The organism is Flavobacterium aquicola, from assembly GCF_003385115.1.
Taxonomy (GTDB): domain Bacteria; phylum Bacteroidota; class Bacteroidia; order Flavobacteriales; family Flavobacteriaceae; genus Flavobacterium; species Flavobacterium aquicola.
The window spans coordinates 403,701-461,371 of record NZ_QUNI01000003.1 but is presented as its reverse complement, the minus strand read 5'-3'; the positions used below and the strand labels follow the sequence as shown (position 1 = coordinate 461,371).

55 protein-coding genes and 1 tRNA gene (1 of these 56 only partly in view) are annotated in these 57,671 nt (G+C 34.0%); 27 read left to right on the top strand and 29 right to left on the bottom strand.

The window, feature by feature from the left end; all coding sequences use genetic code 11:
* Positions 1 to 499 precede the first annotated feature (499 nt).
* The gene (locus C8P67_RS07175) at positions 500 to 2,080 is read left to right on the top strand and encodes a glycerol-3-phosphate dehydrogenase/oxidase (RefSeq protein WP_115811794.1); all 1,581 of its coding nucleotides are present in this window, start codon (positions 500 to 502) and stop codon (positions 2,078 to 2,080) included.
* Between the two features lie 90 nt (positions 2,081 to 2,170).
* On the opposite strand, the gene C8P67_RS07170 is transcribed toward C8P67_RS07175, so the two are convergent.
* A complete protein-coding gene (locus C8P67_RS07170) occupies positions 2,171 to 4,324 on the bottom strand; it encodes a hypothetical protein (protein WP_147298206.1) in 2,154 nt (717 codons plus the stop codon).
* 29 nt (positions 4,325 to 4,353) lie between these two features.
* Positions 4,354 to 6,273: a transglutaminase domain-containing protein gene (locus C8P67_RS07165; RefSeq protein ID WP_115811790.1), complete on the bottom strand. Its 1,920-nt coding sequence runs from the start codon at positions 6,271 to 6,273 to the stop codon at positions 4,354 to 4,356.
* A 228-nt stretch (positions 6,274 to 6,501) separates the two neighbouring features.
* On the opposite strand from C8P67_RS07165, the gene miaB reads away from it, so the two are divergent.
* From miaB to groL, 10 genes are all read left to right on the top strand, one after another.
* Positions 6,502 to 7,947 carry a tRNA (N6-isopentenyl adenosine(37)-C2)-methylthiotransferase MiaB gene (gene miaB, locus C8P67_RS07160; protein ID WP_115811788.1) on the top strand — a complete coding sequence of 482 codons (1,446 nt, stop codon included), beginning with the start codon at positions 6,502 to 6,504 and terminating at the stop codon, positions 7,945 to 7,947.
* 89 nt (positions 7,948 to 8,036) lie between these two features.
* Complete coding sequence (locus C8P67_RS07155) at positions 8,037 to 8,303, top strand: GxxExxY protein (protein WP_317125443.1); 267 nt, start codon at positions 8,037 to 8,039, stop codon at positions 8,301 to 8,303.
* Positions 8,266 to 8,409: a GxxExxY protein gene (locus tag C8P67_RS22435; protein WP_317125444.1), complete on the top strand. Its 144-nt coding sequence runs from the start codon at positions 8,266 to 8,268 to the stop codon at positions 8,407 to 8,409. Before C8P67_RS07155 ends, C8P67_RS22435 begins: the two co-directional genes overlap by 38 nt.
* A gap of 62 nt (positions 8,410 to 8,471) precedes the next feature.
* Complete coding sequence (locus C8P67_RS22070; RefSeq protein WP_170141425.1) at positions 8,472 to 8,618, top strand: hypothetical protein; 147 nt, start codon at positions 8,472 to 8,474, stop codon at positions 8,616 to 8,618.
* Between the two features lie 110 nt (positions 8,619 to 8,728).
* Positions 8,729 to 9,991 carry a sigma-54 interaction domain-containing protein gene (locus C8P67_RS07150; RefSeq protein ID WP_115811786.1) on the top strand — a complete coding sequence of 421 codons (1,263 nt, stop codon included), beginning with the start codon at positions 8,729 to 8,731 and terminating at the stop codon, positions 9,989 to 9,991.
* 89 nt (positions 9,992 to 10,080) lie between these two features.
* Positions 10,081 to 10,584, top strand: a complete 504-nt coding sequence (locus tag C8P67_RS07145) for an LptE family protein (RefSeq protein ID WP_115811784.1) — start codon at positions 10,081 to 10,083, stop codon at positions 10,582 to 10,584.
* Between the two features lie 98 nt (positions 10,585 to 10,682).
* Complete coding sequence (locus C8P67_RS07140) at positions 10,683 to 11,639, top strand: tetratricopeptide repeat protein (RefSeq protein ID WP_115811782.1); 957 nt, start codon at positions 10,683 to 10,685, stop codon at positions 11,637 to 11,639.
* Positions 11,640 to 11,650: 11 nt separating this feature from the next.
* The gene (secG, locus tag C8P67_RS07135) at positions 11,651 to 11,995 is read left to right on the top strand and encodes a preprotein translocase subunit SecG (protein WP_115811780.1); all 345 of its coding nucleotides are present in this window, start codon (positions 11,651 to 11,653) and stop codon (positions 11,993 to 11,995) included.
* A 136-nt stretch (positions 11,996 to 12,131) separates the two neighbouring features.
* Positions 12,132 to 12,407 (top strand): co-chaperone GroES, encoded by a 276-nt coding sequence (locus C8P67_RS07130; RefSeq protein ID WP_115811778.1) that lies wholly within the window; start codon positions 12,132 to 12,134, stop codon positions 12,405 to 12,407.
* A gap of 42 nt (positions 12,408 to 12,449) precedes the next feature.
* Positions 12,450 to 14,081: a chaperonin GroEL gene (gene groL, locus C8P67_RS07125; protein ID WP_115811776.1), complete on the top strand. Its 1,632-nt coding sequence runs from the start codon at positions 12,450 to 12,452 to the stop codon at positions 14,079 to 14,081.
* A 76-nt stretch (positions 14,082 to 14,157) separates the two neighbouring features.
* Here the strand turns inward: groL and C8P67_RS07120 are convergent, their stop codons facing one another.
* From C8P67_RS07120 to xrtF, 9 genes are all read right to left on the bottom strand, one after another.
* The gene (locus C8P67_RS07120) at positions 14,158 to 14,631 is read right to left on the bottom strand and encodes a hypothetical protein (protein WP_245980390.1); all 474 of its coding nucleotides are present in this window, start codon (positions 14,629 to 14,631) and stop codon (positions 14,158 to 14,160) included.
* Positions 14,632 to 14,765: 134 nt separating this feature from the next.
* Positions 14,766 to 15,095 (bottom strand): LytR/AlgR family response regulator transcription factor, encoded by a 330-nt coding sequence (locus tag C8P67_RS07115; protein WP_115811774.1) that lies wholly within the window; start codon positions 15,093 to 15,095, stop codon positions 14,766 to 14,768.
* A gap of 197 nt (positions 15,096 to 15,292) precedes the next feature.
* Positions 15,293 to 15,808, bottom strand: a complete 516-nt coding sequence (locus C8P67_RS07110; protein WP_245980389.1) for a hypothetical protein — start codon at positions 15,806 to 15,808, stop codon at positions 15,293 to 15,295.
* A 127-nt stretch (positions 15,809 to 15,935) separates the two neighbouring features.
* Positions 15,936 to 16,616 (bottom strand): DedA family protein, encoded by a 681-nt coding sequence (locus tag C8P67_RS07105; RefSeq protein ID WP_115811772.1) that lies wholly within the window; start codon positions 16,614 to 16,616, stop codon positions 15,936 to 15,938.
* A gap of 196 nt (positions 16,617 to 16,812) precedes the next feature.
* A complete protein-coding gene (locus C8P67_RS07100; RefSeq protein ID WP_245980388.1) occupies positions 16,813 to 17,193 on the bottom strand; it encodes a heavy-metal-associated domain-containing protein in 381 nt (126 codons plus the stop codon).
* Between the two features lie 81 nt (positions 17,194 to 17,274).
* Positions 17,275 to 19,287: a TonB-dependent receptor plug domain-containing protein gene (locus tag C8P67_RS07095; protein ID WP_115811770.1), complete on the bottom strand. Its 2,013-nt coding sequence runs from the start codon at positions 19,285 to 19,287 to the stop codon at positions 17,275 to 17,277.
* A 63-nt stretch (positions 19,288 to 19,350) separates the two neighbouring features.
* Positions 19,351 to 19,758: an HYC_CC_PP family protein gene (locus tag C8P67_RS07090; RefSeq protein WP_115811768.1), complete on the bottom strand. Its 408-nt coding sequence runs from the start codon at positions 19,756 to 19,758 to the stop codon at positions 19,351 to 19,353.
* A 193-nt stretch (positions 19,759 to 19,951) separates the two neighbouring features.
* Positions 19,952 to 20,395 (bottom strand): exosortase F system-associated membrane protein, encoded by a 444-nt coding sequence (locus tag C8P67_RS07085; RefSeq protein ID WP_115811766.1) that lies wholly within the window; start codon positions 20,393 to 20,395, stop codon positions 19,952 to 19,954.
* Positions 20,385 to 20,921, bottom strand: coding sequence for an exosortase family protein XrtF (gene xrtF / locus C8P67_RS07080; RefSeq protein WP_115811981.1), 537 nt, complete (start codon positions 20,919 to 20,921; stop codon positions 20,385 to 20,387). The genes C8P67_RS07085 and xrtF overlap by 11 nt, the downstream gene beginning before the upstream one ends.
* Positions 20,922 to 20,992: 71 nt before the next feature.
* Between xrtF and C8P67_RS07075 the strand changes: the two genes are divergently transcribed.
* From C8P67_RS07075 to rpe, 10 genes are all read left to right on the top strand, one after another.
* Complete coding sequence (locus C8P67_RS07075) at positions 20,993 to 21,448, top strand: GAF domain-containing protein (RefSeq protein WP_115811764.1); 456 nt, start codon at positions 20,993 to 20,995, stop codon at positions 21,446 to 21,448.
* Positions 21,449 to 21,587: 139 nt separating this feature from the next.
* Positions 21,588 to 22,526: an energy transducer TonB gene (locus tag C8P67_RS07070; RefSeq protein WP_115811762.1), complete on the top strand. Its 939-nt coding sequence runs from the start codon at positions 21,588 to 21,590 to the stop codon at positions 22,524 to 22,526.
* 164 nt (positions 22,527 to 22,690) lie between these two features.
* The gene (rpsO, locus tag C8P67_RS07065) at positions 22,691 to 22,960 is read left to right on the top strand and encodes a 30S ribosomal protein S15 (RefSeq protein WP_115811760.1); all 270 of its coding nucleotides are present in this window, start codon (positions 22,691 to 22,693) and stop codon (positions 22,958 to 22,960) included.
* Positions 22,961 to 23,171: 211 nt separating this feature from the next.
* Positions 23,172 to 25,307: a polyribonucleotide nucleotidyltransferase gene (locus tag C8P67_RS07060; protein WP_115811758.1), complete on the top strand. Its 2,136-nt coding sequence runs from the start codon at positions 23,172 to 23,174 to the stop codon at positions 25,305 to 25,307.
* A 306-nt stretch (positions 25,308 to 25,613) separates the two neighbouring features.
* On the top strand, positions 25,614 to 26,012 hold the full coding sequence (locus tag C8P67_RS07055; protein WP_115811756.1) for a hypothetical protein: 399 nt from the start codon (positions 25,614 to 25,616) through the stop codon (positions 26,010 to 26,012).
* 437 nt (positions 26,013 to 26,449) lie between these two features.
* Positions 26,450 to 27,991 (top strand): tetratricopeptide repeat-containing sensor histidine kinase, encoded by a 1,542-nt coding sequence (locus tag C8P67_RS07050; RefSeq protein WP_245980386.1) that lies wholly within the window; start codon positions 26,450 to 26,452, stop codon positions 27,989 to 27,991.
* Positions 27,984 to 28,730: a LytR/AlgR family response regulator transcription factor gene (locus tag C8P67_RS07045; RefSeq protein ID WP_115811752.1), complete on the top strand. Its 747-nt coding sequence runs from the start codon at positions 27,984 to 27,986 to the stop codon at positions 28,728 to 28,730. The genes C8P67_RS07050 and C8P67_RS07045 overlap by 8 nt, the downstream gene beginning before the upstream one ends.
* A gap of 201 nt (positions 28,731 to 28,931) precedes the next feature.
* Complete coding sequence (locus C8P67_RS21945; protein ID WP_147298205.1) at positions 28,932 to 29,171, top strand: hypothetical protein; 240 nt, start codon at positions 28,932 to 28,934, stop codon at positions 29,169 to 29,171.
* Positions 29,172 to 29,866: 695 nt separating this feature from the next.
* Complete coding sequence (locus C8P67_RS07035; RefSeq protein WP_007804760.1) at positions 29,867 to 30,730, top strand: sigma-70 family RNA polymerase sigma factor; 864 nt, start codon at positions 29,867 to 29,869, stop codon at positions 30,728 to 30,730.
* Positions 30,731 to 31,021: 291 nt separating this feature from the next.
* Positions 31,022 to 31,687, top strand: a complete 666-nt coding sequence (gene rpe / locus C8P67_RS07030) for a ribulose-phosphate 3-epimerase (RefSeq protein ID WP_115811979.1) — start codon at positions 31,022 to 31,024, stop codon at positions 31,685 to 31,687.
* A gap of 71 nt (positions 31,688 to 31,758) precedes the next feature.
* On the opposite strand, the gene C8P67_RS07025 is transcribed toward rpe, so the two are convergent.
* Positions 31,759 to 32,181, bottom strand: a complete 423-nt coding sequence (locus C8P67_RS07025) for a CBS domain-containing protein (protein WP_115811748.1) — start codon at positions 32,179 to 32,181, stop codon at positions 31,759 to 31,761.
* Between the two features lie 276 nt (positions 32,182 to 32,457).
* Here C8P67_RS07025 and C8P67_RS07020 point away from each other — a divergent pair, with 276 nt between their 5' ends.
* From C8P67_RS07020 to C8P67_RS07000, 4 genes are all read left to right on the top strand, one after another.
* The gene (locus tag C8P67_RS07020; protein WP_115811746.1) at positions 32,458 to 36,054 is read left to right on the top strand and encodes an alpha-L-rhamnosidase; all 3,597 of its coding nucleotides are present in this window, start codon (positions 32,458 to 32,460) and stop codon (positions 36,052 to 36,054) included.
* Positions 36,055 to 36,267: 213 nt separating this feature from the next.
* Positions 36,268 to 36,849: a Crp/Fnr family transcriptional regulator gene (locus C8P67_RS07010; protein ID WP_115811741.1), complete on the top strand. Its 582-nt coding sequence runs from the start codon at positions 36,268 to 36,270 to the stop codon at positions 36,847 to 36,849.
* 140 nt (positions 36,850 to 36,989) lie between these two features.
* Entirely contained in the window at positions 36,990 to 37,829 is an 840-nt protein-coding gene (locus tag C8P67_RS07005; protein WP_211319896.1) for an MBL fold metallo-hydrolase, read from the top strand.
* 66 nt (positions 37,830 to 37,895) lie between these two features.
* Positions 37,896 to 38,285, top strand: a complete 390-nt coding sequence (locus C8P67_RS07000; RefSeq protein ID WP_115811737.1) for a nuclear transport factor 2 family protein — start codon at positions 37,896 to 37,898, stop codon at positions 38,283 to 38,285.
* Positions 38,286 to 38,391: 106 nt separating this feature from the next.
* Here the strand turns inward: C8P67_RS07000 and C8P67_RS06995 are convergent.
* The 15 genes from C8P67_RS06995 to mraZ all read right to left on the bottom strand — a co-directional run bounded on the left by C8P67_RS06995 (position 38,392) and on the right by mraZ (position 55,100).
* Positions 38,392 to 38,465, bottom strand: a tRNA-Arg gene (locus tag C8P67_RS06995).
* A 46-nt stretch (positions 38,466 to 38,511) separates the two neighbouring features.
* Entirely contained in the window at positions 38,512 to 38,961 is a 450-nt protein-coding gene (locus C8P67_RS06990; RefSeq protein ID WP_115811735.1) for a GatB/YqeY domain-containing protein, read from the bottom strand.
* Positions 38,962 to 39,229: 268 nt separating this feature from the next.
* Positions 39,230 to 41,182: a cell division protein FtsZ gene (gene ftsZ, locus C8P67_RS06985; protein ID WP_115811733.1), complete on the bottom strand. Its 1,953-nt coding sequence runs from the start codon at positions 41,180 to 41,182 to the stop codon at positions 39,230 to 39,232.
* Between the two features lie 113 nt (positions 41,183 to 41,295).
* Positions 41,296 to 42,687, bottom strand: coding sequence for a cell division protein FtsA (gene ftsA / locus C8P67_RS06980; RefSeq protein WP_115811731.1), 1,392 nt, complete (start codon positions 42,685 to 42,687; stop codon positions 41,296 to 41,298).
* A 6-nt stretch (positions 42,688 to 42,693) separates the two neighbouring features.
* Positions 42,694 to 43,416 carry a cell division protein FtsQ/DivIB gene (locus C8P67_RS06975; protein ID WP_115811729.1) on the bottom strand — a complete coding sequence of 241 codons (723 nt, stop codon included), beginning with the start codon at positions 43,414 to 43,416 and terminating at the stop codon, positions 42,694 to 42,696.
* Positions 43,403 to 44,752, bottom strand: coding sequence for a UDP-N-acetylmuramate--L-alanine ligase (murC, locus tag C8P67_RS06970; protein ID WP_115811727.1), 1,350 nt, complete (start codon positions 44,750 to 44,752; stop codon positions 43,403 to 43,405). Before murC ends, C8P67_RS06975 begins: the two co-directional genes overlap by 14 nt.
* Before the next feature lie 61 nt (positions 44,753 to 44,813).
* Complete coding sequence (gene murG / locus C8P67_RS06965) at positions 44,814 to 45,902, bottom strand: undecaprenyldiphospho-muramoylpentapeptide beta-N-acetylglucosaminyltransferase (protein WP_115811725.1); 1,089 nt, start codon at positions 45,900 to 45,902, stop codon at positions 44,814 to 44,816.
* A gap of 79 nt (positions 45,903 to 45,981) precedes the next feature.
* The gene (locus C8P67_RS06960; RefSeq protein WP_115811723.1) at positions 45,982 to 47,301 is read right to left on the bottom strand and encodes an FtsW/RodA/SpoVE family cell cycle protein; all 1,320 of its coding nucleotides are present in this window, start codon (positions 47,299 to 47,301) and stop codon (positions 45,982 to 45,984) included.
* 66 nt (positions 47,302 to 47,367) lie between these two features.
* On the bottom strand, positions 47,368 to 48,699 hold the full coding sequence (murD, locus tag C8P67_RS06955) for a UDP-N-acetylmuramoyl-L-alanine--D-glutamate ligase (RefSeq protein ID WP_115811721.1): 1,332 nt from the start codon (positions 48,697 to 48,699) through the stop codon (positions 47,368 to 47,370).
* A gap of 3 nt (positions 48,700 to 48,702) precedes the next feature.
* Positions 48,703 to 49,932: a phospho-N-acetylmuramoyl-pentapeptide-transferase gene (gene mraY / locus C8P67_RS06950; RefSeq protein WP_115811719.1), complete on the bottom strand. Its 1,230-nt coding sequence runs from the start codon at positions 49,930 to 49,932 to the stop codon at positions 48,703 to 48,705.
* Positions 49,933 to 49,938: 6 nt separating this feature from the next.
* Positions 49,939 to 51,402 carry a UDP-N-acetylmuramoyl-L-alanyl-D-glutamate--2,6-diaminopimelate ligase gene (locus C8P67_RS06945; protein WP_115811717.1) on the bottom strand — a complete coding sequence of 488 codons (1,464 nt, stop codon included), beginning with the start codon at positions 51,400 to 51,402 and terminating at the stop codon, positions 49,939 to 49,941.
* Positions 51,399 to 53,399, bottom strand: coding sequence for a peptidoglycan D,D-transpeptidase FtsI family protein (locus C8P67_RS06940; RefSeq protein WP_115811715.1), 2,001 nt, complete (start codon positions 53,397 to 53,399; stop codon positions 51,399 to 51,401). Before C8P67_RS06940 ends, C8P67_RS06945 begins: the two co-directional genes overlap by 4 nt.
* Positions 53,390 to 53,737, bottom strand: coding sequence for an FtsL-like putative cell division protein (locus C8P67_RS06935; RefSeq protein ID WP_115811713.1), 348 nt, complete (start codon positions 53,735 to 53,737; stop codon positions 53,390 to 53,392). The genes C8P67_RS06940 and C8P67_RS06935 overlap by 10 nt, the downstream gene beginning before the upstream one ends.
* 6 nt (positions 53,738 to 53,743) lie before the next feature.
* Entirely contained in the window at positions 53,744 to 54,652 is a 909-nt protein-coding gene (gene rsmH, locus C8P67_RS06930) for a 16S rRNA (cytosine(1402)-N(4))-methyltransferase RsmH (RefSeq protein ID WP_211319895.1), read from the bottom strand.
* On the bottom strand, positions 54,627 to 55,100 hold the full coding sequence (gene mraZ, locus C8P67_RS06925) for a division/cell wall cluster transcriptional repressor MraZ (RefSeq protein WP_115811709.1): 474 nt from the start codon (positions 55,098 to 55,100) through the stop codon (positions 54,627 to 54,629). The genes rsmH and mraZ overlap by 26 nt, the downstream gene beginning before the upstream one ends.
* Before the next feature lie 376 nt (positions 55,101 to 55,476).
* Here mraZ and C8P67_RS06920 point away from each other — a divergent pair, with 376 nt between their 5' ends.
* Positions 55,477 to 56,250, top strand: a complete 774-nt coding sequence (locus C8P67_RS06920) for an alpha/beta fold hydrolase (protein WP_115811708.1) — start codon at positions 55,477 to 55,479, stop codon at positions 56,248 to 56,250.
* Between the two features lie 28 nt (positions 56,251 to 56,278).
* Positions 56,279 to 56,899, top strand: a complete 621-nt coding sequence (gene yihA / locus C8P67_RS06915) for a ribosome biogenesis GTP-binding protein YihA/YsxC (RefSeq protein ID WP_115811706.1) — start codon at positions 56,279 to 56,281, stop codon at positions 56,897 to 56,899.
* Positions 56,900 to 56,985: 86 nt separating this feature from the next.
* Here the strand turns inward: yihA and gldC are convergent, their stop codons facing one another.
* Complete coding sequence (gene gldC / locus C8P67_RS06910; RefSeq protein WP_115811705.1) at positions 56,986 to 57,321, bottom strand: gliding motility protein GldC; 336 nt, start codon at positions 57,319 to 57,321, stop codon at positions 56,986 to 56,988.
* A protein-coding gene (gene gldB, locus C8P67_RS06905) for a gliding motility lipoprotein GldB (RefSeq protein WP_115811703.1) crosses the window boundary here: on the bottom strand, positions 57,321 to 57,671 show its final stretch. Its footprint extends 612 nt past the window's final position; 351 of the gene's 963 nt are visible here — the last part of the coding sequence; its start codon lies off the right edge, out of view; it ends in the stop codon at positions 57,321 to 57,323. Before gldB ends, gldC begins: the two co-directional genes overlap by 1 nt.

Genomic DNA, 57,671 nt, shown 5'->3' with positions numbered 1-57,671 from the left:
TTGTTTTTAAAAAATATCATTCTGTATCGAAATAACCCCCATTTTTGAGGTCTGGAACGTCAAATTTGTCGTCGAGAACCCAATGCATGGCGTTATACAACCCCATTTTTGACCTCTGGAACGCCAAATTTGAGGTCGAGAACCTTATGCATGGCGTTATACAACCCCATTTTTGACGTCTGGAACGCCAAATTTGACGTCAAGAACCCCATGCATGGGGTTCCTGACGTCCTACATGAGGCACTGCTGTAAAAACATCAAATAGAAAAACTATTATTGTAATTACATTATCATGTGTGTTTGAAGAAATTTAGATAGTTTATTTCAAAATTAGTTTCACCAGATATTTTTTTAGGCCTAATTTTTAATTTATAATCGGTAAATCTTTATACCTATATATAATACCCAATTCAGAATTAGTTTTTCCAAAAGCAAAACCATTTAATTATTTCATTAAATTTACTACCAACAGCCAAACCTAAACTGACACAAAACTAGAATGAATCGAAAGGAACAGCTAAACAAACTCGCGGAAGAAGTAACTTGGGACATCATAATTATTGGCGGAGGTGCAAATGGACTAGGCACAGCTGTTGATGCTGCCAGCAGAGGTTTTAAAACAATACTTCTGGAAGCAATAGATTTTGCAAAAGGAACTTCAAGCCGCAGCACCAAATTAATTCATGGAGGTGTTCGCTATCTGGAACAAGGAAATCTAGCCTTGGTTATAGAAGCTCTGAAAGAAAGGGGGTTGATGATGAAAAACGCCAGACATCTCGCGAAAAATGAATCGTTTATAATTCCAAATTACAACTGGTGGGGCGGTATATTTTATACTTTGGGATTAAAATTCTATGACCATTTAGCAGGCGACTTAAGTCTTGGGACTTCAAAATATTTATCCAAACAAAAAACAATAGAACAGCTGCCGTCGATAGAACAAAAAGGCCTGCGAAGCGGTGTACTCTATCACGATGGTCAGTTTGACGACTCTCGACTGGCAATTAATCTCGCGCAGACTGCAATAGAAAAAGGAGCTTGTGTCCTCAATCATTTTAAGGTTAGTGAACTATTAAAAGACAGCAAAAACAAAATCATTGGCATTATAGCTATCGATCAGGAAACTCAAAAAGAATATATAATTAAAGGAAAAGCTGTAATTAATGCAACGGGCGTTTTTACTAATGCAATCATGAAAATGAACGATACTGTGTACAAAAAGTATATTGTTCCTAGTCAGGGCATCCATTTAGTATTTGACAAATCATTTTTATCTGGTGACCATGCTTTAATGATTCCGAAAACGAGTGACGGAAGAGTTCTTTTTGCAGTACCATGGCATGATAAAATTGTAGTTGGAACTACCGATACCTTGGTCAAAAAATCAGATTTTGAACCAATAGCTTTAGAAGAAGAAATTACATTTGTACTGGAAACATCACAACGATATTTAACAAAAAAACCAACAAGGGCTGATGTTCTTTCTGTTTTTGCAGGATTAAGACCTTTGGTCGCACCCGAAAAAAAAGGGCAAAACACTAAAGAAGTTTCCAGAAGCCATAAAATTATAGTTTCTAAAACTGGATTAATCACTATCACTGGCGGTAAATGGACCACTTATCGAAAAATTGCTGAAGATATTATAGACAAAACAATAGAAGTACACAAATTACCAAAACGTAAATGCAAAACCAAAAATCTGCACATTCATGGAAATAGCAAAAACCGTGTAACCGATTTTAAAAATCATCTATCAGTTTATGGTACGGATGCCTCAGCTATTCTTCAATTGCAGAAAAGCGAACCAGCACTCAAACAAAACCTTCACCCTAACTATGATCACACCTTAGCCGAAGTGGTCTGGGCTATTCGAAATGAGATGGCAGCAACGATTGAGGACGTTTTGGCTAGACGTGTGCGTCTGCTGTTTTTGGATGCACGAGCCTCAATTGAATGCTCAAATAAAGTGGCGTATTTATTAGCAGAAGAATTAGGTCATGATGAAAATTGGATTCAAAATCAATTAGCCCAATTTAAGACTCTGGCAAATGGGTTTTTATTGAAAGAATTTCGGGTTTAATTAACCCTAATTACCTAACAGAAAGTCTTGTTTAAAAATTAAAAGCCCCAATAAATTGAGGCTTTTACTAAATTATCTGACCGTATAAACTTAAATTTTCTTTAACAGAATCTTTTCCTGAGAGAACTGATAGGCAGACTCTAGAAACGAAATGATTTTACTCCAATTACTGTTGGATTCATAATAATTATCATACTGTTTTACAACATCTATAATTAGCTTATCTCCTTTTACAACAGCCTTACTAGTAAATTTACCAGTTGTATTGGTTACATTCTTATTCAATTTATCTATTCCCGAAACAGAATATCCTTTTGGAATTTCAAAAACTATCTGATTTTCAAATCTTCTTGGAAAAGGCATATAAACATTGTTCTTACGTTCCAATTCTTTCTTGTCAATTTCAATTTGGTTTGTCAATATTTTTCCAATCTCAACAATATAGTTGCTTCCAGCTTTTTTGAGCAAATTGTTTTTTATGGCAAATTCTTCCTCACAAACCAAAGGAGTTTTGTCTCCAAATCTTCCAGTATTAATAACTTTCAGTATTGGATCTTCAATTTCAAATTCAAACTCTTCTGAAAGAGACTTTTTATAAGCTTCCTTATTTTTATCTTTTACCTTATTAACTAAGGCATCAAATTCCTTTTTGTATTGTAATTGTTTCTTTTTGCTCCCTACTCTATCCAAAATTCTTTCTGTTCCGTACTTCGAATAATCTTCATCAAGAAAATCATAAAACTTCACCTTTTCATTCTGCTCATCCTTTTTAAAATGACCAAAAAAAGATGAATTTCTTTTTACGTTCAAAGCAGAAAAATCTCCATTTAATGAAACTTCAGAAACTACCTTAGTCACATTATCATCTGCAGTTGTTGATGGTAAAGTGGTAAAATCGGCCTTTGTGATCTTTTTATTTTTTTCTATTTCTAATATGTAAGCTTTTGTGTTTTCCAGACTAGGGTCAAAACTTCCTGCATCAGTAAAAGAATCAAAATACTCCAAATAAATAGGTGTTTTGGTATTTACTCTCACCAATACCTTCACGTTTTCACGGATAAGCAAATCTTCTAATGCGCCATTTTCCCTACCGGTTCCCAAAACAATATCGTAATCAATTTTATTGTCTTTAAGAAAAAGCATAAAATACTGAATAAACCTCTGCTGACTGGATAAATAAACCTCATCTTTAAACAAACCGAAAGGATAAAAAATATTTGCATCTTCAATGATTGCTGCTTCAATATACTGTGTGTAAAAACTGTGTCTTGCAAAATTGTAAACCGCTCTTATTTTATCTTCATCACTGTCAAATTTTTTGCCTTTCAGAAAAACATCTACTGGTTTTAACTCTCCAGATGCCGAATATTTTTCTTTGTAATATTTAAAAATATCATCTTTGCTGACTGTTTGTTTCAAATAAGTATCTTCCTCCGGCAAAAAGACATCAGCCCATTTGTAACTGGCAAACCCGCCATTTCTGGCAAAATAAATCTGAAATTTATAGCAGGGTAATTCTACAAATGGATAAAACCATCTTGGAAAATCATTTTTTTCAATGTCTTTGGCTTCCAATACATATTCCTTAATATATTTCTTCTTTCCTATAATTTCCTTAAATTTTGGAGCACCATTATAACTGTTTAGATTTACATAGAAATCATTCTCTGCAATAAGAGAAATCTTCTTATTCATAACCGGATAAACATCGCCCAAAGTATTTTCGACAGCATTAAATGTTTTATAAGTGGCCACAAAAGGCTCAAGACTGTAGAAATAGTAATCTAAGATATCGCCAATTTCCAAATTGGTAATGGCTATTTTTTTCTCATCATCCAGCTTTTTTGCTTCCTTTTCCACATCTACTTCAATTTCCTTTCCGTTTTGTTTGATGATTTTCACACCAAAAAAAACGCTCCCTTTTTTGTGAGAATAACCCAGTTTTGAATAGAACTTATCATTAAATGAAAATTCCGAAAATTCCTTTACTGCGGCTTGATCCTGGAGTTTTAGCCTTTTTCTAATTGCAGAAGTGTAAACCACACTGGACCCAGAGTTTTTGTAATTATAATATTCATATTTATAAATTACGACCGCCGATTCGTTTTTCCATTTCTCTGGAGTATTGGTTTCGTTTTTATAAATATCAGATTTACCCCAAAACATTTCCCTTATTTCATTCTTGTCTTGAGAATAAATTGCCGAGCAGATTAGAGTAAAAAGTAAAAGTAATTTAATTTTCATAGTAGGTTTGTTATTTTATAGTAAGCTTATTATTTTACAAGTGTAATTTGCTGATTGTAAATAGCATTTAATTTTTTATTGAAGTTATTCCATTTGGTAATGTCACTCACTTTTATGACTGCATTTTTAAAATTAAACACCTTTTTGTACACAATGGAATTTCCAATTTGCTGGAATGTTATCTGTACTGAAAAATCCTTTTCCTGAATACTTAAATTCTCTGGCAGCTTTGTTACTTTATATCCTTTTGGAACTTCTAATGTTACATTCGATTCATAATCCGTTTTATATCTAAACTGGTAATCTGTTTTTCGGTCTTTTAAATCAAACAGTTTATATTCATTCATATATTCCAAGTCAACATAAATTTCATTTTCAAAACCCGAAACTTTATTAGAAACTGACACATTATAATCGAGCGTTAACTTTTGATCTCTATTTTTTAAATCCGAAGTTTTGATGGCGCTGACTTCAATGTTCTTATCACTTTTGGACAAATAACGCTCTAAGGTCTCTTTTTTATCATTGTTTTGAAAAGATTGGTAAATGTCCAAAAACTGTGTCCGGCTTTCTCCAACAAATTCTTTATGACTGGTACCAACTAATTTTTCGCCATCGATTTTCAATTTAACTGTAAAAGCTTCTTTGTTTGCTTCGCTCGTCGATAAAGGAATTTTTTCAATTATAAAATCATCTCCGTTTTCGATCATTACTTCTTTGCCTTGAATCCGTTCGGCATATTCACCAAGCGAATTGTACTTTTCGGTTCCGTCTATAAAATACTTTTTTCCTTTATAAAACAAAGTGCATATCATATGATTATCAACCGCAACCGAAGGCGTGGAATAATCATAAGCAATATGTTTTGTCCCAATCCAGGTCAATCGGGCATCAAAACCTGCCAGTTTTAGCATCTGCTTATTCAAATTAGCCATTCCTTTGCAGTCACCATATCTTTTTTCAAAAACATTATTAGATTCATCAGGCTTGAAACCTGCAATTCCGTCTTCAAAAGCAATGTATCTGATGTTGTCCTGAACCCAGTAGTAAATATTTTTTATTTTTTCCTCGTCAGTTTTGGCATTGGCAGTCAATTCTTTTACTTTTTCCTTCATGACATTTGGATCGTCCTTCATCATATCGATCAATGACTTATACCATTTATAAAGATCAGCGGTAGAATTGAACAGTGGCGTCACAGTCTCTTTATTTTTAAAAGACTTAGCAATTAATAAAATGTGCGGATACAAATAACTTTTTCCTGGAGTATTTTCTTCCTTTGTAAAAGCAGGCATGTTGCTCACAGTATACGTATAAGTAGTCGTGCTGTTAGCTGGATTGGGAACAGCGGTTTTCACTATGGAACCGGCCTCAAAATTGAATTCTTTGAGTTCTAAGTTCAGCCAATTAGGAACTGTAATATTTATCGTTTTCTTGATAACCGGATACTCGTCATTAAAATACAATGAAGTAAAATATTTAACATCCTCATATTTTTTTTCAAGCGAATAATTATAAGTATATCCCTGAACCGGAAAATCGACAGTCATATACATTACTTTGGCATCGTTATAAAACAAGTCATCATCTTTATAGAACTCATCCTTTACAGGAAAATAAGCTTCTTTCTGATTTCGGTATTTTAAACTGAAAGATTCGATTTTTGATTCACTGTCATAGAACTCATATTTATTGATGTCGGCTCTATGATTAATGTTCATCAAAAGTTCCTTGATGGAGTTTTTGACCTGTACTTTTGTTTTGGCTTTATTCAAATCAAAAGAAATGTTCTCGGTGCTTTCTAAAATGGCAATATCGTCTTTGTCATATTTTGCCCTAAGGGTTTTAGCCGAACTGATATCTTCTAAGGTAGGTTCTATGTTTTTTTGTCCAAATAGTGTGATACTAAAAAGAAAAATAAACAGTGTTTTTTTGGAGGAAAATTTCATTATTATATTTTGTCGAAATATACTGCATAAATTATTATCTGAAAAATAAAATTCTCAATTTTCAGAATTTTGACATATGATGTGTGTAACGATTAGTAATTCTTATTCTTAACCCCTTGTTCTATTTTCTTTATTCTATTTTCTCTTTACATTTTTTTGTTAATTCTTAGGCTGACATCTTGTCATAATCATCGTTTTTGCCTTATATTTGCGGTTTGAAAATGCCTTATGGAAAAGATAATTGAAGAAAGCAAACAAGGGAACAGCCTTGTCCTAGAACACAAACCAGAGAATTCCAAAAAACTCTTTATAGAAAGTTACGGCTGTGCGATGAATTTTTCGGACAGCGAGATTGTAGCATCGATTTTGTCGGATGGCGGTTATAATACAACTTCAGTTTTGGAAGAAGCTGATTTAGTTTTAGTAAACACCTGCTCTATCCGTGACAAAGCCGAGCAAACGATTCGTAAACGTTTAGAGAAATACAATGCTGTAAAACGTACAAACCCGAAGATGAAAGTTGGAGTTTTAGGCTGTATGGCTGAGCGTTTGAAAGAGAAATTTCTTGACGAAGAAAAAATAGTCGACCTTGTTGTAGGCCCAGATGCATACAAAGATTTACCTAATTTATTAAGTGAAGTTGAAGACGGCCGCGATGCGATAAATGTAGTATTGTCTAAAGAAGAAACCTACGGTGACATTTCTCCTGTTCGATTGATGAGCAACGGAATTACCGCATTGGTTTCTATCACTAGAGGCTGTGATAATATGTGTACATTTTGCGTGGTGCCTTTTACCCGCGGACGTGAGCGCAGCCGTGAACCGCAAAGTATCATGAACGAAATTCAGGATTTGTGGAATAAAGGATTTAAGGAAATTACGCTTCTGGGACAGAACGTAGACAGCTATTTATGGTATGGTGGCGGACTGAAAAAGGATTTTGTCAATGCAACCGAAATGCAAAAAGCAACGGCAGTAGATTTTGACCAGTTATTGGAAATGGTTGCGGTTGGTTTTCCTAAAATGCGTATTCGATTTTCGACTTCAAATCCGCAGGATATGCATGAAAGCATTCTGCATGTTATTGCGAAATACCCAAACATCTGCAAGCATATTCACTTACCAGTTCAATCAGGAAGCAACAGAATTTTGAAAGAAATGAACCGTCTGCACACGAGAGAAGAATACATGACTCTTATTGATAAAATTCGTTCTATTATTCCAGATGGTGCTATCTCACAGGACATGATTTCAGGTTTCCCAACAGAAACAGAAGAAGATCACCAAGATACTTTGAGTTTGATGGAATATGTAAAATATAATTTTGGTTATATGTACAGTTATTCGGAGCGTCCGGGAACTTTGGCAGGAAGAAAAATGGAGGATGATGTTCCTGAAGAAACAAAAGCGAGAAGATTACAAGAGATTGTGGACTTACAGCAAAAACACGCTTGGAGCCGTTCGGAAGAATATATTGGAAAAACAGTTGAAGTATTGGTTGAGAAAGTTTCAAAGAAATCTAAAGAAGAGTTTTCTGGACGAAATTCACAAAGTATCACAGTGGTTTTCCCGAAAGAGAATTTTAAAATCGGAGATTTTGTAAATGTGAAGATTACTTCCTGTACCTCTGGAACTCTGAAAGGTGAAGCGGTGGGATTGAGTGAAATGAATTAGAAAAGTTTGCCACAGATTAAAAAGATTTTCACAGATTTTTTTTAAAATCCATTTAATATTTTTAATCTGTGGCTAAAAAATAAACATGTATGAACGGTTACAGGGAAGATGAAACTTATAATATTATTGGAATCTGTATGGAAGTTCATAGAACTCTAGGACCTGGTTTACTTGAAATTATTTACAAAGATGCTTTAGAAATAGAATTTAAGGAAAATAACATCCCATTTGAAAGAGAAAAAGAATTTGCGATTGAATATAAAGGTAAAATATTGCCTCATAAGTTCTACGCCGACTTCATTGTAAATGAAGACATAAATTCTGGAAGTAAAAGCTGTAAAAGAATTCACGAATGAACATATTGCTCAAGTTCTAAATTATTTAAAATTAGCTGAATCGGAAATTGGCTTATTAGTAAATTTTCAAACAAAATCGTTACAATATAAAAGATACGCTTTATAACAAAGATTAAAAAATCTGTGCTAATCTTTTTAATCTGTGGCAAAAGATAAAAAAACATTCATATGTCTAGAAAAAATATACTTATCGCTTTAATTACTTTCATCGTTGCTTTTGGAACAACGTTCTATCTAATCAGAACCTATTTCCCAAAACATAAGACTGAAAAAACTACCGTTCAAAAAGACACTTTAGCAGAGCCAAAACAGTAAAAAACTTTCATTAAAGAATAAAAACAACGAATTAGAGCAATTTTTAATTCATTAAACATAAAAATCATTAAAGTAAGCAGTTTAAACATTTAAACTTTGAACCTTCAAAAATGGATACAGTACAATCAATAAAACAGCGCTTTGAGATTATTGGGAATGACCCAAAGCTTAATCGTGCGATAGAAAAAGCCATTCAGGTTGCTCCTACCGATATTTCGGTGTTGGTAGCCGGAGAAAGCGGTGTTGGAAAAGAAAGCATTCCAAAGATTATCCATTCCTTATCACATCGAAAACACGGAAAATACATTGCTGTAAACTGCGGAGCTATTCCGGAAGGAACTATTGACAGTGAACTTTTTGGACACGAAAAAGGTGCTTTTACAGGTGCAACCAGCACGCGTGAAGGGTATTTTGAAGTTGCCAATGGCGGAACTATTTTCCTTGATGAAGTAGGTGAATTACCACTGACTACTCAAGTACGTTTACTGCGTGTCTTAGAAAATGGTGAGTTTTTAAAAGTTGGTTCGTCACTAGTGCAAAAAACAAATGTCCGAATCGTAGCTGCAACCAACGTCAATTTATTTAAGGCCATCGAAAAAGGTAAATTCCGTGAAGATTTGTACTATCGTTTAAGTACGGTTGATATTGTCCTGCCTCCATTGCGAGAACGCAAGGAAGATATACATTTACTGTTTAGAAAATTTGTTGCCGATTTTGCCAATAAATACAAAATGCCTCCACTACGACTTGACGAAAGTGCTATTTTGCTTCTGCAAAAATTTCGCTGGAGCGGTAATATTCGACAATTACGAAATGTTGCCGAACAAATATCCGTATTAGAAACTAACAGAGATATTAATGCTGCCACACTGCAATCCTACCTGCCTACAGAAGACAATAACACTTTGCCTTCAGTAATAAAAGATAAAAAGGGCGACAGCGATTTCAATACCGAAAGAGAGATTTTGTACAAAGTCCTTTTTGATATGAAAAGTGATCTGCACGATCTTAAAAAACTGACATTGGAATTAATGCAGAACGGAAGTTCCAAAGTTCAGGAAACTAATAAATCGCTTATCAAAAAAATATACGGTTCCGATGATCAGGAAAGTGAAATAGATTTTGAAGAAGAACCAAGAACTCAATTCTTACCTAATTCTAATCGAGAAGATGATTATGAAGAACAAGATTCCAGCAATTATCTACTGGCGGAAACCATCGAAGAGGAAGAAATATTAAGGCTTGAGCAAAAAGAAATCGAAATGATTAAAAAGTCATTAGAAAAAAACAAAGGAAAAAGAAAAGCTGCAGCAGATGAATTAGGCATTTCGGAACGCACTTTATATCGAAAAATCAAACAATTCGATTTGTAAAAAACAAAATAGAAGGTCTAAAAAGATTACTTTTGAAAACAGTTTACTTTTTAAGTAACTCACATTAAATTAGAATTTTACTGTCACACATGAAAAAAACATATTCATTATTACTTCTGGTTACTTTGTTCATCACCAATAGCTGTTCCGTTTACAACTTTACAGGAACAGGCAAAATCGATGCTAAAACGTATCAAGTTAACTTTTTTCCAAATAATTCCGATTTGATCGAACCGGGTATCGATCGAACTTTTACCTTAACTTTACAGGACTTGATTCAGAATCAGACGAATCTGCAATTAGTAAAAAATAGTGGTGATTTAACATATGAAGGAGAAATTACTGATTACCGCATTAGTCCAATGACAGCGACTGCCGATCAAAAAGCAGCACAAAACCGATTAAAAATTAGAGTACAGGTTAGGTTTACTAATAAGAACAAAGAGGCAGATGATTTCGAAAAATCTTTTGAGTTTTATCACGACTATCCTGCTACCCAACAATTGACTGGAGCAAAAAAAGATGAAGCCGTAAAAGAAATTTTTGAAAGAATTACACAGGATATTTTTAATGAATCATTAGCTAAATGGTAACTTTAAAAAGAGTAATCAGTAAGTAGTTTTCAGTTAGCAGAAAAAAATTAGATTATTAACATGGAAAACTAAATTCTAGAACATAGAATATTAAACAAATGAACATTAGCAGCTATAATTATTTATTAAACCAACCTGAAGAAATCGACGAAACTCAAACTGTCGCTTTAGAAAAAGTACTGGATGAATTTCCATTCTTTCAAAGTGCGCGAGCGTTACGACTAAAGGGGCTTTACAATCAAAATAGCTATAAATACAATTTTGCTCTAAAAATAGTTGCTGCTCATACCACGGACCGTAGCGTTTTGTTTGATTTTATAACTTCAGAATCGTTTACAGCAATTCAAAAGAAAACCTACGAAAAAAAGTTAGAAGAATTACTCAATATAACTGTAGTCGCCAGTCAAGTTATCGAAAAAGAAACCCCGATAATCAGGACAACTCCTTTGGAACATTCTATTCTTACTTCTATAAAAGAGGCCAATATCAATTCTGCTAATAACAATTCTCTCTTTATTGACAGATTAGACATTGATAAAAATGTTGAACAATCAATTCTTGACTCTATTAAAGAAGCTCTACCTTCAAAAATTGAAGAGGAAACAACAGAAACAGAAAAGAAATTAGACGCTGGAAAACCAATCGATTTCTCAAAATCAGAAACACATTCATTTCATCAATGGCTTCAGATTTCGAGAATAGAACCTATAATAAGAGAAGAACCAAAAAAGGAGCCTATTGTAAAAATAGAACCCGATCCGATTATTGAAGACAGCAAAAAGAAAAAAGCAGAATTAATTGATAAGTTTATAGAAACCAGTCCAAAAATTCCGCCGATAAAACCCGGAGTTGTATTTACTCCTAACCTGGACCTCAACAAAGAAGATAATTCTTATTTAATGACGGAGACTTTAGCCAAAGTTTATTTGGAACAAAAAAAATATCAAAAAGCGATACAAGCTTATGAAATATTAATTTTGAAATATCCAGAAAAAAGTAGTTTCTTTGCAGACCGTATAAAAGATATCAGGATAATTCAACAAAATAACAATTAATAATAAATAGTATGTTTTCAATTTTTTTAGTTTTAATTACAATAGTATGTTTTCTATTGATCGTAGTAATCATGGTTCAAAATCCTAAAGGAGGCGGACTTTCTTCTACAATAAGCGGTTCTCAAATGTTAGGCGGTGTTCAAAAAACTACTGACTTCTTAGACAAAAGCACTTGGACATTGGCAACTATACTAATTGCATTAATCTTGCTTTCTGGTTTGAGTTTCACAGGAACTTTGAGCGATTCAGATTCAAAAATTATTGACAATACCGAAACTGCAACACCAAAAACTAATGCTCCAGTTCAGAATGCACCTGCAGAAAACACACCTGCAGCTCCAGCACCAGCAAAATAATTTGTTCAAATAAACACATAAAATGCCAGCCTGTCAAAGCTGGCATTTTTTATAAGAAAAAATGTCAGTTTATAAGCTCTGGCATAATTTCTGAAATCAAAATAAACATTAAAAAAAACAACATAAATATAAAATCATGGCTTTAAACATTAAACCACTTTCGGATAGAGTTCTTATCGAACCAGTAGCGGCTGAAACTAAAACGGCGTCAGGGATTTTTATTCCAGATACTGCCAAAGAAAAACCACAAAAAGGAACTGTTGTTGCTGCTGGAAACGGCAAAAAAGACGAACCTTTAACTGTAAAAGTTGGAGATACAGTTCTTTATGGAAAATATGCTGGAACAGAATTAAAACTAGAAGGAAAAGATTATTTGATTATGCGTGAAGACGACATTTTAGCAATTATCTAAAATCAAATACACAAATAAACGAATCAACAAATAAACAATAAAATGGCAAAAGATATAAAATTTGATATTGAAGCACGCGACGGTTTAAAACGCGGTGTTGACGCATTAGCAAATGCAGTAAAAGTAACTCTTGGCCCAAAAGGCCGTAACGTAATTATCGGGAAATCTTTTGGCGGACCTACAGTTACTAAAGATGGAGTTTCTGTTGCAAAAGAAATCGAATTGAAAGATCCATTGGAGAACATGGGAGCTCAAATGGTAAAAGAAGTAGCCTCTAAAACTAATGATTTAGCAGGAGACGGGACCACAACTGCTACAGTATTGGCACAAGCTATCGTAAAAGAAGGTTTGAAAAACGTTGCTGCAGGAGCAAACCCGATGGATTTGAAACGCGGAATCGACAAAGCTGTTGAAGCTATTGTTGCTGATCTTGCTAAACAAACAAAAGTAGTAGGAAGCGATTCTGAAAAAATAAAACAAATTGCATCTATTTCTGCAAACAATGACGAAGTGATTGGTGAATTAATCGCTAACGCTTTCGCAAAAGTTGGAAAAGAAGGCGTTATCACTGTAGAAGAAGCCAAAGGAACTGATACTTATGTAGATGTTGTAGAAGGAATGCAGTTTGACAGAGGATACCTTTCTCCATATTTTGTTACCAATCCAGAAAAAATGGAAGCAGAATTAGACAGTCCTTATATCCTTTTGTATGACAAAAAAGTTTCTTCTTTAAAAGAATTATTACCTGTTCTTGAGCCAGTTGCTCAATCAGGAAAACCATTATTGATTATTGCAGAAGATGTTGACGGAGAAGCTTTATCAACATTGGTAGTAAACAAATTACGCGGTGCATTAAAAATCGCTGCTGTAAAAGCTCCAGGTTTTGGAGACAGAAGAAAAGCAATGCTTGAAGATATCGCTATCTTAACTGGCGGAACTGTAATTTCTGAAGAAAGAGGCTATACTCTAGAAAATACAACTATCGAAATGCTTGGTTCTGCAAAAAGAGTAACCATTGACAAAGACAACACTACAGTTGTAAGCGGAGCTGGTGATGCCGATTTGATCAAAAATCGCGTAAACCAAATCAAAGGTCAAATGGAAACTACAACTTCTGATTATGACAAAGAAAAATTACAGGAACGTTTGGCTAAATTAGCCGGAGGTGTTGCGGTTCTTTACGTTGGTGCTGCTTCAGAAGTGGAAATGAAAGAGAAAAAAGACAGAGTTGACGATGCGCTTCATGCAACTCGTGCAGCTGTTGAAGAAGGAATTGTTGCTGGAGGCGGTGTTGCTTTATTAAGAGCAAAAAGCTCACTTGACGCTTTAAAAGCTGACAATGCTGATGAAGCTACAGGTATTAAAATTATCTCTAGAGCTGTTGAATCTCCTTTAAGAACAATTGTTGAAAATGCAGGTTTAGAAGGTTCTGTTGTTGTAGCTAAAGTTACTGAAGGTTCAGGAGATTTTGGGTACAACGCAAAAACTGATGAATATGTTGATATGCTAAAAGCAGGAATCATCGATCCTAAAAAAGTAACCCGTATCGCATTAGAGAATGCTGCTTCGGTTTCAGGAATGATTTTAACTACTGAATGTGCTTTGATCGATATTAAAGAAGAAAGTGCAGCAGGCGGAGGCCATATGGGTGGAGGTATGCCAGGCATGATGTAATCCATCCCGATTTTGAATATAAAATCCGCCTTGAAATTTTTTCTTGGCGGATTTTTTTGTCGTTTAGTTTCAGTCATTAATTCCGGTCAAATGTTTTTGGAATACTATTTTCATTGGTTTCACCACAAAATGTCCAAGAAATAATATACCAGCGATTATTCTCAAAAATTAGCTGAACGCTATTTATTCCTCTCCTTTCGACTTTTCCCTCTTTTTCTAATCTCGTTTCATAAGTACTCCAAACGTGTGCAATATTGCCAAAAAATCTAACCTCACGATTGATTTCACTTTCATAAAAAGCTGTACCAAAAACCATTACGTCAGTTTGTTTATGAAATTCTTCTAACGTCAGTGTTGCTTGTATTTTCTGTTCTCTGTCAAAGTATGAATATACGGCTTTTGGATGATGTAAATAGTTATCTCTGTCCCATTGTCTTTTTGCGCCCTTTTCTCCTGAAACAACCTTATAACTGGCTTTCATTAATGCATCGATCGTTTTTACATCATTTTCAAATGATTTGTCTTGTGCTGTTGAATGTAATGTTATCATAAATAATGTAGTTGTTAAATAAAATAAAAATTGTCTCATAATCTTTTTTTTACAAAGCAACTCAGATAATTTTAACCAAAAAAACAAATTATTTAGTTCGTTTTGGTTTGTATGTAATCTATCATATATCTTATTTAGAGCAGTAATTTGTCAATACTATTTAACAGACAATCTTTGTAACTTTTTGCTATTGTAATTTTATGTTCACCAATAATTAAATGATTATTTTCTATATATTCTACATTTTTCAAATTTACAATACTGGAATTATGGACTCTCATAAACTCATCAGGCAGCTTATCAATCAAATCCTTTAAAGTTTTGTAGTAAACATACTTTTTGTTGTTTTTTACAAATATCTCTACATAGTTCCCCAATCCTTTTACAAATAAAATGTCGTCAAAATTTAATTTGATTAATTTTTTGTCAGTTTTTATGAAAGTGAAATTTTGGCTGTATTTCATTTTACGTTGTCTATTTAAAATTCTAACTAACTTCCCGCTACTACTTCGAGTTTCAGACTAAATTAATCCATTCTTAAGATTTACCAAATCATTCAAACAAAAACCACCTTTCCATTAACCCAATTGTTCAAATTCATTGTAGTAATCGTTAGCGACTGGTAATTTATTCCTGTTGGATCCATTCATATTTTCCATTTTTAAGATATATTATTCCGCCTCCTCAGCTTTCTTCGGCGTGTATGTATATCCCAATCATTTAATAGTTTTATTTTATCTGTTTCTTTTATTTCTTCTTCGGATAATATTTCTCCTTCTTCATTTACATTATTCCAATAGATTCCATCTTTCGGTGCTTTTTCAAAAATTCCTGCCCAATCAAGTTCGTCGAAACCTTGTTCTAATATATTATTTCCCATTCCGAAATAATCAGTTCTATTTCCGTTGCCGAAGATTATTCTCAAACCACTTTTTCCATTTTTCTTACCCCTAACGATTTCAACTATTTCATTTAAATTATCTCCGTCTAAATCACACAGAATTTTGTTAGTTTTGTATTTCTTAAAAGTTTCAATTGTATCAATATTTTCAACTTCAGTTTCTCTTTTTTCTACCGTGTAATATTCTTTATTTTGGACTTTTTCGGATTCTTCTTCTATTTCCTTTTTACAAGAAATAAAAACTAGAAAAACAACTATTAAGATTCTAATTTTCATATTTCGGTTTTCGGCGTTTTTTTTTGGTTTGCTTGCAACTAATTAATAACTATCGCTAATTTATACAAAAAAACCGCCTTGCTTTAGTTAAAACAAGACGGTCTATTTTATTTTTTAAAGTTTAGAATTATTCATGATGAACCACTTTTTTCTTTATCATCTTTAAGAAAACAGGTAAAGTGGATACTAATATAATTCCGATGACAATTTTCTCAATGTGCTCTTTTAAATCAATTCCCATTTCCAAAAACATTCCGTAAAGATAATGCCCAGAGAAAATCAAAATGAAAGACCATAAAATCGAACTCAATATATTAAAAAACATAAACTTCTTTTTGTCCATAGTTCCTATACCTGCCACAATTGGGGCAAAAGTCCGCACTATAGGTAAAAAACGTGCATAAATAATAGCTTTCCCACCATGTTTATCAAAAAACTCTTTCGCCTGAAGTAAATATTTTTTCTTGAACAAAAGCGTATCTTCTCTATTGTATAAATAATAACCGCTTTTAGCTCCAAACCAGTAACCAACCATATTTCCCAGAATACCCGAAAGCGCTACCAATGATGAAAGTATTACAAGATTTAGAAAATCACTTTCGATATAAACTACATTTTGGATCAAATCACGGCTGTAAATTCCAGCAAGGAAAAGCAGACTGTCGCCAGGAAGAAAAAAACCGGCAAAAAGACCAGTTTCGGCAAAAACAATAAACAAAACAATATACAAACCCAGTTGAATGCCACCAATTGTAAATGTTATATAAAATTCAGGATTTACTAATTGGGTCCATTCAAAATTATTCATAAATTATCTGTGTTTTTGTTTAGGCTGTGAAAGTAATAATAATTTAGTTGAACGGCAATATAATACTTTATTTTAAAGTTTTATTAACGCTAAAAAACAATAAAAAAAGCACCAAATTGACTTATCATTTTGATGCTTTTTAAATAATCAATAAAATTGTTCACTTAATTCACAATGAACAGTTTTTTTTAACGAATTACAATCTATCATATTGACAGCATGAATGAAGATTATCATAGTCTTCTTTAGTAGCTTTTACGCTATCTGTATCATGACCAACTTTGGCAACTGCTTTTTTAACATCCATCAAAGAACATTTTTCTTCATTGATTATCAAACTCAATTGATGTGTCGCAACATCCCAAGATGCTGATTTTACCCCCGCAACCGAATATGCTGCCTTTTGTATTCTTTTTTGGCATTGCTCACAGTTACCGTTTACTTCGGTTGTGTATTTAGTATTTTTGCTTTTCTTTTCTTGGCCTTGAGCCGAAAATGTAAAGACTGTCATTAGTAAAATTAAAAACACATTTTTTATCATATTACCGTTGCTGTTTTTTTGAATATTTGTTTTCATTTTATTTAGTATTAAAATTTAATATTGTTATTGTTATTGATATTGATTTTTGCCATTGTCTTTTGACATCGCCATTGATACTTATTTTATTTTAAATCGCAACCCCGCATAATACATCTGGCCAAATACAGGAGCATAGACAATTGTTGCATCAAAATTAGGACCAAAAGGGTTTTCCGCATCTACAATTGCTGGATTTTGAGTATAATTCCCAATGTTCTCCCCTCCTGCGTACACTTCAAAATTAGAAGAAAAAACTCTGGTGATTTGTGCATTCATCAAAGAATAGGCTGGCGAATTTTCGTCAAGTCTAAATTCTGCAGGATTTGAGGCTGTGTATGGCAGTTGCTGTTCACCAATCCAGTTGTAGGTGAAATCAAATTTCCATTGCTGTCCTTTATCTGTTCTGCCAGTTTCATAACCTAAGTTTCCAAAGAAACGATGAGCGGCCTGCAAAGGTCTTTGAAATTTTCCAGATAAATAATCGGTTTTAATATCATAGTATTTATAAGCCGAACGCAATTCCAGACGTTTTGCCAATTCATAATTGAATTCCAGCTGAAAGCTATTAGCAAACGAAGCGCCGTCCAAATTATGAAAAATCACCTGTTGCGGACTCTGCATCACATCGACCACTATCTGATTCTGAAAATTGGTTCTGTAAAAGTCAGCGGTAATATCACCGTTTCTGTTAAACAATTTAAAACCCTGCATAAAACTCAAACCGTAGTTCCAAGCAATTTCAGGATCCAAACCGTATAATTTGCCACCGGCATTTACAATATTAAAAGTTCTGGAACTGGCAAATAAGTTTTGATTTTCGGCAAAAATATTTGCTGAACGTTTTCCTCTTCCTGCCGAAATTCTCAAAACTCCTTTCTCCCAAGGATTGTATTTCATGTGCACTCTCGGCGTTGCAAAAACACCCAAACGATTTCCATAATCTACTCTTCCGCCAAGAATCAGACTGAAATTATCTTGGTTATCAAAAGTATATTCAAAGAAAGCGCCGACTGTATTATCGATTCTGCTGTAATCTGTGGCATTGAGAAACTCACTATAGCTGTCATAGGTAAAATTCAAACCCGTGGCGAACTTGTTTTTTTCATTATTAATAATCGAATTAAAAATAAGGTTTGAATAAAAACTGTTCTGCTTGATATTGTAATTTCTCAAACCAAAATACGAATCCTGATCGTAGCTGGAAAAGGAATTTTGGAAACCAAAACTCTGAAAAGGCATGTCTTTAAAAACATACCCGATTTTTGTAGAAACATCAATCTTTTGGGTATCAATTTCAGAACCCCACGAACTAGTTGTTCCTTTATCAGTATCAGGATTAAAACTTATCTGCCCCATTTGCTTGGTATCATTCATATACTGCAGATTAATGAAACTCACCCAGCCTGTTTCGGGATTGTAATATTGGTAACGGTTGAGAACATTGAATTGTTTCTGCAACGGATTGTCCAGAAACCCATCGTCATTGTTATCCATTTTGGAGTTTCGCATATTGCCGTGAAGCAATAAACTGGTTGCCCATTTATCGGAGATCTTTTGATTAAAATCGGCATTCAGTTCAAAACGGGAATCAGTCGAACCATAAAGATTCAGCAAAAACGGAACTTCCGACATTGGTTTTATCAACTCAGTATTTATTTGTCCCGAAATACTTTCGAAACCGTTCACCACACTTCCAGCACCTTTGGTAATCTGAATACTTTCTATCCAAGGTCCAGGCGTAAACGACAGCCCGTATGCTTGCGAAGCCCCGCGTACAGAAGGAATGTTTTCCTGCGTCATCATCAGGTAAGGACTTGTAAGACCCAGCATTTTTATTTGCTTGGTTCCAGTCAGCGCATCCGAAAAATTGACATCTATTGAAGGATTGGTCTCAAAGCTTTCGGCAAGGTTACAACAGGCTGCTTTGAGCAGTTCTTTTTTGGTAACTAAAGTTGTGTTACCGGTAAGCGTATATGATTTTTGCATGCTCTTACGTTTGGACTGCACTTTGATTTCGCGTAAAGTATCCTGCGAATAGGAATCAAAAACAGTAAACAAGAGCAATAAAACTAGTATTACATTTGTTTTCATGATTAAAATTATAATGATTAATACTGCCAAATCCAGAAACAAGGATTCAGCTCTAATTAAACATTACAATTTATCATAAAGGAGGTATTGGCTGTACAGCTTAAAAAGCGGCGGTGCATTGGCATCGCAGTAATAAGTTAATGCAGTATTATTTTTGAAATTATCAACAGAAGTAAAAACAAACGAATGCGTTTCAGGAATTACAAAAGCATAGTCTATCTGAAAAGAAAAAGACTTTACAATCCCGTCATCCGATTTTTTCTGAATGAGGATTTTTTTGTCTTTGCAGCATTTGTCTTTTTTGCTGACTGCTTTTTTTTCGCAGCAGCCTTTTTCATTCTGCAAAGAAACTGAATTCAAAGAAACCGAAGAGATCATCCCTCCGCAATAATGTACATTAAAAGCAAACCCAACATTGGAACCCAATATTAGAAACGCCAAAAGTATACTTATATGCTTCTTAATTCTCATGATGCAAAATTACCATTATTATTTGCCAAAAAACCAAACTCTTTGTTAAACTTTAAAATCAGATATAAAAATTGGGTAAAACAATTATTCTATTATAACATACTCTATGAACCCTGCTGTCCATTATATCTTTTCCTAGGAAAGAAAATAAAATGAACCTAAAGCTATAAAAAACCATCTTAAACAATATAAATCACTTATTTAATTTTTGAAAATAAAATGCCGGAATAAAAACAAACACAAACAAAGGCTGAATCAAAAAACGCCTAACATAGAAAAGCATCAGATTTTCATGATTTTTGAATAAATAAATAATAGAGAAAAAAGCAATTATTAGAATTACAAAAAGCAAAATATACAGAACAGCAGCAAATGAAATCATTCTCTTATCCTTGAAAACAAAATAAATAATACCTAACGAAAAAACGGTATTTAAACTAAAACGAAAAAGCAAACCTAAAAAAAGCAAACCTGAATTATAATGCGGCAAAGCCAGTTTTAAATAATCGCCGTTAAAATAAACCAAAAAAGGATCGTAAAACAATTGACTTTCAAAAGCCCTAACAAGCATTAGCAAAGACACGAATACGAGTATAAAAAAAATACGCATTGTGTTTTGAAGTATTTTATTTAGCATATTTCGAAAATTTATTCACCCAAATAAACCATAATATAAAAACTGCACCATAAATTACCGCTGGAAATAAAACGCTGTGCAGAAGATGTTTTTTCTCTGGAAAATAATACATTGCAACAATCAAGACAGCTATTCGTAGTACATTCAATATATATATCAATAAAGCCCCTCCAAAAATAAAAAGTAAAGTATTCTTTAAACTTCCTGAGAAAGCAATAATAAAAGAAATAAATAAAATAATTACACTTATCCCATTGCAGCCTTCCACAATTCGAACAATATATTCATTTTGAAAATACATCCTAACAAACGGCTCATTAACAACAATTTCATCCTGAATACGCATAAAAAAATATGAAATTATTTTTTGAGTATTTTGGGCTACTGCTTTTGTTATTGTATCGACAGTATTATTTTCAAAGCCATTCAAAAAAATCTGGTAGAGAAATGTTAGTACAATATAGCTGCCGAAAAAACTAGCTAAAAAAACTAAAAAGGGTTTGTATTCGAGAAAGTATTTTTTCAAAATTATTTTTTTGCCAAATTTATGCAATTAAAGAATTAGCTTTAAATACTTTTGTAAAAAAATAATATAATATGACTTTTCAAGAATTACAGCCTAAAGTAACCGAGATAACAGCAAATACATCACTTAACAGAGACCAAAAACTATTGGCGATCTGCCAGCTTTTGAGCGATTCCATTTCTTACTATAACTGGGTAGGCTTTTATTTTGCCAATCATGAAACCAAAACATTACATCTTGGTCCGTATGTAGGTGCCGAAACCGATCATACTATCATTCCATTCGGAAAAGGAATCTGTGGTCAGGTTGCAGTTTCCAATAATAATTTTGTTGTTCCTGACGTAAGCGCACAAGACAATTATATCGCCTGCAGTTTTACAGTAAAATCTGAAATCGTAGTACCGCTTTTTGTGAACGGCGAAAACATTGGCCAAATTGATATTGACAGCCATGTAATCGATCCGTTTACAGAAGAAGACGAACGCTTTTTGGAATTTGTAAATCAGGAGATTGCAAAATTATATTAAACCTTTCGCAAAATCTTAAAAACAGCCTGCAATAAATTGTAATTTATTTGCAGGCTGTTTTTTTTAGCATAAAAAGATTACTTTATTTACTTTTGTCTTTTATTCAAAAAACTATTAACCAACCTATTAAACCATTTATATGAAAAAACTTTTATTCATTCTTTTGTTCCTGCCTTTGATAATCTTTGCCCAAGACTACAATCAAAAAAAAACTTATCTGGACTCTTTATGGAGAAAAACAACAGAAGGGAATCATAAATATTACAGAATTATAGAATCTTATGATTCACAAACAAAACTATATTCAATCAAAGATTATTACAAATCTGGTATTTTGAAAATGGAAGGAAATTCTAAAACTGAAGACTTTTCAAGCTATGAAGGAGAGTTTGTATCTTATTACGAAAATGGCAATAAAAAAGACATTGTAAATTACGGCAAATCCAATAAACCAATAGGAAAAACTGAACAATGGCATGAAAACGGCACAAAAAAATCCGAAGGTGAATATATCGAATCAGAAAAAGGTATTTTTAATACTCTAAAGATATATCAATACTGGAATCCTGACGGCAAACAAACTGTAACTGACGGAAATGGATATTTTGAAGAAACGGACAAAGATCATTCTGATTCAGGAAATATAAAAAATGGTTTAAAAGAAGGAACGTGGAAAGGAAAATTCAATAAAAACTGCAGATACACTGAAACTTACAAAGAAGGAAAAATAGTCACAGGAGTGAGCACTGATGAAAACAACAAAGAATATCAATATGACGAATTTGAAAGCAAACCAGAACCAAAAGGCGGTATTCAAAATTTCTATAAATACATTGGTAAAAACTTTAAAATATACAAAGAAGACGAAAACATAAAAGGTACTATAATCACGTCATTTATTGTTGACAAAGATGGTCAGATAACTGAACCAATAACCATAAAATCCATAAAGGACACATTAGATTATGAAGCAATTGACGTTATAAGCAGTTACAAAAAATGGATTCCGGGTAAACAGAGAGGACAATATGTAAGAGTCAAGTACCAAATTCCAATTACTCTAGCGGGCTTAAAATAAAAAAGAGACCCATCAAAATAATTCAAAATTCATAATTTATAATTGCTTCGTCAGTTCTCAAATAAAGAAATTTTTATTTTGTTCGAGTCATAATTATTTTCTACATTTGCACCCGTCTTACAATAGATGTACGGCTACATAATAATCATTTAAATAATATTAAAATGTACTTAACTAAAGAAGTTAAAGAAGAAATCTTCGCTAAACACGGAGGAAAAGCAGAAAACACAGGATCTGCAGAAGGTCAAATCGCGTTATTCACTTACAGAATCAGCCACCTTACTGAGCACTTGAAAAAAAATCGTCACGATTTTAACACTGAGCGTTCATTGGTACTATTAGTAGGTAAAAGAAGAGCTTTGTTGGATTACTTGAAGAAAACAGAGATCAACAGATATCGTGAGATTATCAAAGTATTGGGTATTAGAAAATAATCAATATAATAAAGAGGTGCGAAAGTGCCTCTTTTTTATTTTTAGAGTTTAAGATCAATTTTTAAATTCTTCCTCCATAAATTAATTTTCAAAAATTAATACATTTACATTAAAAAAGTTTGGTTTTTCATTGGGTTTTAGGCATTAACTACGCAGCAACTACAACTAACAACACAACTAAAACCCATTGTATAATCAAAAGGAAAAAATTATGATTCCACAATTATTTGTAGAAAAAATCGATTTAGGTGATGGCAGAAGCATCACAATCGAGACAGGACGTTTAGCAAAACAAGCAGACGGTTCTGTAGTAGTAAGAATGGGCGACACGATGATTCTTGCAACAGCAGTTTCAGCACGCAGCGCCAATCCAGCGGTTGACTTTTTACCGTTAACGGTAGATTACCGCGAAAAATTTGCAGCAGCAGGTCGTTTCCCTGGAGGTTTCTTTAAAAGAGAAGCTCGTCCAAGCGACAGCGAAGTATTAACAATGAGATTAGTTGACCGCGTATTGCGTCCGCTTTTCCCAGACGATTACCATGCTGAAACACAAGTTATGATTCAATTAATGTCTCATGACGAAGAAGTTATGCCAGACGCATTAGCTGGTTTAGCCGCTTCTGCAGCATTAGCTGTTTCAGACATTCCATTTTACAACTTAATTTCCGAAGTACGTGTTGCACGCATCGACGGAAAATTTGTAATCAACCCAAGCAGAGAAGACTTAGCAAAATCAGACATCGATATGATGATTGGAGCTTCTATGGATTCTGTTGCGATGGTAGAAGGAGAGATGAAAGAAATCTCAGAAGCTGAAATGGTGGAAGCAATTAAATTTGCTCACGAAGCTATCAAAGTTCAAATTCAAGCACAATATCGTTTACAGGAAGCTTTTGGTAAAAAAGAAACTCGTACTTACGAAGGTGAGAAAGAAAACGAAGAAATTTATAAAAAAGTAAAAGCTGCAGCTTACGATAAAATTTACAATATCGCTAAAGTTGGGTCTGCTAAACACGAAAGAAGCGCTGCATTTGCTGAAGTAAAAGAAGAAGTTAAAGCTTTATTTACTGAAGAAGAATTAGCTGCTGACGGTGATTTAGTTGGTAAATATTTCTACAAAACCAACAAAGAAGCGGTTCGTAACGTAGTATTAGAATTAGGAATTCGTTTAGACGGTAGAAAAACTACAGACATCAGACCAATCTGGTGTGAAACTGATTATTTACCAAGAGTTCACGGTTCATCTTTATTTACACGTGGAGAAACCCAAGCTTTGGCTACAGTAACTTTAGGAACTTCTAGAGAAGCAAACCAAATCGACTCGCCTAGCGAGCAAGGTGAAGAGAAATTCTACCTGCACTATAACTTCCCTCCTTTCTCAACTGGTGAAGCAAAACCGCTAAGAGGAACTTCAAGAAGAGAAGTAGGTCACGGAAACTTGGCTCAAAGAGCTTTGAAAAATATGATTCCTGCTGATTGTCCTTATACAATCCGTGTTGTTTCTGAGGTTTTAGAATCTAACGGTTCTTCTTCTATGGCAACAGTTTGTGCTGGAACAATGGCATTATTAGATGCTGGAGTTCAAATGACAAAACCAGTTTCTGGAATTGCTATGGGATTAATCACTGATGGTGAGAAATTCGCTGTTCTTTCAGATATTTTAGGTGACGAAGATCACTTAGGAGATATGGACTTTAAAGTAACCGGAACAAAAGACGGTATTACTGCTTGTCAGATGGACATCAAAATTGATGGATTACGTTATGACATTATGGAGCAAGCATTAGCTCAAGCTCGTGACGGTCGTATGCACATTCTAGGTAAAATTACCGAAACTATTGCTGCACCAAGAGCTGACGTAAAAGCACACGCACCAAAAATCATTACCAGAACTATTCCTGGAAACTTTATTGGAGCATTAATCGGACCTGGCGGAAAAGTTATTCAAGAATTACAAAAAGCTACTGGAACTACAATCGTTATCAACGAAGTGGATGAGCAAGGAGTTATCGAAATCTTAGGTACAGATCCTGCTGGAATTGAAGCGGTATTAGCAAAAATTGCTTCTATCACTTTCAAACCGCAAATGGGAGAAGCTTACGAAGTGAAAGTAATCAAAATGTTAGATTTTGGTGCTGTAGTAGAATATACTGCTGCTCCAGGAAACGAAGTTTTATTACACGTATCTGAGTTAGCTTGGGAACGCACAGAAAATGTTACTGATGTAGTAAACATGGGAGATGTTTTCCAAGTGAAATACTTAGGGGTTGACCCAAAAACCAGAAAAGAAAAAGTGTCAAGAAAAGCACTTTTACAAAGACCTCCTCGTGAGGAGAAAAAAGAGTAATCCAATCTTAGTTTACTAAAGGTTTATTTATAGAAAGAACCCCGTTTTACAATTGTGAAACGGGGTTTTTCAGTTTTCAAACAATAAAACTGCCTTTCTTTAGCAACCATCATATATATTACAAAAATTATTCAATTTCAACTTATAAACCAATAAGTAAATACTAATTAAAAAAAACTAACATATTTTTAAGATAAAATGTGAAAAAAATATGAAAAAACAATAAATTCTTTACACAATATTCAAGAAAAAAAAATATCTTTATCCTGAAGATTTAATAACTATTAACTTATAAAATAAACCTATATGTCTTACCCTACTATTCAAGTTACAAAACTCAATGCAGTTCCTTTCACATTCGACGAAACAGAAAATGTAGAATACCCAGTACCCCCTTTTATCTCAGCAAAATTATACACTACCAGCTACAATGTCTTAGCTTTAAAAATAAGAGCTACCTTATACATAGACTCCGCAAATGATGTTGATCCTTTTGTTGAAATAAATCCAGTAGTACTTGGCGGTTCCTTACAATTGTATTTTGATTACAATTTTACAGAAGAAACCCCTAAGAGTTTAGATGTTTGGTACATCGAATTAGATTATATTTCTGAATCTGTTGGATATATCTCTAGCGTTACTTCTTTCTTACGAGATATTGACCCTGAATTATCTAGGGGGACTGTAACGCAAGTTGGAAACTAACTAAACCACTCTGCACTTTCAGTGCAAAGGTTTGTTTGTTGAGGGACTGAAAGTCTCTCAATTTTGAAAACCATTTATCAATACTAAAGTCAAAGATTAGATATTCCTACATTACTTAAAGTACTGCAGTAAACTTCAGGGTTTTAACCCCGAATCTGAAGCCAATAAAGTAAAAAAACAACATCATTTAAAATGATGTTGTTTTTGAAATATAGATTAAAAACTAACGAATTTGTAAAATGTTTAAATTAAAATTATTTTTTCTTTCAATTTTCCTTTTTTTTCCATTATACAATTTCTCCCAAGTACAACCAACCAGTATAGCTTTAAATCAAATATTACAAAAAAAAGCTATCGAGTTCAAAAACGAAACTAACTTTAATAAAGCCCATCTTTTCTTTATTAAAAATAATTGGGATTCTACTTTAGTATATTCTATGAAACAGCTAATTTCCAGTAAAAACGAAGAATTAATGGATTATTGCCACTTTTTTAGAGGATATAGTTTTAGAGAAAAAAAACTATTCAAAGAAGCCCAATCAGAAATGCATTTAATATCCAACAAATTCATACTTTATCCTCTAGTAAACAAAAACCTAGGCCAAATTTCATTAGAATTAAAAGAATTTGAAAAAGCGATTTATTATTTCAAAGAAGTAGAAAAGCTGCCTTTTTCAAACAATCATGGATACAAAATAAGCATAATTTATGAAAATTTAGGCATTTGTTATTTACATCTCAATCAGTTTAACAAAGCTGAAGAATATTTTTTTAAAAGTCTTGAATTACAAGAAAAAGAAAAAGATTTGATATCATTAATTGGTTTAAACATGAATATTGCTGGTTTATACTATCAACAATACAAAGATTTACAAGCTATTACTTTTTTCGAAAAAGCATACAATCTGTCGAAAAAAGTAAATCATTTTGAATCAAAAAAAAATGCATCATTAAATATGGCAATTGTCGAAGAAAACAGAGGTAACTTTAAAGAAGCATTAGCGTATAGAAAAGAATCATCGAAATGGAATGACTCCATAAATAACCAAAACAAAGTCTGGGCTGTTGCCGATTATGAAAAAAAATATGCTATAGCCCAAAAGCAAAAGCAAATTTCAGTACTTAAAGTAGAGAACAAACTAAAAGACACACAGCGAAAAACCATGTTTCTTTCAACACTTGGATTGTTATTGGTTTTATCAGGAGGTGTTTATGCATATGCTCAAAAAGTGAAAAATACCAAAATCATACTATCTCAAAAAATAAAACTGGACGAACTCAACGCAACCAAAGATCAATTGTTTTCTATAGTGAGTCATGATTTACGTTCTTCTGTCAATGCTTTAAAAACAAGTAACAGCAAATTAACCACTTCTCTTGAAACCAAAAACTACAACGAACTCGACAATCTTCTAAATCAAAATAGCGCAATTGCAAACAGTGCCTACAGCCTGCTCGACAATTTATTGCATTGGGCATTACTGCAGACCAAACAATTGTATTTCCATAAAGACTCCGTTCATTTATTTTCTATTGTGCAGCAAATAGAATTCAACTATAAATCTTTACTATCTGATAAAAACATTACCTTTGAGAATTCTGTTTCCAAAAATAATTTTATTTGGGTAGATCTCGATTCATTGAAAATTGTACTGCGTAACCTGCTGGATAATGCTATAAAATTTACCCCAGAAAATGGTAAAATATGTTTTTATACGGTTGAGACAAATACTAATTTTTGTCAGCTTGTAATTCACGACAGCGGTTTAGGAATGTCACAGAACACGATTGACGAACTTCTCCAAGATAATGAATTATTGGCCAAGAAAAAAAACTCAGAAATTATAGGAACAGGATTAGGAATGCAATTATGCAAACAAATGATTAAGAAAAATGGAGGTTCTATAACTATAGAAAGCGAACTCAATAAAGGAACCAAAATGATACTTTCGTTCCCAAAAACAGAACAGAATGGATAACATTAATGTACTTATTATAGAAGACACACCAGAGCAAAGCGATACCTTAAGCAAAGTGTTGTTGGCAAACAATTATAATATCGCAGGTGTTGCCCAAAATTATACAGATGCCCTCACTCTATTTTATAAGAACCCTGTCGATATTGTAGTCATTGATGTTTTCTTAGATGGAAAACCAGATGGCATTACCTTTGCCGAGACAATCAGTATTGTGCCAAATGCCGCTAAGCCTTTTGTTTTTCTAACTAGTTCCCACGACCGGCAGATTTTTGAAAGAGCCAAACTTACCAAACCTTTTAGTTTTTTAATGAAACCTTTCAATGAATTAGAAATTATCTACGCTTTAGAAATGGCTGTCGAAAAATTCTATGACCAAACCAACGTCTTTTTAAGTGAAGACCAGGACACTATAATCAGTAATGATTATATGTTTATCAAAAAGAGAAATGTACTAAAAAAAGTATCATTAAAGGACATTCTTTACATCGAAGTAGAAGATCGTTACTGCAATATCATTACCGAAAAAGAGAAATTTGTCATCTTGATTTCGTTAACTAAAATCAGCGCACTGCTCGATAAAAACAAATTCATAAGAACTCACCGAAACTATCTGGTAAACTCCGACACAATTGAAGAAATAATCCTTGCAGACAATCTTGTCATTCTCAAAGGAAATCACAAAGTTAATCTTAGTGACAATTACAAAGATTTCATAAAAAAAATTAAGACATTATCATAAAATCATTTTATTAATAAAATCACATCTTCTCGTAATCTGGGAAGATTTTTTTTTACATTTAAAACAACATGATAAAAAGCAAAATACTGATGCGTCCACTATAAGGATTTCATAACAATAAAACCCAGCTTCACAACATCAGCATGAAATATGGAAACCTTTCATTATATCTTTAGATCACAAAAACAATCTAAATTTATCATGAGACTAGAACTTAATACCTCCATCAACATGCAATTAAGAAACTTTTTAAACAAAATTAATCCTTGGATAGGGCTTTTAGCATCATTATGCATTATTATACCTAGTTTGTACAACATCCTCGATACTCCTCTAATAATTACAAATGACCACTTCATTCTAGCAGGAGGTCTGTTCTTTTTTATTGTATTTTTAAAACAAATCTTTGATCGAATTGTTAATTTAGAAGGAATGGATTAAATTCCAAACTCAAATTAATTAATTGTTTTTAAAACAAAAACAGCCATCATTATAAGGAACCAGCAAGTATTCTTCATTATATATCGCAATAAAAAACAAAGATATTGAGCAATCAAAATCTGGAAGAAACTTAACGAATCTTTAGAATCAATTGAATTTCAATTTTAGGAATACATATTATCTTGCTACGACCCCATATTTATCATTTTATACATCTGAATTCGTTAGAACTCCCTGTTTCGCAATGCCGAAACAGGGGTTTTATTTTTTAAAACAGCTTACATCCTTTATCCTAGAGATACAAAATCCAGTCTTTATATACACTTTTTATTTTATATCGGATACTTTTTGACATTTGTCGTTTGATAAAGGAATACAAACTTTTTTCTAGATTTTGGAAGCGCTCGGTTTATTAATTTTAGGAATTATTCTAAAAGAGAAATACTTTCGATACGTTTCTTTATCATTAGTCGGAATTTGCCTTATCCGACTGATGTTCTTCGACTTATCTAATTCAAATTTCTTAATACGGGCTATGGTACTTGTTGGAGTCGGAATTGTATTATTGATAATGAACAGCCTATTTAAAAAGTATAAAGAACGTTTTGATTAAAAAAAAATAAACTTTTTGTAACTTTTATGAAACTCCATACGTATAACAACTTGTACACTTAAAAAATTGAGGAGACAAAAACATGAGACAACTTAAAATCACCAAGCAGGTAACCAATCGTGAAACCGCTTCATTAGACAAATATTTACAAGAAATTGGAAAAGTTGACCTTATTACTGCAGACGAAGAGGTAGAATTAGCTCAAAGAATTAAAGCCGGGGATCAAAGAGCCCTTGAGAAATTAACAAAAGCCAATTTACGTTTCGTTGTTTCGGTAGCCAAACAATACCAAAACCAAGGATTAACACTTCCCGATTTAATTAATGAAGGAAATTTAGGATTGATAAAAGCAGCACAGCGTTTTGATGAAACTCGTGGTTTCAAATTCATTTCTTATGCTGTATGGTGGATTCGTCAATCTATCCTTCAAGCTTTGGCTGAACAATCCCGTATTGTTCGTTTACCATTAAATAAAATTGGTTCTATCAATAAAATCAACAAAATGTACGCTTTATTAGAACAATCTAATGAACGTCCGCCATCTGCTGAGGAAATTGCGAAAGAACTTGACATGACAGTAAATGATGTAAAAGAGTCTATGAAAAACTCTGGCCGTCACTTATCTATGGATGCGCCTCTTGTAGAAGGAGAAGATTCAAACCTTTATGATGTATTGCGTTCTGGTGAATCTCCAAATCCTGACAGAGAATTAATTCACGAATCATTGCGTACTGAAATTGAGCGTTCACTAGAGACATTAACTCCAAGAGAAGCTGATGTAGTGCGTTTATACTTTGGTCTTGGTGACCAGCACCCAATGACTCTTGAAGAAATCGGCGAAACTTTTGATTTAACTCGTGAGCGTGTTCGTCAGATTAAAGAAAAAGCAATCCGCAGATTGAAACATACTTCTAGAAGTAAAATCTTGAAAACTTATTTAGGTTAATATAAAATATCCCCAATTAAAATTTTTAAACTGACTAATTTTTAAATCTTTTAATACAACGTGAACAACAGTCTGATTAACTGTTCGTTTTTTGATTGATGATTGAAACTCCGGCTGATTACCGGAGTTTTTTGCTTATTGGGCAAAAAATTCCGGTCAGTTCGAGTTTCACTCTCGGGTTTTCCGGAGTTTTATTTTTTATATTACCTTTGCAAAAAAAACGTAAAGCTGCACTGCAGTGCATCTCAACCTGTAATCGCTCTTGCGGTTCACAAATACAAAAAAGAAGAAATGAGTAAAAACACAATTATTGCCCCTTCAGTACTAGCAGCAGATTTTGCCAATTTACAGCGTGATATCGAAATGATCAACAACAGTCAAGCCGACTGGTTTCACATTGATATCATGGATGGCGTTTTTGTTCCAAACATTTCTTTTGGAATGCCGGTTCTTGAAGCTATTACAAGACACACCAAAAAGACGGTAGATGTGCATTTGATGATTGTAAACCCTGATCAATATATCAAAACATTTAAAGATTTAGGCGCTGATATTTTAACTGTACATTACGAAGCATGTACGCACTTACACCGAACGCTTCAGGCGATTAAAGCACAAGGGATGAAAGCCGGAGTAGCATTAAACCCGCACACCAGTATAGATTTATTAGAAGATGTAATCAATGATATTGACATGGTCTGCATCATGAGTGTAAATCCAGGTTTTGGAGGACAGTCTTTCATAGAGAACACTTATGCAAAAGTAAAAAAACTAAAAGATCTGATTACTCGAAAAGGAGCATCAACTCTTATAGAAATTGACGGCGGCGTTACCAACAAAAATGCAGTGCAATTAGCCGAAGCTGGAGCTGACGTACTTGTTGCCGGAAGTTTTGTATTTGGAGCTAAAGATCCAATCCAGACAGTAGCCGATTTAAAAGATTTACTAGCCGTTTAATAAAACCAAAAGTCCCAATAAGTAACAAACACACTTCATTGGGACTTTCTTCTTTAGTAAACACTTAATTTTTAATTATACTGATTAATTAAATATTTTATCAAATCAGTTGTCGTTATTATTCCGACCAGTATATGATCCTCACATACAGGCAGGGCATGAAATTCTTTTTTTGCTAATATCTCAGCTGCTTCTTTAATAGTAGTTTCTGGTGTAATTGTCACTAGCTTTTTGGCCATTACCTGTTCTACCGTAAACATATTATAAACGGTGGTATCAATAATCTCTTCATCATCATCAACTGCATCCGCAAACGAAATCCGCAGCAAATCAGTATAACTCAATATTCCAATTATTGTAACTCCGTTCACCACGGGAATATGTCTGATTTTATAATGCTTAAAAAGAGATTCAGCCTTCGTCAAATCATCCTTAATCGTAAGCTTAATTAGATCTTTGGTCATAATTGTAGACACTGGAACATGCTGTCTCATAACATTCTCTTTTTAAATTATACACAAATTTAAAAATGAAAATTGGCTAAAAATATGATGATTATCAGGTGTCATTCAAAACTTTTTCGATACATTACTATTTAATAATTCAGAACTCTTAAGGGAAATAAATAAAAGCCACTAATTGCGGCCTAAGGAGAAAAACACAAACAAAATCATAACTTGATTTATTTTTCCATATCACATAAAATATAATTGTGTTTTATACACTTATGTTCTAATTTTGAAAATAAGTTTAATCTGAAACATACAATAATGCAAAAATATTTTATTACCAGCCATCTATTAGCAACTGTCTTCCTGATGGTCAATTCAATAATTTACGCACAGTTTAACATTACAAAACTGCAGACTGAATACCAGACGACACCACTGGGAATTGATATACAGAAACCTGTTTTCAGCTGGAAGATGGAAGCAGATTCAAACCTGAGATCTTTATCACAAAAGAGTTACCAGATAAAAGTCACAGACGAAAACGGTAAAGTTGCTTGGAATTCGAATAAAACAGAAAGCAGTATTTCAGTAGGAATTCCCTATAAAGGTGAAGATTTAAAAGCTGCTACACGTTACAATTGGAATGTGACTGTTTGGAATCAAGATGGCAAAGAATCCTCTTTCTCATCTTGGTTTGAAACTGGGCTGATGAATCCTGACCCAGAATTATCTGGCTGGAATGGAGCAAAGTGGATTGGCTGTACTGATAAAGACATGGTACTGTATTCCCATTATCTTACTGTTTTTCAATTTAGCTATGATATTCAGCTCGATCAAAAATCAAAATCAGATAAAGCCAGTTTTATTTTTGGAGCAAATGACGAACGTCTTATGGATAGAAACATGAACATTCTGGACGTTGAAAATAAAAAAGACTGCTCGTATATAAAAGTAGAATTAAATATTTCAGACATCGGCACCACCCAAAATGGTAAAGCAAAATTAAATATTTACCGTGTAGGCTATACTAAAAACGATAATGCTTCTGTTCCTTTTAAAACATTTGAAATACCATTGGGCATCATTAACCAAAACAATAAATACAGCAAACATGCGATTTTTGCAACATCTGTTTTTGGCGTATTTAATTTTTACGTAGATGGAAATGATGCTTCTCATAATATCACTGCCGACAGTTCAGGTCATACCAGTGTAAATATAAATCCGATGGGACGCGGTGCTGATTATATTGCTTTTCCAATTGTGGGTGATATTGGTTTTGCTGTAAACAAAGGAGAAAAAGCCAATTTTTCGAACGTTAGGATTATGAATTTCAGAGCACCTTCGAATACGCTGTTTAATGAAAATCTTTCGGAGAAATCATATAACGGAATTTTTTCATCGGCAAATAACAAAATATTTTCAGTTACAAACGGGGAATACGTCATTGATGCCACATCAAAAGACGCACTGATTATTGCAAATCCAACCCAAAACTCATCTCCAATACTGCGGACTGAATTTAAAACAGATGGCAAAAAAATTAAAAAAGCCAGACTGTATGCAACTTCCCGTGGCATATATGAACTGTACCTCAACGGAGACCGAATTGGAAAAGAATATTTTAGCCCGGGATTAACACAATACAACAAAACACAGCTTTATCAAACCTATGATGTAACAGCTATGGTTTTAGAAAATGGAGACAATGCTTTTGGTGCCATTCTAAGCGAAGGCTGGTGGAGCGGTAATATTACTTTTACTGGCGAAAACTGGAACTTTTTTGGTGACCGCCAGTCGCTTTTGGCCAAATTAGTTATTACCTATAATGACGGAAGCGAACAAATCATAACTACAAATCCAAAAACATGGAAATACTGCAATGATGGTACTGTAAGATACGGCAGTTTTTTTCAGGGCGAAGTATATGATGCCACAAAAGAATCAGTAATTAAGGATTGGTCTAAACCTAACTTTAATGATTCCAAATGGACTAATACACAAATCATAGAATTAGAAACAAGTTCCAATCCAAATCTTGATTTTTCAGCATTAAAATTAAAAGGAATGCCTGGTGTAACTGCCACCATTACAAAAACATTAAAACCTGTCAGTGTAGAAGAAGTGCGTCCCGGCGTATTTGTATATGACATGGGACAGAATATGGTAGGTTTCCCTAAAATTGAATTGGAAAATACTGCTAAAGGCGACACTATAATGATACGTTACGCCGAAGTAAAATATCCTGACACCGAAGAATACGGCACTAATAAAAACATGATTATGCTCGAAAACATGAGAGCTGCCATGGTTCGGGATATTTATTACTGCAAAGGCAGTGATAACATTATTCAGCCACGATTTACTTTTCATGGCTTTCGGTTTTTAGAAATTACCGGCATAAAAAAAGCACTGCCATTAGATAAAATCACAGGATTGGTGCTAAGTTCTATCGATTCAATTACTGCTGATTATGAAACATCAAACCCATTGGTTAATAAATTATGGAAAAATATAGAATGGTCTACCCGCTCTAATTTTTTATACATTCCCACAGATACTCCTGCGCGCAATGAACGCATGGGCTGGAGCGGTGATATAAGTGTGTTTTCTAAAACGGCGACCTACCTTGCCAATGCAGGACCTTTTTTAAGAAGACATATGCTTGCCATGCGGGATTTACAGGAAAAAGACGGAAGATTTACAGACACAGCTCCTGTAACAGATGCCTTTGGCGGAATTCTATGGGGAAGTGCCGGAATTATAGTCGCATGGGAGTCGTATCTGCAGTATGGAGATGTCTCACTACTTGCAGAACATTATGAAGCCATGAAACACTATACAGATTTTCTAAAAACACACCTCAACCCAGCAACCGGTATACAATCGGAATCTCTCCTTGGCGACTGGCTGAGTCCCGAAGGCTACAAAAATGACGATACTATTTTGTGGGATGCTTACTATGCCTACGACCTTGAAATCATGCAAAAAACTGCCAAATTGCTTGGGAAAACTGATGACGCACTAGTTTTTGAGAAAGAATATGCAATCCGTAAAGATCATTTTAACAAAACTCATATTGATACTATAACAGGCAAAACAATACATTCTGGACACCGCTTTCCTTGGGGTTACATAGTATCCGAAGAGCAGCTTCCAAAAAAAGGAAGTTTCAGTGATACACAAGCCTCTTATGCGATTCCGCTGTCGTTTAATTTATTTGACAAAAACACCCAAGATAAAGCCGCAAATAATCTTGTAACAGCTTTGGAACGCAAAAACAAGGACGAATTAGACATCATGCGTCCTGAATATTCTTTAATGACTGGTTTTATTGGAACCGCTGCGATTAGCGATGCTCTTTCTAAAAATGGCAAGGATAAAGAAGCGTACCAACTATTACAGCAAACGTCCTACCCTTCTTGGTTATACTCCGTAGAAAATGGTGCAACCACTATTTGGGAACGACTGAATTCATACACAAAAGAAGACGGCTTTGGCGGTAATAACAATATGAACTCTTTTAACCATTATTCATTCGGTTCGGTTGGTGCATGGATGATAAACAATTCTATTGGTATTGCCCGTGATGAACCTGGTTTTAAAAAATTTATTCTGCAGCCTACACCTGACCCAACCGGACAAATAACTTTTGCAAAAGGGCATTATGATTCCATGTATGGAAAAATCGAAAGCGAATGGAAAGTTACTACCGAAGGACAGACAATTTATACGATGGAAGTCCCAGCAAACACAACAGCTACGCTATTTTTAAAAGCATCCAATATAAACAAAGTAACCGAAAGCGGTAAAAAAGTAAAACAAGCAAAAGGCATAACATTCATAGGCCAAAAAGGAGACAGATTAGAATTTACATTACTTTCTGGTTCCTATCAATTTACTATAGAAAACTAACAATAAATACAATGAAACTAATTGAGCTGAAGCATGCCCAATAGTTCCACTGCTTATTTTCTTTTTCAGATATTGCTTTTAAAATACCTAACACCTGCACAATGTCTTTTAAGTATTTGATTTTCAAAATAATTAATTGATAATTAAGTACATTTATATCTGAATTACGTATCCTTTTAATAGCTACAAAAAGTAAAAACATCATCTCACAAAATGACTACACTTCTCAAACAAAATATTGCAGCACATATTTCACTTTCTGATACTGAAATGGAGGAATTCTGCAATTTGTTTGAACAAAAATCAATCCCTAAAAAAAGTTTTTTGCTGCGGGAAAGTGAAGTATGCAGATTTGAAGGTTTTGTTACCAAAGGGCTTTTTCGGGTATATCATATTGACAAAAACGGTTTTGAACAAGTTCTCTATTTTGCTATTGAAAACTGGTGGATTACCGATATTGACAGCTTTACTACCGAAACGCCATCACAGCTTTTTATAGAAGCTATTGAAGATAGTGAAGTGCTCGTCATTTCTAAAAAAGACAAGGAATTTGCCTATGCCAATCTGCCTAAAATAGAAAAGCTGTTTCGAGTAATGACTCAAAAAACTCACGTCGCCCTGCAGCGCAGAATGATAGACAATCTGAGTAAAACAGCTGAATCCCGCTATATTGAATTTGCAGAAAAATATCCGCAGCTTATTCAGCGTCTTTCCAACATTCAAGTAGCAGCTTATTTGGGCATTACCAATGTTTTTTTGAGTAACATTCGAAAGAAAATTGCTGTCAAAAAATAAGAATTCCTTTTAATTATTTAAACTAGTTTAATGTTTTGAGACAGCATATCGTTTCATCTTTGCAGTGTAAATTTATAACACCACAGGAAATGAAAAATAGGATCTCAACAGTATTTATAACAATTTTAATTTTATTTAATATGGAAACACAAGCACAAAGTTTCAAAACTATTGAAACTAAAGATTTAAAACTTCAAGTTTACAACGCATCAGAAAATAGTTTTGGTGTAGCATCGGTAATTGTATCCGGAAAAACAGATGCGGTTTTAATTGACGCACAATTTACTTTGGCGGATGCCGAAAAAGTGGCACAGAAAATTAAAACAAGCGGTAAAAAATTAACCACAATTTTTGTTTCTCACGGCGATCCAGATTTTTACTTCGGACTGGAAGTATTCAAAAAACATTTTCCTGAAGTTACCGCTTATGCTTCTCCTGCAACAATTGAACACATTAAAGCTACGGCCCAAAAAAAATTGGAAGTCTGGGGCGAACGATTGGGTAAAAACATTACTTCAAACGTAATTTTACCACAGGTTTTAAAAGGAAACAGTATTGAATTAGAAGGTCATAAATTAGAAATTATTGGTTTGGAAGAATTCCCGAATAAAACATTTGTATGGATTCCTTCTATCAAAACAGCTGTTGGCGGCATCAATATTTTTGGCACAACTTTTCATCTTTGGATGGCCGATGCGCAAACTGCAGAAGCGCGTAAAAACTGGATTTCTGTTTTGGACAAAATCACAGCTTGGAATCCAGAAATTGTAATTCCGGCTCACGCCAATTCAAATTCTCCATTTGATATCACTTCTGTAAATCATACCAAAAGTTATATACAATTCTACGAAGAAGCTTTGAAAACCAACAAAACATCAGAAGCTCTAATTGCTGCTTTGAAAGCAAAATATCCTGCGCTAACTTTTGAAACCGCCTTACAGATTGGCGCAAAAGTAAACACAGGAGAAATGAAATGGTAAAACTAATGATTTACAGCCTGACGCTGCTTTTTGTATTATCAGGCTGTTCTTTAAATAAAAAAGGCAATGACAAATCTTGATATTATAAAAAGTACTTACGAAGGAAAAACTTCGGAAGAAAACGGTAAAAATCTAGCTCAATATGCTGCTGAAAATATCTCTTGGACAGAAGCCAAAGGTTTTCCGTATGGAGGAACTTATATTGGATTAGAAGAAATAACCAAAAATGTTTTCAGCCGATTAGGAAGTGAATGGATTGACTACAAATTCACTCCTGAAGATTATGTTACCAGCGACGATAAAGTTGTCGTTTACGGAACTTACACGGGAACTTATAAGATCACAGGCAAATCATTCACAGCCAGAGTAGCTCACGTTTGGAAATTGAAAGACCGTAAAATTGTAAGTTTTGAGCAGTTTGTAGACAGCCAGACTGTAAATGAAGCAACTAAATAAAAATCAATTACAATATAAAAAACAGAACCAGCAATTTTTTATTAGTTTATCTCTATAAAACAAAAAAGCAAAATCGTAAAACTTATTTACAATTTTGCTTTCATTGTGATCGCGGAGGGGTTCGAACCCCCAACCCTCAGAGCCGAAATCTGATATTCTATCCAGTTGAACTACGCGATCAGTAAATTTAGACTTCTGCCTTTGAAATCAGAAATCTGTTTATTTTTTAAGTCAATAATTTTTTGACGATAGTAGAAATGGTCTTTCCTTCGGCGGTTCCGCCCAACTGAGCTGACGCCAATCCCATTACTTTCCCCATAGAAGCTATTCCTGACGCTCCAGTTTCTGCAATGATTTTTACGATTACTGCTTCTACTTCAGCTTCACTTAATTGAGCCGGAAGGAATTTTTCGATTACCTCTATCTGAGCCAATTCTGGTTCTGCTAAATCCAATCGATTTTGCTCTGTGAAAATTCTGGCGCTCTCTTTGCGGGTTTTAACCAATCTTTGAAGCAGTTTAATCTCATCATCAGCCGATATTTCTTCTTTTGAACCTGATGCAGTCTGTGCTAACAAAAGCTCTGATTTTATAGATCTTAGTGCTTCTAATGCAACAGTATCTTTGGCTCTCATGGCGTTTTTAATTTCATCCATGATCTGAACTGATAAACTCATATAGATTTTTATTTTAGATTTTTGATTTTAGACTCTTGATTTTATAAATCAAAAATCATTTATTTTTTTGAAATGAAAAAGGATTTTCGATCACAAAACCTGCAATTTCAAATCTACAATCTCAAATCACCTTGCACAGCTTGGTAAGGCCCGACAAATTTAGAAAATTTTACTCGCAATACCAACTACTTGTTTGATGCTTTATATTCAAAAAACAGCCCGAAAATTCAAAGAAATTTTCGGGCTATCTTCAAAAAAAATGGCATTTTTAATCTACATTATCATGCAGATATGAATTATTAGAACGCAATTGCAAATCATTATTACTATCTGTTCCTACTGATATTCTTGAAGTTGAATTGTTAGTTTGCGAATTATTAAGATCTATACCAAATCTTTTATAGGCTGGCTCTCTTTCAAGTTCGTCTACTCTTGACACACTATCATGAAATTTATAATTGAAATCTTTTAATTTTCTTCTTCTTTCCTCAGCTCTAAATCGTAATGTTTCTTCGATAGTCATATCAATCGGAGAGTTGTTTTCTAAAGTCGGCACTATTTCAGCAACTGGCTCTGCCACTTGCTTTATAGTAATATTCATTTCTGCAGGAATCACTTCCTCTTCAATTTTGGCTGCAGGTTTAGACTCTATAAAATCATTTTCCACTTCCATATATTCCTCTAACGAATATTTAATAACTCCGTTATCCGACAATTCAGTTACAGGAACAAATTGAACTGGCTCTACAACTTTAATATTGCGGGTTTCGCTTGTTAATTCGAATAAAAAAGTATTTGTTTCCTCGTGAACCTGAACAGGCTGTGATTTACTCATTGGCAAATCAAATGAGAAAGCTGTCTGTTCCTGTTTTTCTTCAAAACGTACTGGCTCCAGCTTTACTTCTCTAACAGATTCAATTACTGGATTTGTAACTACAAAATCAATCTCTTTCATTGGAGAAACGATTTCGAAAGTCACGTCCAAATTTCTAATAAATTCGGTCATTCCAATTAATTCATCTTCATTTATAGAAGAAATAACAGGCTCTGGAATAACGGCAGTAACATCCTCAACTAAATCAAAAACCACTCTGTCTTCGACAGTAGCTGTGGCTGTTTCATTATTTAAACTGAAACCAGCAACTGGTTTAGCTGATAAATCAAAAACACCTCTTTGCTCCTCTCCAAGAGTATGAATTATTTTTTTAGGCTCAACATTTACGATTTCATTTTGCTGTTCTACATTAAAACCTGTAGCAATAATAGTTACTGCAATGGCATCACCAAGTGAATCGTCTTCACCAACCCCCATGATAATATTGGCATTTGAACCTGCTTCATATTGGATATGCTCATTAATTTCAGCAATTTCATCGATAGTAATTTCATTAGTTCCAGAAACGATAAGCAACAATACATTTTTGGCACCTGTAATTTTATTATCATTTAAAAGCGGCGAATCTAAAGCAGCAATAATACCTTCCTTAGCTCTGTTTTCACCAGATGAAACAGAAGATCCCATAATAGCAGTTCCACTGTTATATAAAACAGTTTTGGCATCACGTAAATCGATGTTCTGAGTATAGTGGTGTGTAATTACCTCAGCAATTCCTCTTGAGGCCGTTGCCAAAACTTCGTCAGCTTTTGAAAACCCGGCTTTGAAACCAAGATTTCCATATACTTCTCTTAATTTATTATTATTGATAACAATCAATGAATCAACCTGCTTGCGCAATTTCTCGATACCGATAAGCGCTTGCTCCTGACGCACTTTCCCTTCAAATAAGAAAGGTAAAGTTACGATTCCAACTGTTAATATATCTCTTTCTTTGGCTAGCTGAGCAATAACCGGTGCAGCTCCTGTACCAGTTCCTCCACCCATTCCAGCTGTAATAAATACCATCTTAGTATTTACATCCAATACTTTTTCAATATCAGAAATACTTTCTATAGCGGACTGATGTCCTATATCTGGATTTGCACCAGCTCCTAAACCTTCGGTTAAATTTGCGCCTAACTGAATTTTATTTGGCACTCCACTATTCTCTAACGCTTGAGAATCTGTATTACAAACGATGAAATCAACGCCTTTAATACCTTGTCTAAACATATGGTTTATGGCGTTGCTGCCGCCTCCACCTACTCCAATTACTTTGATTACATTTGATTGATTTTTTGGTAAATCAAATGAAATACTTCCAAATTCTGTGTTGCTTGGCATCATATGGGGTTTTAATTTTTCTATTAACTTTATCACTAACTACTCTAGGCTTGGGGCAAAAAGGAATTTTGATAATTTATTTTATTCTTTGTTATTCTTACTTTAATAATTTACTACTCTGCGTTATCTAAAAATTCTTTAATCTTATCCACATATTTATCAAAAAACGATCTTCTAATTTTATTTTCTGTTGATTCTTCTTTTACAGATTCAACTTGAAGTACTTTTTCAGGCTGTACATATACCTCTTCTTTTATTTCTGGTTTTTCTTCAACAATAGGCTCTCTATAATAACTTACTTTTTCCGGAACTATTGCTGCCTGCATTTTTACAGCGCTCTGGGTTTTATTTTCAATACTGTTCATTACCAGACCTACGGCAGTAGCATATAACGGGCTTGAAATTTCTTGATCTGAATTGCCTGCCAAATGCTCATTTGGATAACCAATTCGAGTATCCATTCCAGTAATATATTCCACCAATTGCTTGATATGTTTTAATTGGGCACCGCCGCCTGTAAGAACAATACCTGCTATTAATTTTTTGCGGGGATCTTCATGACCATAAGCTCTTACTTCCGTAAAAACCTGTTCAATAATTTCAACAATTCGGGCATTTATTATTTTCGAAAGATTTTTTAACGAAATTTCTTTAGGCTCTCTTCCTCTCAATCCCGGAATAGAAACAATCTCATTGTCTTTATTTTCGCCCGGCCATGCAGAACCAAATTTAACTTTCAATAATTCAGCTTGCTTTTCTATTATAGAACAGCCCTCTTTAATATCATCTGTAATTACATTTCCTCCAAAAGGAATTACTGCAGTATGGCGAATGATTCCATCTTTGAAAATTGCTAAATCTGTTGTTCCTCCTCCTATATCGATAAGTGCAACTCCTGCTTCTTTTTCTTCCTGACTTAACACAGCATCAGATGAAGCTAACGGTTCTAATGTCAAACCAGACAACTCAATACCAGAGCTTTGAATACATCTTCCAACATTTCTAATTGATGATGCTTGTCCTACCACTACATGAAAACTGCTTTCCAGTCTTCCGCCGTACATACCTATCGGTTCCTTCACATCTGACTGCCCGTCAATTTTAAATTCCTGCGGCAATACGTGAATAATTTCTTCTCCTGGCAGCATGGCCAATTTATGAACCTGATTGATTAATAAATCAATATCATTTCCTCCTATTACTTCTTCAGGATTACTTCTGCTGATGTAATCACTATGCTGAATACTGCGGATGTGCTGTCCTGCGATGCCTACCACAACATCTTTTATTTTATAACCAGAATTATTTTCTGCTTCAAGAACTGCTTGTTGAATTGATTGAATAGTCTGCGTAATGTTATTTACAACACCTCTCGCAACACCTAAACTTTTAGATTTACCAACACCTAAAATTTCAAGTTTTCCATACTCGTTCTTTTTGCCTATCATGGCAACTATTTTCGTTGTCCCAATATCTAGACCTACTGCAATATTCTCTTTTTCCATTTTCTATTATTTTGTGCAAACTACTTGTTCCGTAAACCGGAGATCTATTTTCTTATATTTATCCAAAGAACTATCTAAACTTACTTTTTGAAAAAAAGCTTTGTAGTTTTGAAATTTTCGATCAATATTTATCATACCACCGAAGTCAATCTGATAATTATAATTTCTGTTCTGCATTAATAAGCTACCATTAGGCATAATTTGAATGCCAATGATGTTTTTTCTCAAAAACGCATCATCATAAATTATCTTAAATAATTTAAATAAATCTTTGTTGTTTTTCTTGTTTATCTCCCCAGAAACAAGTGGAACACGAGCTGTAAAATTTGCTGATAAAGGCATGGTATCCCCTTCACTGTCAATATAGAAGGAACCTTCATCATTAAAGACTCTAGCAATAGGCGTCTTTTGTTTTACAACTGCTTTTAGAACTCCATCGATACTCACATAAACATCTGCCTTCTCGATCATTTCCTGAGCATTTAATACCTGCTCCAATTTATTCAAATCTAGCCTATCTTTTCTTATAGTTTTAGCATTGGGATTATTTTCTATCAACAATTTATTAACCGTTTCATTTTTCAAAAAAAGAGAGTTATCTCCTATGAAAACAACTTCAGATTTAATCAATTTTCTCTTAGAATTCCTTTTCGACGTGAACGAAAAAAGAAATATCACCAAGGAAAACATCAATACTAATCTTATATTATTCCAATTAAAGACTTTCATATAATGCTTTTTTTATTGAAGGAACCATTTCACCCAAATCACCCGCTCCAATCGTTACAATTACAGTGGCATCATTTGCTAAAATTTCAGAAATTAAATCTTCTCTGCTTACGATTTTTTTATTTTTATTTGTCATTTTACCCATAAGCCATTGCGAATCAATCCCTTCCATTGGCAATTCGCGGGCAGGATAAATATCCATCAGGAACACTTCATCAAAAGCTGATAAACTTTTGGCAAAATTATCAGCAAAATCTCTTGTTCTGCTGAATAAATGCGGCTGAAAAACAGCAAGAACTTTTTGGCCCGGATATAACTCACGAACTGCTTGATGCACGGCATTTATTTCAGTAGGGTGATGCGCATAATCATCAATATATACTAACTTTTCTTCTTTAATCTGATATGAAAATCGTCTTCTTATTCCTTTGAAAGAATCTAAAGCTCTGGCAATAACATCGGTTGGGGTGCCATATGTTACTGCCATGGCTAATGCCATTAAAGCATTCATCAAATTATGCTTGCCTGGCAATCCGAAACGCAGATCTTTAATAAGCTCGTTTGGGGTTTTTACATCAAAAACATAACTGCTGTTTTCTATTCTTACATTGAAAGCTTTAAAAACAGCTTCTTCATTAACCGCGCAAACAACACCTTCTATAGGTAATTCGCTGGTTATAAAAAGATTGTTTTTATCTTCAACTTTATTTGCAAATTCTACAAATGAAGCTTCAATAGCATCACTTGTGCCATAAATATCCAAATGATCAGCATCCATTGAAGTTACACAAGCAATATCTGGATGCAAATGGAGGAAAGAACGATCAAACTCATCAGCTTCTACAACAGTAACTGTTTTACCTGTTCCAATCAAATTAGAATCATAATTCTCAACTATTCCTCCAATAAAAGCAGTAACATCGGCACCGCTTTCATATAAAATGTGACCTAAAATACTAGAGGTTGTTGTTTTACCATGAGTTCCTGCGACTGCAAAACAAAAAGTATCTTTAGTAATAATTCCAAGAACTTCAGCTCTTTTCTTAACTTGATACTCACGCTCCAAAAAATAATTCCATTCCGAATGTTTCACAGGAACTGCAGGAGTTATAATAACTAATGTATTTTCAGCGTAATAATCAGAGGGTATCAAACCAATATTATCTTCAAAATGAATATCAATACCACTTTCAATCAATTCACTAGTAAGCATTGACGGAGTTTTATCATAACCTGAAACCTGTTTGCCAATAGCTTTAAAATAACGAGCCAAAGCACTCATCCCGATACCACCGATTCCTATGAAATAGACGTTTTGTATTTGATTTAAATTCATTTTGTTTTATTTTTTTACCATCCTCGTTTACATTTAACAGAATGTCAAATGATAAATTTCCTTATTTAATAAGCTTGACAATTTCGTCAGCAATTTGAACTGTTGCATTTGGTTTAGCCAATAACTTGATATTTTGAGACAGCTGATCTTGTTTTCCCTGATCTTTTATCAATGATTCAAAAACCAAACTAAAGTCTTCGTCCAACTGTGATTCTTTGAGTAAAATTGCTCCTTTTTTATCCACAATTGCCTGAGCATTTTTTGTCTGGTGATCTTCGGCAACATTTGGTGACGGAATAAAAATCACTGGTTTCCCCACTATAGACAGCTCAGAAACCGATGAAGCTCCAGCTCTTGAAATCACCACATCAGCGGCAGCATAAACCAGATCCATTCTTTCGATAAAAGCCATTACCTGAACATTATATTTATTGTGCTTTTTATAATCTTCAAAATAAAATTTCCCGCACTGCCAGATAACCTGAACATTCAGCGAAAGGAATTTGTCCAGCTCCTTTTCAATTAGCTGATTGATTCTTCTCGCTCCAAGACTACCGCCAAGAATCAATAATGTTTTTTTATTTCTGTCTAATTTAAAATGAGTGATAGCTTCCTCTCTTTTAGACTGAATATCTAATAAATCCTGACGAACCGGATTACCGGTAATCTTTATTTTTTCCTGAGGAAAAAATCTTTCCAAATGTTCGTATGCAACACAAATACTGTTTGCTTTTTTGCTCAATAATTTATTAGTGATTCCTGGATAAGAATTCTGCTCCTGAATCACTGTTGGAATATTCATGCTGTTAGCCACATTTAATAATGGTCCGCTGGCAAAACCGCCTGTTCCAATAACCACATCGGGTTTGAACTCCTTAATTATTTTTCGTGATTTCCACAAACTATCAATAAGTTTAAAAGGAAACATTGCATTTTGAACCGTTAATTTTCTCTGCAGACCAGCAATCCAAAGTCCTTTGATTTCATATCCAGCCTGAGGCACTTTTTGCATCTCCATTTTGTCTTTGGCACCAACAAACAAAATCTCAGCATCTGGGAAACGAGATTTTAATTCATTTGCAATTGCAATGGCTGGGTAAATATGACCTCCTGTACCGCCTCCGCTTAAGATAAATTTATGCTTTGTCATTTTGAAAATTTCTAAGTTGCTCCTTTTAACACTAAATTGTAATGAACTGCATTATTACATTACACACTAATAAATCGAATTATTTCAATACAGCGTTCATTGGATTATTTGAATTATCCGTAATTGAATAACTGCCTGCATCAAAATTGTCATTTACATTTTTAAAATCTGCTTCTTCGAGATCTGCTTCCATTTCTCTGTCTATAAGCTTTTGAAGAATTTCTTCTCTTTTTTCTTTATCTAATTTTTCCTGAGCAATTTCTTCTTCTTTTTTGGTCACGCTTAAAATAATTCCGAGTCCAAAACAAGTCATCCAAATAGAACTTCCCCCGCTGCTTATCAAAGGCAGCGTTTGTCCCGTTACCGGCAATAATTCAACAGCAACTGCCATATTAATCATCGCTTGAAAAATCATTGGAAAACCTAAGCCAATTACCACTAGTTTTCCAAAAAGAGTATTCGCTTTATGAGAAGCAACAACAAATCTAAATAGCAAAAGCAGGTATAAAACCAAAACTCCAAGTCCTCCTATTAATCCGTATTCTTCAACAATAATGGCATAAATAAAATCGGAAGAAGACTGTGGCAAAAAGTTTTTCTGAACACTTTTACCAGGTCCTAAACCATATATCTGTCCAGAAGCAATTGCAATTTTGGCTTTTTCAATTTGATAATCGTCCTCATCTGCTTTATTGCTTGTGAAATTTTCAATTCGACTTTGCCATGTTCCTACTCTATTAAAGAATTTAGAATCTGGAAATGCTTTTGACATCAGCACAAAGAATGCTAACATAACCACTCCAGAACCAATGATAATGAAGATGTATTTTATTGGGTATTTTCCAATAAATACAAGCATAACAACCATAGAAAAAATCAGAGCCGTAGTAGAAAAATTTCCTGGCAGAATAAACATTAATGTTATAAAAACAGGGATCCAAAGCTGTATAAATGAAGTTTTGAATGTAATTGGTTCTTCTCTGCTTTTAGACAAATAACGAGCTACAAAAACAAACAAAATAATAGCAGCCAAAGTAGATGTCTGAAAAGAAAGTCCCACGAACGGAATCTGAATCCACCTGCTGGCATTTGCACCAGCAATTACTGTTCCTTTAATTAAAGTATAAGCTAATAAAACCCAAACTATAGGCAATCCTACTTTCGAGATTCCTCTAAAATAATGATATGGTACATTGTGTACCCAAAAAATGATTGCAAAACCAAAGCAAATGTGCAAAAAATGTTTTACCAGATAACCCAAAGTATTTCCCGTACCATGGCCTAAATACGCCAAATTACTACTGGCGCTAAAAACAGGCATAAAAGAAAACAGGGCTAATAAGGCCACAAATGACCAAATCCCTTTATCTCCTTTTAACTTGCTAATTAGTTCTTTCATTTTTTCTTAATGTGATAATGTGTCAATTTGATAATTGACTAATTTGCGAATCATCTAATTGGCTAATTATAAATTTTTCACCGCTTGCTTAAATTGTTTCCCTCTATCTTCATAGCTTTCAAATAAGTCAAAACTTGCGCATGCCGGCGACAATAAAACAGTATCTCCTTTTTCGGATAAACGCTGTGCCATTTTAACAGCTTCACTCATATTGTCAACTTCAACCATAATATCAACTACATTCCCGAAGGCATCTATAATTTTTTTATTATCGATTCCTAAACAAATAATAGCCTTCACTTTCTCACGGACAAGTGACATTAATTCATGGTAGTCATTTCCTTTATCCACACCCCCAACAATCCAGACTGTTGGTGAATTCATGCTTTCCAGAGCAAAAAATACGGAATTCACATTGGTCGCTTTAGAATCGTTTATATACTGAACATTCTGGATTTTGAGCACTTTTTCCAAACGATGTTCAACACCTTGAAAATCAGACATGCTTTCACGAATAGTACTTTTTCTAATTTTCAAAATATTGGCAACTGAACTTGCAGCCATTGCATTTTTCAAATTATGTTTTCCTTCTAATGAAATATGTTCTGTATCCATTGTAAACTCTTCTTTATTGATCTTAACTTCCATTGTGTTGTTTTTTATAAACGCTCCTTCGCTATATTCATCGGTTAACGAAAAAGGAATTAATTTAGCTCTTACTGTATTATTCTTTAGCCATTCTAAAATGGCTTCATCATTTGCATCATAAATGAGGAAATCTTCCTCGGTTTGATTCATTGTAATTCTAAACTTTGAATCTATATAATTTTGATATTTGTAATCGTAACGATCCAAATGATCTGGACTTATATTTGTTATTACAGCAATATGCGGTTTAAAATTCACAATGCCGTCCAGCTGAAAACTGCTTAACTCAATAACATAGTAATCATAATTATTATCTGCCACCTGCCAGGCATAACTTTTACCAACATTTCCGGCCAATCCAACGTTTAATCCTGCTGATTTCAACACGTGATGTGTTAACATTGTTGTTGTTGTTTTACCGTTGCTTCCAGTAATTCCAATGGTTACTGCATTTGTAAAAGCGGCCGCAAATTCAATTTCAGAAATTATAGAAATACCTTTGCTCTTTAGCTGCTTTACAATCGGAGATTTATCTGGAATACCCGGGCTCTTCATCACAACGTCAGCATTCAGAATCAACTCCTCAGTATGCTTTTCTTCTTCCCAAGCAATTTCATTGATAACCAGTACCTCTTTATAACTGTCTTTTATTTTTCCAAAATCAGAAACAAAAACATCATAGCCTTGTTTCTTACCAAGGATTGCAGTTCCTACACCGCTTTCTCCTCCTCCTAATATTACTAGCCTCATATATTATCTCAGTTTCAGTGTTACAATTGACAAAATGGCCAGCATAATTGCAACAATCCAAAATCGCGTGACTATCTTACTTTCATGATATCCTTTCTTTTGATAATGATGATGCAATGGTGACATTAGAAAAATCCTTCGTCCCTCACCAAAACGCTTTTTGGTATATTTAAAATAGCTGACCTGCAAAACAACAGAGAAGTTTTCGACCAAAAATATCCCACACAATAAAGGAATAAGCATTTCTTTACGAACTGCAATTGCGAGTACAGCAATGATACCCCCAATAGTTAAACTTCCAGTATCACCCATAAAAACCGATGCTGGATAAGAATTGTACCAGAGAAAACCAATTAACGCTCCAAGGAACGAAGCTATAAAAACCGTCATCTCTCCAGAGTTGGGTATATACATTATATTTAAATAGTTTGAGAAAAAAATATTCCCCGAAACAAAAGTGAAAACTGCTAATGCAAAAACGGAAACTGCCGAAGTTCCTGCTGCCAAACCATCTATACCATCAGTTAAATTTGCTCCGTTGGAAACAGCTGTAATAATGAAAATTACAACAGGAATAAAAATCAACCAAGCCCATTTTTCATAACCTTCACCCGTCCATGCTAATATTTCAGCGTAATCGAATTCGTTATTTTTGAAAAAAGGAATAGTTGTAGCCGTAGATTTTTCTTCTACAGGGGTTTGTTTTATTACTGTTTCAGTAGTTGTCTTAAAAATATCTCTTTTACCAGTATCGGTTCTAACCGTAACCGCAGGACTAAAATAAAGTACCGAACCAACTATCAATCCTAAACCGACTTGGCCAAAAACTTTAAAAATACCTTTAAGACCTTGCTTATCTTTCTTGAATATTTTAATATAATCGTCGATAAAACCAATAGTACCCATCCATAATGTGGTAACAATTAATAAAACGACATAAATATTATGCAGTTTTGCAAAAAGAATCACTGGAACAAGAGTCGCAAATATGATAATAATTCCTCCCATAGTAGGAGTTCCTGCTTTTTCGTTTTGACCAGCCAATCCCAGTTCACGAACCGTTTCGCCAACCTGCTGCCTGCTTAAAAAGCCAATTATACGTTTACCATAAATGGTCGACAGCAATAATGACAACAATAATGCTAAAGAGGATCTAAAAGTGATGTACTGAAAAACTCCTGTACCAGGAACATCCATTACTTTGTCTAAATATTGAAATAAATAGTATAGCATATTGTTCTATTTTAATAATTGGTCTAAAATTTCTTTTACATTTTTCATATCGTCAAAATCATGACGTACCCCTTTGATTTCCTGATAAGTTTCGTGTCCTTTTCCAGCAATCAATATAATGTCATTAGGTTGTGCCAATTGACAAGCCGTTTTAATTGCTTGAAATCTATCAGTAATTGACAAAACTTTTTTGAAATTTTGAGTCTGAACCCCTTTTTCCATTTCTTGTATAATCGCTTCTGGCTCTTCATTTCTAGGATTGTCAGAAGTTAAAATTACTTTATCGCTTAACTCTGTGGCGATATTTGCCATAACAGGACGTTTTGCAGTATCTCTATTGCCTCCGCATCCCACAACAGTAATTAATTGTTCATTATTTGTACGGACATCATTAATGGTATTCAAAACATTTTCGAGTGCATCCGGCGTATGCGCATAATCTACAATAGCCGTAATATTTGCATTAGAAACAATGTATTGAAATCTTCCTGATACGCTTTCTAATTCCGACATTAGTCTAAGCACTTCAAAACCGTCCAAGCCTAGTTCAACAGCTGTTCCGTATATTGCTAAAAGATTATAAGCATTGAAAGTTCCAATCAGTTTTACCCAAACCTCATTACCGTTTATTTTCAAAAGCAAGCCAGACAATTGATTTTCCAGAATTTGTGCTTTATAATCAGCATATGTTTTTAAAGCGTATGTCAATTTTCGGGCAGTAGTGTTTTGAAGCATTACCGGACCATTTTTGTCATCACTATTAGTCAATGCAAAAGCAGAATTAGGCAGATGATCAAAAAAAGATTTCTTCACATCTCTGTATTCGGCAAATGTTGGATGGTAATCCAAATGATCATGAGACAGATTTGTAAATATCCCTCCTCTAAAATGCAATCCTTCAGTACGTTTTTGATGAATTCCATGAGAACTCACTTCCATAAAACAATACTCAACGCCAGCCTCAATCATCTCATTAAGAAAATAATTGATCGTAATAGAATCTGGTGTTGTATGCGTGGCTTTGTGCTCTATTTCATCAACCAAAATCTTTACTGTTGACAGCAACCCTACTTTAAAGCCAGCTTTTTTAAACAATTGATACAGCAGCGAAGCAATAGTAGTTTTACCATTTGTCCCGGTAATACCAATTAGTTTCAGCTTTTGCGAAGGGTCACCATAAAAATTGGCAGCCATAAAAGCCAAAGCTGCATTCGTATCTTTTACGCAGACATAAGTTATCCCATTTATCAGATTTTCTGGAAGCGTATCGCAGATAACTGCTGTTGCTCCAAGACCGATTGCTTTTTCAATAAAATCATGCCCGTCCGAAATAGTACCGCGAATCGCAACAAATACATCATTTGCTTCAATTTTTCTTGAATCAAAATGCAGCTGGTTTATAACAATTTCAGTAGAACCTGTTACAGATTCTATCGCCACTTTATATAATATGTCTTTTAATATACTCATGATAATTCCAATAGAATTGATGAATTTTTTACAATATTCTGACCCGCCTGCAGGGATTGTTTTTTAACTTTCCCAACTCCGACAACTTTAACTTTCAACCCCAGATTTCCTAACAAAGCCACTGCATCCATTCCGGCCATCCCTCGGACATTTGGAATTACATTTTGCTTTTTTTGTGCTTTTGCATAATAGCTGTTATAACTACCATCCTGTATTGGATTAGGACGGTCCAATTTTTTAATCACATTAGTTGAAGGCGTGTCTGTAAATATTTTTTGTGCTATTCTTTTGAAAACTGGTCCAGCAACATCGGCACCATAATAATTATTGTTTGCTGTATTTGGTTCATGAACAACAACAATACAGGAATACTTTGGATTATCAGCAGGAAAATATCCAACAAATGATGAGGCATAATATTTATCCTGTCCTCCGTTCTGAGCATAATTTACCGCAGCTGTACCTGTTTTTCCTGCCATAGAAAAATCTTTAGAATACAGCTTAGAACCCGTCCCTTTTTTTACCACATTTTCAAGAACAGCATGTACTTTTTTTAATGTCTCATCAGAACAGATCTTCTGGTTCATGACTTCGGTATTGTATTTTTTTATAGTTTTATCCCAAGCTTTTATCTCCGTAACCAGCATTGGTTTTACCATTACACCATTATTTGCTACAGCATTATAAAATGTCAAAGTCTGTAGTGGTGTAACCGAAACTCCATATCCAAATGCCATCCACGGAAGCGAAATATTCGACCAGCTTTTATCACTTGGCTGCGGTATAAAAGGAACTCCTTCTCCTCGAAAAGCCAATCCTAATTTTTTATTTAAACCAAATGAATTAATATGATTTACAAATTTTGTCGGATCGTTTTTATAATTATTGTATACCGCCTGAACCATTACAGTATTTGAAGAAAGCTCAAAACCTCTAGCCAACGATACTTTACCATAACCTCCTTCATGAGAATCTCTCACTTTGCGGCCAGAATAGGTAATTATACCTCTATGACTATCATAAACAGTACTGGTATCTGCTACCTTATCTTCTAATATTGCAATTAAATCAACCAATTTAAAAGTCGATCCCGGTTCGTGAGACTCTGCATAAGCGTAATTTGTAGTCTCATAATAAATACCATCATTACCTCTCCCTAAATTGGAAATTGCTTTGACCTGTCCAGTTTTAGTTTCCATTACTACGACACAGCCGTGATCTGCTTCATATTCTTCCAGCTGTTTTAACAACGCATGATGTGCAATATCCTGAATGTAAACATCTATAGTCGAAATTACGTCATAACCATCTTGAGGTTCCACTTCGTTTACATCCCGAATAGGTTTCCATTGCCCTTTAGCAATTTTTTGCTTTAATATTTTGCCGTCTTTACCGTTAAGAAATTCTCGGTAAGCCCACTCGATTCCTTTCCCGTCTGAATACCCCGTTAATTTTCTTTCATAACCTATAGTACGCTCGGCAATATGACCTATTGGATGTTCCCTGATTGTTTTCTGCTCAACTATAATTCCTCCTTTGTAGGCTCCCAGGTTAAACAGAGGAAACCCTTTAATCTTCATATATTGAGTAAAACTCAACCCTTGAGCAATCAGATAATATCTATTTTTATGCTCTCTGGCTTTTCTTAATTCATTTTGAATTGCGCTGCTTGATTTTTTAAGAATCATTCCCAATGAATCCGAAAGCAGTTTCACATTCTTCTCAAATGCTTCGGTCTTTGGCGCGACAGCATCAAAACGAATAGCATAACTAGGAATTGAAGTAGCCAAAAGACTTCCGTCTGCCGAATAGATATTCCCTTTATTAGCAGGTATAACAAAATTCTTTACCGTTCTTTCTTTGGCTAATTCCCTGTAATGATTTCCATCGACCCATTGAATATTAGTTAACTTAACAGCAATAGCGATTGCCATCACAAAGATGAAAAAGGCTACCAGATAGGTTCTATAGGATATATATTTATCTTCTACTGCCATAACTTCTCTAAGAAATTTTTCTCTTCAGGTTCTTCCACTTCAATTTTTACAGGCGGAACTGTGGATGGGAAAATTTGTTTTTCTTCCATTTTAGCCGAAACCGTAGATTCCATTTTAAGCTTCATAAGCTCCGAACGTCTGTCTACAAATTCAGAGCGCAATTCTTTTACCTTATTTGTCAATTCAACAATTTTAAACACCTTTTGCTCGTAACGCTGGGTGTTAGCAATCATTATTATAGCAAGTAAAATCACAAATACGATAAAACGCCAGTTTTTAACTGCGTTATCATCAATTAGATATTGTGCTTTTAATATGTTATAAATTCCGCCCTTCATTATATATTACTTTTTCTCTGCAATTCTCAATTTTGCACTTCTGGCTCTGTTATTCAATTTAATTTCTTCATTATCTGGAACTATCAATTTTCCAACTGTATTAAAAGGAACAGAAAAATTACCATAAAAATCACGTTCTGGCTCCCCTTCGAACATTCCGTTTTTTATGAATCTTTTTACTAATCTGTCTTCTAATGAATGATAAGAAATCACGCTTAATCTTCCTCCCGGTTTCAAAATTTCAAGAGACTGCTCCAAAAACTCTTTCAAAACATCCATTTCCTGATTAACCTCAATTCGGATCGCCTGATAGATTTGTGCCAAAATTTTATTTCTAAGTCTTTCTGGTAAATATTTAGCCAAAACTTCTTTCAATTCTTCAGTAGTTTTAATTGGGCTGTGCTCTCTGGCTTCAATAATTGTTCTTGATAAAGCTGGTGCATTTTTCAGTTCTCCATAATCATAAAAAACCCTGCGTAAATTGGCATCATCATATTCATTAACAACTCTGTAAGCATTTAAGTCATTCTTTTGACTCATTCTCATGTCCAGCCCTGCATCAAAACGGGTCGAAAAACCTCTTTCGGCCACATCAAACTGATGAGATGAAACTCCCAAATCTCCCAAAATGCCATCCACAGCTTTCACGCCATAAAAACGCATAAATCTTTTTATAAATCTAAAATTCTCGTTAATCAATGTAAATCTTTCGTCTGGCAAAGCATTTGCTAAAGCATCCTCATCCTGATCAAAAGCAAATAATTTTCCATCAGGCCCCAGCCTTCTCAATATTTCTTTTGAATGACCGCCACCGCCAAAAGTCACATCCACATAAATCCCATCAGGTTTTATATCCAAACCATCCACTGTAGGATGAAGCAAAACAGGATTATGATATTCCATTGTCGTCGTCATTTAAATTACCCATTACTTCTTCGGCTAAATCTGCAAAATCAACATCTGCACCGTCAATTGATTTTTCGTACAAATCTTTATCCCAAATCTCCACAATATTAACTGCAGAAGAAAAAACTACATCTTTATCAATGCTGGCAAAAGTCACTAAGTCTTTAGGAACCAATAACCTGCCCAGTGCATCTATCTCTACTACCTTTACACCAGCGGTAAAACGGCGAATAAAGTCATTGTTCTTTTTTACAAATCGATTAAGTTTGTTGATTTTTTTCATCATCAAATCCCACTCTTCCATAGGATACAATTCCAGACAGGGCTGAAAGACAGAACGCTTCAAAACAAAACCGTTTTGAAGCGAGGAAGCCAACTGCTTTTTTAAAGGAGCTGGTAATAAAACCCGTCCTTTAGCATCGACTTTACACTCATATGTTCCTATAATTGTGTCCAAGTGAATTTGTATTGAATTGTATTAAGCAAAAATATATAAAATTTTACCACATTTTACCACAATATACCACTTTGTTAATAAGTTTAACCACTTTTGACCAAAAACGCTTAGTTTATAGACTATCAGAACGTTAGCCGTAAAATTGAGATTTTGTAAGAAAGCGCGAGATTTACTAAAAAGGAACCATTCCTTATTATTAATGCATACTCTTAAAAGATTAAAAAGAATACCAGATAACCGTTAAAAAAGCAATAAAAAAAAGAATTCGCACCTTAGGATAGATGCATAAGAATAAAAGGTTAAAAAAAAGCCACTAAAATTATTTTTAATTTTTTTAACCATATATTTGTAACAAATTGAAATTGTCATTTAAAACATGGAAAAATATTACAAAAAAGAAGGCAAATACGGATATTACGAAGCAGGCGAAGGAATTCCGATTGTTATCTTACATGGTTTAATGGGAGGACTTAGTAATTTTGATGCAGTAGCCAATTATTTTTCTAATAAAGGATACAGAATTATCATTCCCGATTTACCTATTTACACACAAAACATATTAAAAACAAATGTAAAAAGCTTTGCAGTCTATGTAAAAAACTTTATTACGTTCAAAAAATTAGACAGAGTAATCCTTTTAGGAAATTCACTTGGAGGACATATTGCATTGTACCATACTAAAATGTTTCCTGAAAAAGTATCCGGACTAGTTATCACAGGAAGTTCAGGACTTTATGAAAGCGCTATGGGAGACAGTTACCCAAAAAGAGGTGACTACGGATACATTAAGAAAAAAGCCGAAGATGTATTTTATGATCCAAAAATAGCAACACCAGAACTTATCGACGAAGTATATGCAACTGTAAATGACCGTATAAAATTAATCAAGACTCTGACTATTGCCAAAAGTGCAATTCGTCACAATATGGCCAAAGATTTACCAAAAATGCATGTACAGACTTGTATTATATGGGGGAAAAATGACCAAGTGACACCGCCGGATGTAGCCGAGGAATTCCATAAATTATTACCAAATTCGACTTTATACTGGATTGACAAATGCGGACATGCCGCTATGATGGAACAGCCGGAAGAATTCAATGCACATTTGGAAGACTGGCTTACTCACACTCATTTAGCAGAACACTAATCGATCGGAGAATTTTATACTCAAAAACATGAAAATTAATACAGCCGAATTCGTTATCAGCAACTCTGATGTGAGTAAATGTCCAAAGGATTTTTTGCCTGAATATGCTTTTATCGGCAGATCGAATGTTGGTAAGTCTTCATTAATAAATATGCTGACTAACCAGAAGAAGTTAGCAAAAACTTCGGGAAGACCTGGAAAAACACAGCTTATCAATCATTTTTTAATCAACAGCAATTGGTTTCTTGTCGATCTGCCAGGTTATGGATATGCTAAAGTTTCTAAAAAAACGAAATCAATTTTTCAGGAATTCATAACTGATTATTTCGAAAATAGAGAACAGCTGGTTTGTGCTTTTGTCCTAATTGACATTCGTCATGAAGCACAGACGATCGATGTTGAGTTTATGTCCTATATGGGCGAAAGCGAAATCCCGTTCTGCATTGTTTTCACCAAAGCTGATAAAATCAGTAAAGTAAAAATCGACTCACATATTGCTGCTTACAAGAAACAAATGTTTGCCAACAATTGGGCCGAAATGCCACAATATTTTGTAACATCATCAACAGAATCGATAGGAAAAGAAGAATTGCTAAACTATATTGACGAAGTTAATCAGGAAGTTTTTAAAAACAATTCAGAGTTCTAAAAAAGTTTAATTACATATAAAAAATCCCAAAACTGCATTTTTTTTGACAGTTTTGGGATTTTTTTTGTTTCCAAAAATTTCGAAAACTACTTTTTCAATTCTAATTTTTCTGCAAAATAATCACAGAAATCCAGCATTGTATCCGACATTTTTTCATCATTTGTAGCTCTTTTAAAAGTTTCAGCCATTGACACTAACGTTTGGTGAAAGAAAATTTTCATTTCATCCACAGGCATGTCTTTTGTCCACAAATCAATTCGCATACTTTCTTTGGCTTTGTGATCCCAAACATTAAGCATTATTGCTTTTGATTCTGAAAGCTCTATACCGCCGTCTTGGGCTGTCCAGAAAAGTTTTTCCGGTACGCGGTTTTCATCTAATTCTACTAAAAATTTAATTTCTGAGGTATTATCTTTTGACATTATTTCTTGGGTTTGTATTTTGATTTTTCAAAAATTTCTTTGGCATCAAGTTTCAAAAGCTCATCTACCTTAACATTATTATTATTTTCCATGTAAGACCGTACTATCTGCCAGCCAATCCATACTCCTACTCGTCCTGGAGAATCATTATCAATTTCTAAGTAAAATTTAGAAAACGGAGATGGATCAATAAATCGAGAAATAAGTCTCTGTTCATCACTATAAAGCATTTCTTTTTCAATAAAATAACGCCAAATATAGCTCTCATTTTCCTGACACCAAACTATCTGCTCTGGAGTATATCCCATTTTTTCAGCATCGGTATATTCTGGAAGCAAAATATCTTTCAA

Excerpts from the sequence above, each read along its gene's own strand:
- C8P67_RS07175 (WP_115811794.1), top strand. The coding sequence starts at position 500 with ATGAATCGAAAGGAACAGCTAAACAAACTCGCGGAAGAAGTAACTTGG.
- C8P67_RS07170 (WP_147298206.1), bottom strand. The coding sequence starts at position 4,324 with ATGAAAATTAAATTACTTTTACTTTTTACTCTAATCTGCTCGGCAATT.
- C8P67_RS07165 (WP_115811790.1), bottom strand. The coding sequence starts at position 6,273 with ATGAAATTTTCCTCCAAAAAAACACTGTTTATTTTTCTTTTTAGTATC.
- miaB (WP_115811788.1), top strand. The coding sequence starts at position 6,502 with ATGGAAAAGATAATTGAAGAAAGCAAACAAGGGAACAGCCTTGTCCTA.
- C8P67_RS07155 (WP_317125443.1), top strand. The coding sequence starts at position 8,037 with ATGAACGGTTACAGGGAAGATGAAACTTATAATATTATTGGAATCTGT.
- C8P67_RS22070 (WP_170141425.1), top strand. The coding sequence starts at position 8,472 with ATGTCTAGAAAAAATATACTTATCGCTTTAATTACTTTCATCGTTGCT.
- C8P67_RS07150 (WP_115811786.1), top strand. The coding sequence starts at position 8,729 with ATGGATACAGTACAATCAATAAAACAGCGCTTTGAGATTATTGGGAAT.
- C8P67_RS07145 (WP_115811784.1), top strand. The coding sequence starts at position 10,081 with ATGAAAAAAACATATTCATTATTACTTCTGGTTACTTTGTTCATCACC.
- C8P67_RS07140 (WP_115811782.1), top strand. The coding sequence starts at position 10,683 with ATGAACATTAGCAGCTATAATTATTTATTAAACCAACCTGAAGAAATC.
- secG (WP_115811780.1), top strand. The coding sequence starts at position 11,651 with ATGTTTTCAATTTTTTTAGTTTTAATTACAATAGTATGTTTTCTATTG.
- C8P67_RS07130 (WP_115811778.1), top strand. The coding sequence starts at position 12,132 with ATGGCTTTAAACATTAAACCACTTTCGGATAGAGTTCTTATCGAACCA.
- groL (WP_115811776.1), top strand. The coding sequence starts at position 12,450 with ATGGCAAAAGATATAAAATTTGATATTGAAGCACGCGACGGTTTAAAA.
- C8P67_RS07120 (WP_245980390.1), bottom strand. The coding sequence starts at position 14,631 with ATGATAACATTACATTCAACAGCACAAGACAAATCATTTGAAAATGAT.
- C8P67_RS07115 (WP_115811774.1), bottom strand. The coding sequence starts at position 15,095 with ATGAAATACAGCCAAAATTTCACTTTCATAAAAACTGACAAAAAATTA.
- C8P67_RS07110 (WP_245980389.1), bottom strand. The coding sequence starts at position 15,808 with ATGAAAATTAGAATCTTAATAGTTGTTTTTCTAGTTTTTATTTCTTGT.
- C8P67_RS07105 (WP_115811772.1), bottom strand. The coding sequence starts at position 16,616 with ATGAATAATTTTGAATGGACCCAATTAGTAAATCCTGAATTTTATATA.
- C8P67_RS07100 (WP_245980388.1), bottom strand. The coding sequence starts at position 17,193 with ATGAAAACAAATATTCAAAAAAACAGCAACGGTAATATGATAAAAAAT.
- C8P67_RS07095 (WP_115811770.1), bottom strand. The coding sequence starts at position 19,287 with ATGAAAACAAATGTAATACTAGTTTTATTGCTCTTGTTTACTGTTTTT.
- C8P67_RS07090 (WP_115811768.1), bottom strand. The coding sequence starts at position 19,758 with ATGAGAATTAAGAAGCATATAAGTATACTTTTGGCGTTTCTAATATTG.
- C8P67_RS07085 (WP_115811766.1), bottom strand. The coding sequence starts at position 20,395 with ATGCTAAATAAAATACTTCAAAACACAATGCGTATTTTTTTTATACTC.
- C8P67_RS07075 (WP_115811764.1), top strand. The coding sequence starts at position 20,993 with ATGACTTTTCAAGAATTACAGCCTAAAGTAACCGAGATAACAGCAAAT.
- C8P67_RS07070 (WP_115811762.1), top strand. The coding sequence starts at position 21,588 with ATGAAAAAACTTTTATTCATTCTTTTGTTCCTGCCTTTGATAATCTTT.
- rpsO (WP_115811760.1), top strand. The coding sequence starts at position 22,691 with ATGTACTTAACTAAAGAAGTTAAAGAAGAAATCTTCGCTAAACACGGA.
- C8P67_RS07060 (WP_115811758.1), top strand. The coding sequence starts at position 23,172 with ATGATTCCACAATTATTTGTAGAAAAAATCGATTTAGGTGATGGCAGA.
- C8P67_RS07055 (WP_115811756.1), top strand. The coding sequence starts at position 25,614 with ATGTCTTACCCTACTATTCAAGTTACAAAACTCAATGCAGTTCCTTTC.
- C8P67_RS07050 (WP_245980386.1), top strand. The coding sequence starts at position 26,450 with ATGAAACAGCTAATTTCCAGTAAAAACGAAGAATTAATGGATTATTGC.
- C8P67_RS07045 (WP_115811752.1), top strand. The coding sequence starts at position 27,984 with ATGGATAACATTAATGTACTTATTATAGAAGACACACCAGAGCAAAGC.
- C8P67_RS21945 (WP_147298205.1), top strand. The coding sequence starts at position 28,932 with ATGAGACTAGAACTTAATACCTCCATCAACATGCAATTAAGAAACTTT.
- C8P67_RS07035 (WP_007804760.1), top strand. The coding sequence starts at position 29,867 with ATGAGACAACTTAAAATCACCAAGCAGGTAACCAATCGTGAAACCGCT.
- rpe (WP_115811979.1), top strand. The coding sequence starts at position 31,022 with ATGAGTAAAAACACAATTATTGCCCCTTCAGTACTAGCAGCAGATTTT.
- C8P67_RS07025 (WP_115811748.1), bottom strand. The coding sequence starts at position 32,181 with ATGAGACAGCATGTTCCAGTGTCTACAATTATGACCAAAGATCTAATT.
- C8P67_RS07020 (WP_115811746.1), top strand. The coding sequence starts at position 32,458 with ATGCAAAAATATTTTATTACCAGCCATCTATTAGCAACTGTCTTCCTG.
- C8P67_RS07010 (WP_115811741.1), top strand. The coding sequence starts at position 36,268 with ATGACTACACTTCTCAAACAAAATATTGCAGCACATATTTCACTTTCT.
- C8P67_RS07005 (WP_211319896.1), top strand. The coding sequence starts at position 36,990 with ATGGAAACACAAGCACAAAGTTTCAAAACTATTGAAACTAAAGATTTA.
- C8P67_RS07000 (WP_115811737.1), top strand. The coding sequence starts at position 37,896 with ATGACAAATCTTGATATTATAAAAAGTACTTACGAAGGAAAAACTTCG.
- C8P67_RS06990 (WP_115811735.1), bottom strand. The coding sequence starts at position 38,961 with ATGAGTTTATCAGTTCAGATCATGGATGAAATTAAAAACGCCATGAGA.
- ftsZ (WP_115811733.1), bottom strand. The coding sequence starts at position 41,182 with ATGCCAAGCAACACAGAATTTGGAAGTATTTCATTTGATTTACCAAAA.
- ftsA (WP_115811731.1), bottom strand. The coding sequence starts at position 42,687 with ATGGAAAAAGAGAATATTGCAGTAGGTCTAGATATTGGGACAACGAAA.
- C8P67_RS06975 (WP_115811729.1), bottom strand. The coding sequence starts at position 43,416 with ATGAAAGTCTTTAATTGGAATAATATAAGATTAGTATTGATGTTTTCC.
- murC (WP_115811727.1), bottom strand. The coding sequence starts at position 44,752 with ATGAATTTAAATCAAATACAAAACGTCTATTTCATAGGAATCGGTGGT.
- murG (WP_115811725.1), bottom strand. The coding sequence starts at position 45,902 with ATGACAAAGCATAAATTTATCTTAAGCGGAGGCGGTACAGGAGGTCAT.
- C8P67_RS06960 (WP_115811723.1), bottom strand. The coding sequence starts at position 47,301 with ATGAAAGAACTAATTAGCAAGTTAAAAGGAGATAAAGGGATTTGGTCA.
- murD (WP_115811721.1), bottom strand. The coding sequence starts at position 48,699 with ATGAGGCTAGTAATATTAGGAGGAGGAGAAAGCGGTGTAGGAACTGCA.
- mraY (WP_115811719.1), bottom strand. The coding sequence starts at position 49,932 with ATGCTATACTATTTATTTCAATATTTAGACAAAGTAATGGATGTTCCT.
- C8P67_RS06945 (WP_115811717.1), bottom strand. The coding sequence starts at position 51,402 with ATGAGTATATTAAAAGACATATTATATAAAGTGGCGATAGAATCTGTA.
- C8P67_RS06940 (WP_115811715.1), bottom strand. The coding sequence starts at position 53,399 with ATGGCAGTAGAAGATAAATATATATCCTATAGAACCTATCTGGTAGCC.
- C8P67_RS06935 (WP_115811713.1), bottom strand. The coding sequence starts at position 53,737 with ATGAAGGGCGGAATTTATAACATATTAAAAGCACAATATCTAATTGAT.
- rsmH (WP_211319895.1), bottom strand. The coding sequence starts at position 54,652 with ATGACGACGACAATGGAATATCATAATCCTGTTTTGCTTCATCCTACA.
- C8P67_RS06920 (WP_115811708.1), top strand. The coding sequence starts at position 55,477 with ATGGAAAAATATTACAAAAAAGAAGGCAAATACGGATATTACGAAGCA.
- yihA (WP_115811706.1), top strand. The coding sequence starts at position 56,279 with ATGAAAATTAATACAGCCGAATTCGTTATCAGCAACTCTGATGTGAGT.
- gldC (WP_115811705.1), bottom strand. The coding sequence starts at position 57,321 with ATGTCAAAAGATAATACCTCAGAAATTAAATTTTTAGTAGAATTAGAT.